Origin of the sequence: Streptomyces sp. NPDC047525, assembly GCF_040643025.1 — a bacterium.
In the GTDB taxonomy this organism is placed as follows: Bacteria; Actinomycetota; Actinomycetes; order Streptomycetales; family Streptomycetaceae; genus Streptomyces; species Streptomyces durmitorensis.
The window spans coordinates 117,089-157,966 of sequence record NZ_JBEYTL010000020.1; the positions used below are offsets into that span (position 1 = coordinate 117,089).

Below are 40,878 nucleotides of genomic sequence, written 5' to 3' on the forward strand. Positions count from 1 at the left end.
TCGGCCATCGACGGCACACAGGACCCGGCCTACCGCCGCCATCTCCTGGACTGCTTCGACGGCAGCCCCGGTCTGGACCTGGCCCCCGCCCACCGCACCGTGATCGCCAACGCCCGCCTCCTGGGCCAAGGCGTCAACATCCCCTCGATCGACACCGTGGTCTTCGCCGATCCCAAAGAATCCATCGTCGACACCGTCCAGGCCGTCGGCCGCGCCCTGCGGCAGACCCCCGGCCAGGGCAAGAAGGCCACCCTGATCATCCCCGTCTACGTCGCGCCCGGCGAGGACGCCGACGATCTGATGGGCTCCAACCTGTACAAGCCACTCTGGCGCGTCCTTCAGGCCCTTCGCGCACACGATGACCGCATCGCCGACCGGCTCGCCGTCGCCCAACAGCCCTCCAACCTCGAGCCGGAGGACGACGAAGAGACAGAGGACCTGCCCGTCGACGTCGTCTTCGACCGGCCCTTCCCCGCCGACACCATCGCCCAGGCCTTCCGGCTGCGCGTCCTCCACCCGCGCGAAGCCTCCTTCCGCCGGGGCCTGGAGGCCGCCACCGCCTACCACGCCACCCTCGGCCACCTCGACGTCCCCCAGCTGTACGACGACGACGGCGGCTTCGCGCTAGGTCGCTGGATCAACCGCATGCGCAAGGCCTACACGGCAGGCACCCTCAAGGGCTCCCAGCTCAAAGCCCTCAACCAGCTCGGCATGATCTGGAACCTCCACGCCCAATCCGCCGAACGCGGTCTCCTCCATGCCGACAACTGGGCCAGCACTCATGGCCATCTCGCCGCACCCTCCAACGAGATGATCGGAGACTTCGCCCTCGGACGCTGGCTCACCAACCGCCGAAGCAGCGCCCGCACCCGGGCGGAGACGGGCCTCGAACCCACCCCCACCGACACCGCGCTAACTGCCTTCGACCCCTACTGGAATCCGTCCTGGCCGATCACGTGGCAGCGCCTCTACTACACCGCCCGCGCCTACGCCGAGGCGAGCATCACCCTGGACGACCTGCCGGTGGACTTCGTCACCGACGACGATGAGCCCCTCGGGGAGTGGGTGCACACCCAAAGCATCGAGTTCCAGGCCCTCCACCCCGAGCAGATCCAACTCGTCCGTGACCTCGGCATCACCTTGATCGAACCTGTCGAAGAGCCGCGCCAGCCTCTCGGGCGTGCCGCTCGCCAACAGCGACAGCTCGAGAACGGCCTCGCGGCCGTCGACGTCTTCCGCACCCGAGAAGGCCACGTCCACATCCGTCAGCGCGACACCGTCCTTGTCAACGGCGAGGAGTTCAAGGTCGGCCAGTGGCTCAACAACCTCCGCAAGCGGTGGGACTCTCTGCCTCCCGACCACCTCCAGGCCGTCACGGCGGCGGGCCTGACTCGGCACGCACAGCAGCCCGCCGAGACTGCCTCCCCAGCCCCCAACTGACAGACATGCCTTGTCCAACTGCAGATGTCTTCTCAACGAGGAATGAGCCTTGACAGTTGACCGGGGTGAAGATGTGCTGCGGCATCCCGACGATGCCCCCAGCGGCGCGGACCCCGACGCCAGCGTGAAGCTGGCCCAGGACTTCTGCGCCGCCCCAAACACGAGGCACGCCCGGGCATCGGACAATGGGGCGGTGGAAGCCACGGTCGCGATCCGACAGGTACTGAAGGTGTGGCGCTCGGAAGCGAGCGGGGCACCGTTCACCGACACCGAACTGCTGAACCTGCGGGTCCATTGGATCTACCGAGGACTGACGCGGGCACAGCAGCTGGCTGACACCGTCGCCCTACACATGAGCCGCCACGAGCCCGTGCCGCCGCAATCCGACATCAACCTCAGATGGCTACTGTCGCCCTGTGAGAGGTCGTCTTCTCCCAACGTTCCATCCCGTGATGGGGATTTCCTTCGGTGATGTCGGGTCGCGCCAGCACACCAAAGCCGCATCTCGGGATGACACGACAGGATGAAACGACCTCTGTGGGTTTCCACAGTCTGCTGTGCGACGAGGCCTCGGGTAGGCGACACTTGAGTGTCTGATGAGAGGTAAGGGTCTGTGGCTGAGGTATGGGTCTCTGTCTACAAGATGGGTGGCGTGTGGAGGGAGCTGATCCGCGCGGAGGACGTTCGCGGCGTCTGGATCAGTGAGAAACGGAGCACGCTCAACGCAACCGTCGTCGGCCGAGAAAATCCGGTCTCCCTGTTCAAAGTCCGCTCCCCACCCGACTCCGAACCCACCGAGCTCACCGAGCACTTCGACATCGAGTTCGTTGAGGCCGTCGGCACCGCACGGCAGCGTCCAGAAGGCGCACTCATCGTCCTGTGCCGATTCCACGACGGCCACCGCACCTGGCAGGCAATGACCAGCAAGGAATACGCGGCGTGGACAAACGAGATCCGGGCCAACCTTGCGAGCCGACACGCCGTGTGACAGTCAGAGCTAGGGACACCAGCAACAACGCTTGCAGCTCGCGTCTCTGGAGCAACACGCCTGGGATGACAAACGTCCTCACAACCATCGCTGTGGAGTGACGCGTAGTCCATGCCGGGAGGGAATGTCGGTGGTGGCTGATACACCAGGGTGGTGATCGATGTACCGGCGTACGAAAAAGGCTCAATCGTCCCGCCCGCCCCGAACCCGGCTGATCTGGACGAGGATCTGCCACACCGTGACGGGGCGATCAAGTGGCTGCGCCACCAAGAGCGAGCCATCGCCGACGTCTTCTTACGGGAAGGGCGGCAACAGCTACCCGTCGAGGAGCCCTACCTACTCTGGCGTCAGAGGCAGCAGCGGCGGTTGGGCCAAGAACGGCAGCGCTGGCTGCAGATGCTGACCGAGGCAGGATGGGGCAGCTGGGGGGGCAAATGCTGGGTCTCTGGCCTATCTGCGTCCTGACTTAGTGGTGGAGTTCGACTTCGAACACCCCGAGAACGCAGGGAGGACGGTCTGCGAATCGGCCAGAGCGGTGCACAGTGTGTGGTGGCACTGCCTGCGGGATGAAGGCCACCGGTGGAGGACATCGTTCTATAACCGGTCCGTGGTCGGGACAGGCTGCCCTCGATGCGGGAAAAGCGGGGTCTCGCGGCGCGAGCAGGAGATCTTTACCGCGCTGCTGCAGCACCTGCCTGCCCTTGTCAGCCCCGGCACTGTAGACCGGAGCGCGGCGACAAGCCGCGCGACCGGGCGGCGCCTTCGCTCATGGAGGGTAGACATGCTCCTGCCCGCCCGCCCCCCTGTGGTCGTGGAGTACGACGGTGCCTACTGGCACCGGGACGCCCAAGAGCGTGACCGGGACAAAAGTGCTGACCTGATGGCCACGGGCCATCTCGTGATCCGCATTCGCGAGCAGCCGTTGTTCGCCATCACCCCAAATGACGTCATCTGCACGCCAGACCAGTCGGCTGAGGAGGTCGCCGATCTGGTGTACCAATCCGTCCTCCGGCTGACCGATCAGTCCTTCACGCCCCGCGGCAAGCTGCCGGCAGCCGACCCGCAGCAGCTTGATCTCTTCGAGGCCGCACCGACCGGCCAGACCGGGCAGCGCAACGCGAGCGAGACGGCCGCGTTGAGGACGGTAATGCAGCAGATGTTGCTGGAGCTGCACAGAGGTGACGTCGAGGCTGACCTGGCGGAGGCCGGAGATCTCGTCCCGGGACACGGATTTGATGCAATCGTCATGAACGCGCAGCGGCAAGTAGGGGCGCTGTCCTCGCTTGCCTCCGTTGCGAAACAGCTCATCGATCCTTCCGAAGTCGCCCAGTGGCGTGGGCGCCGCCAATAGCGTCTCGTTCTTCAGCAGCCGGCGCGATGTCCGCCGATGGCGCTGGACGCTGTGCCGCGCAGCAGCCCGCACCTGGCTGGTGTCGATGGCACTTCGGCCAGGAGCCGACAGCAGCCTGCAGGCTCTCCGTGTTCACCGGTGGCGCCAGTACGCATGGGCCTGACGGACATCCTGCAGCAAATCGTGGTCTCCAGCCGAAGGGCGTGTCCGCGACTAGCATCTGCGTGTTCGCCGACACCTGGAGTTTGCCGCTATGTCGTTGCCGCGTCTCGGAGTCGTCATCGTGACGATGGGCACTCGCCCGCATGAACTGGAGGCTCTCCTGGCCTCCGTGGAGAAGCAGGATGTTCCGGCAGGGCGGGTGGTGCTGGTGGGGAATGCGACGCCTCTGACGGACATCGCGGCGGACGTAACCAAGGTCCCGCTCAAGGAGAACCTGGGCTGCCCCGGCGGCCGCAACGTCGGGCTGAAGCTGCTGCGCGAGTCGGGCGACGTTGACGTCGTCGTTGAGCTGGACGACGACGGGCTCCTCATCGCCGATGACGTGTTCCGCAAGATCCAGCAGCTGTTCGCGACGGACCCCAAGCTCGGGATCATCGGCTTCCGGGTCGCGGACGAGCACGGACACACGGAGCGGCGCTGGGTCCCGCGCCTTCGTGCAGATGATCCGATGCACCGGGGCCTGGTAACTGCCTTCCTTGGAGGCGGCCATGCCTTCTCCGTCCCGATGCTGCAGCGGATCGGCGATTGGGCCGGTGAGTTCTTCTTCGGGCATGAAGAGACCGACCTCGCATGGCGTGCGCTGGACGACGGCTGGAAGATCCTTTATGAGCCCGACCTCGTTCTTCAGCACCCCAAGACCTCCCCGGCACGGCATGCCGTCTACTACCGCTTCACCGCTCGAAATCGAGTCTGGCTGGCCCGGCGGCGACTTCCTCTCCCCTTGATCCCGGTCTATCTGGGCCTGTGGATCGTGATCACCCTGGCGCGCATCCGGTCCCTCAGCGGGCTGAAAGCGTGGCGCGGCGGCTTCGTGGAAGGGCTGCGCAATCCGTGCGGGCCCCGCAAGGCCATGAAGTGGCGCACAGTATGGCGGATGACGCGCCTGGGCCGCCCTCCGCTGATCTGAGTGTCAGGACAGTGGGCCGGAAATGAAGGTCAGCGCCGAGGGCGCCGGTCGGCACGCTGGGTGACATTCCTCTGGGCCTTCAGGTCCTCCTCCGCTCATGCTTCCGGGACAGGCAGCCCCACTGGTGGTGTTGAGGGACCACCACAGCCACAGGGGGTGGTGTCTTCCCTGCTGAGGTGGGCCTTGCCCTTCTCTCGCTTCGAACCGGGCTGCTCGCACGCTGAGAGCTCCGCGACCGTTTACGTATGCTCCGCGGCACCGCCGGGACACTCGGTGCCGGCGGCACGCCTGGGCCGGTGCCCGGGATCGGAGCAGCGCGCCAGCGTGTGCAGGAGAAGAGAGGAGAAGAGGAACGATGCGCGGGACGACGATCGCCGGCCGATACCGGCTTGCGGAGACCATCGGCAGCGGAGGCATGGGCGAGGTATGGCGTGCGCACGACCTCCAGGTTGGGCGAGACATCGCACTCAAGACCATCACGCTGGACGGTGATCCCTTGCGCGAAGCCGCCTTCCGTCGAGAAGCGGGCGTCGCCGCACGTCTGTCCCACCCGCATGTCGTGCCCGTACACGATCACGGCTCCGCCGACGTCGACGGCCGGCGGGTCCTGTTCCTCGCCATGGACCTCGTCGTCGGCCACCCCCTGAGCTCTCTGATCAGCGGACCGCACCACCCCGTCGCGGACACCCTGGTCTGGGCCATTCAGATCAGCCAGGCACTGCAGGCCGCCCACCAAGTGGGCGTCGTCCACCGCGATATCAAGCCATCCAACATCCTCATCGACAACCTCGGTGACGCGAGGGTGTGCGACTTCGGCATCGCCCGGCTCTCCGACACCCTCACCCGCCACACTCTGACCGTCACCGGCGTCGCCATCGGGACCCCCGCCTACATGTCGCCCGAGCAGGCCCGCGGCGACAAGGACCTGGCAGCTCCTAGCGACATGTACTCGCTGGGCTGCCTGATCCACGAACTCCTCACTGGCGCATGCCCCTTCGACGGGGCTGGATGGCACGTCCTGCACCAGCACCTCCACGAGACGCCCGCCGCCCTGTCGACCCTGCGCCCCGCCGTGCCCCGCGAGCTCGAGGACCTGGTCCTGGAGCTCCTTGACAAGGACCCCGCCCGGCGGCCGACCGCCGCCGCGACCGCGAAACGCCTTTCTCGACTGCACGCCGCCGCCGTCGCCCACGCCGCCGTTCCGACCATCACCCCGCACCACCCGCCGGTGCCCACCCTCGCTGACACCCCGAGCGCTGCCCGCCGCGGCGGGCACCCGGGCCGCACCGCCCTGTGGACGGGTGCGGTGACCGGTGCTGCGATCGCAGGCGAACTCGTCTGGACCACCCCGCTGCCTTCCCCGTGGCCGACAGCACTTGGAGCGTTCGCAGGTCTACTCCTGACCGCCTTCTACCTTCTCGACGCACCCGGGAAGGCCCGTCCGGCGGAGTTGAGGATCACTACAGTCGGCCTGTTCACCCTGCTCCTCATTGCGCTCGGCGGCTCGGTTGGCGTCCTGGTATCGCAGCCGTCGCTGTGGTGGGCAGCGCTGGCCATCGCATTTCTGGGTGGCCCAGCACTCATCGTCTGCTCCACCATCGTGCGCCGCACGGTGCAGCACCTGCTCCAACGCCCAGCCCGGCAAGCCGATTTCGCGTCGACCGCCGGCGCACTGCACACGGTCACCCTGCTGCTCGCCGCCGACCACGCCGGCATCCCCGCGCTCACGCTGCTGGCGGCTGGTCTCATGCTCTGGCCGATCACGGCACTGCTTACGGCGCTGGTCACGTCCCGGCCAGCTGAGGCTTGAACCGGCAGGCGCCAGGCCGGGTCGGGATGACGTGTGTCAGCGATGGCTCAGAACTCGTGCTGGCCCACGGCTGTGCTATCCCGGCAATTCGTGCGCCTTGCCTGTCACACCGTGCTTGTTCCCCACACCTGTAGCAGGTGACAGACGGACATCACCTCGGGAGTGCACGTGAACCTCACCCTGACCCCGTACACGCCCCGCCAGCAGTGGGGTGTGAGGGCCGACGCGGCTCTCACACCGACCACGCTGCGGCAGATGGCCACCGGTGAAAGCGACGAGAGCGCGGCAGCCGCGCTGGCCGAACTCGACAACCACGAACGCCTGGTGCCCTCGGCCACGGTCGGCCAGGCCCGCGGGGAGGCCCGCATCTTCCAGGCCCTCATGCATGCCTACGGCCGCCACCGGTCCACGCTGACCGGCGGGCCGTTCGGCATCCGCAGCCTCACGCCCCGCCGCGCGGAACTGGTCGTGCGCATCGCACCCTCCCAACTGTCCCGCTGGATCGATGCGCTCGCGCACCGGCCCGACGGCGAAGGCGTCGCCGGGCTGCGCTGGGCGGCGCATCGCGACGGCACCGCCCTGACCCTGCCCGAGATGACGCTCGTCCTCGACGGGATCGACGAGACCACCTGGCGCGCCGCCCTCGCCGAACGGTCTGCCGTCCACACCAGCCTGGTGCCCCACGGGATACCTGTGTTCGTGAACGAGGCCGAGCGGGCCGCCGCCCAGGAAGCAGACCTCGCCGGCATCGCCGATCACCTCTCCGCCACCCTGCGCCGCATCCGCCTGGTCGACCCGATCGCCCGAAGCGGGCACGTGAACCTGTTCACCGCCCAATGGCTCGGCGACCTCCACCTGATCGAGGCCTGCGAAGCCGCCCCCACTGCCCTGCCGCTGTGGACCTCCCGCTCACTGCCGCTGGCCCTGTGGCCCACCGGCACGATTCCCGACCAGGGCCCCGCCGCCCCGCACGCCGCCGTCCTGGACCTCGTCACCACCATCGAGCCCTCCGCGCTCCCGCCCGGCATCACGCACAACCGCGCCGCCCTCGCCCTGTGCCACCTGGCGGGCAACCGTCCCGACCCCGTCCTCGTGCAAGCCGCCGAGCACGCTCTGCGCGTAGCCTCACAGACCCTCGCCGACCCCGCGCACGCCAGCCTGTACGACGCGGGCGGCTGGTCCGGCAGCTGCCGCACCTACCCGGAAGGCTCCATCCACGGCGCTGATCCGTGCATACCACCCGGCGCTGAAGAGGTCACCGATCTGCCCCAGGCGGACCTCATCCGCATCGGTGCCCACACGCTCGGAGGCTCACCGAACGAAGCCCACCTCCTGAGCGCCGGGCAGGACGAACTCATCCACCTCCTCGACTGGGCTCTCGCCGCAGCCACCCTCAGCCACAACGGCCCCTTCTGGACCCACGAGAGGCCCCTCGCTCTCCTCCGCTCAACCCAGCCGCTGCCTGGCCACGACGGATCGTTGGAACTGACAGCCAGCAGCACCGGCGTCTACCGCGTACGACTGGCAGGCCTCGGCCTGAGCGAACTTGGCCACGAGGACGACACCGTGGAGTGGGAACGCGAGGTCGCCCCCTCGCAGACCGCCGCCGTCCTGATGGCCGAGCACGCCGCGATCGAGGCCTCAGTCTGCCTGCCCTTCCAACGCGAGCACCGCAAGCAACGCCTCCTCCTGCCCGCCTCCACCCCAGCGGAACCCACGATCCGTACCGCTATCGCCGGAGCCGACTACGTCCTTGGCTTCACCGCCTTCGCCAGCATCCTCTGCGAGTTGCCCCGCCGTGTGAACTCCGCTCAGGGCGCCGCCGACGGACACTGGAAGCTCGATCCCTTCGCCCCCGACGGGCAGTTCGACTGCCCCGGTTCCCTCACCGCCCACATCAGCGACTGGTTCGCCCTGCCCTCCCCTCACCACGGTGAACCGGCCAACACCGCCGCTGTCGACAGCACCGTCTACCTCCGCCACCTGGCCTCCCAGCGGGTGGCCTTCGACCCCTTCGTCGCCCGCTATCTCGCCGCAGCGGACAGCCAATCCGGAGAGCACACCTTTGAAGAGCGCCACCTCGCAGGCACCGCGGCCTTGCGAACCACCGCTCTGGACGCCCTGGCCTGCCAGGATGTACGTCCGGTCCGCGAACCCCTCCTTCGCCTCGTCGAGTCCATCCCGCAGAATCCCGCGCAGCTGAACGTCTGGTACGAGCGCCACCTTGCCTAGCAGATGGCACGAGGGCGCCCCCAGACTGTGCACACACAACGAGTGCTGTCTCGGCACCCAGCCCATGCGCCCGTTCGCTCCGAACAGTCAGCAACGCCTACGGACCGACGCCGAGGACTGCCTCAGCTGCCCGCCCCCACGACGACTCGGCCCCCTCGAGCCAGACCCTTCGGCTGCACACACCACCCGGACAAGACAGTGACCCCCGCACGCCATGCCCCTGACTAGCGGCAAGATCGGGGTCAGTCAGACAGGCAGCCCCATCCATGAACATCAGGAGTGAGTATGCGCTGGGTCACCTATCAGAGATCGCACATGGATCACCACGCCCAGCGGGTCGGCGTTGTCCGGGACGGAGAGATCTACACGCTGCCGTCGGGGGCTGCTCTCCGCGACTTGCTGGCGGACGGCGCAGCCGCTCTGGAGAGGGCGGGAGAGCAGGCGTTGAAGCGACCGGACTGCGTGGTGGACCTGGAGGGAGTCCACCTCTGCGCTCCCGTTCCCACGCCTCGCGCTCTCTACGACGCGCTCTGCTACCTGGACCACCTTCGCGCCTGCCGAGCCGCACAAGGGCTGCCGCAAGAACTTCCGGAACCGTGGACGCAGATTCCAGCCGTCTACCAGGGCAACCACCGCGGCATCGTCGGCCCCTACGAGCCCGTACCGATCTTCCCTGGTTCCCGGATGTTCGACTTCGAGCTGGAAGTGGGCATCGTCATCGGCAAACCGGGGCGCGACATCCGGCCGGAACAGGCGGCCGCGCATATTGCCGGATACACCTTGATGGTGGACTGGAGCGCGCGGGACACCCAACTGCGCGAGATGCAAATGGGGATCGGCGTACTGAAGGGCAAGGACGGTGCGACAACACTGGGCCCCTGGATGCTGACGGCGGATGCTTTCGATCCCGAGGACCTCATCAACGCCTACGTGGGAGACCAGCTGATCGCCACGGGCCGCACCGGAGCAACGGCGAAGGGCGACTGGCCCTTTACTGACGTCATCTCTTACCTCTCACGCGGCAGCGCGCTCGAGGCAGGCGACGTCATCGGCTCCGGTACTTTCCCTGGGGGGTGCCTGTTGGAACACATGGCCACACCAGACTTCCGTGGGTGGTTGAAGCCCGGCGAAACGGTCCGTTTGTCGAGCTCTCAGCTGGGTGAGACACGCCAGACCATCCTGCCAGCTCCACCCATCACCCCGCTCTCCTCAGGCTACTGACGGTTGCCACGCGTAGGAGCTCCGGACGACCTGTAACACGGCTGCAGTGTCCGGCACGCGTAAGGCGGCCCGGCAACCGGCTATGCCGATGCCTATCGCCGCGCTCGCCAGCTGCCCGCCCTGTTCCCGACGACGCCGTCGTATGGCCCGAATCCGTCGCTGTGGCGGACAGCCTGCGGAGCACACCTTCGAAGAACGCCGTCTCGGTCGGCGAGCCCCAGCGCCACCTGATTGAGTCCACCCCGCGGGGTCCTGACCAGTTGACCACCTGATACGAGCGACAACTGGATCAGCAGGCATGAAAGCCTCCTTGATAGACAGGGCGATCGCCCTGTCTATCAAGGAGGCTTCCTCCGCTGTCAGTAGCGTGGGCTACCGTCATCGTCCCGTAAACAGCAAGGCCAGGGGGAGGCCGTGGAACAGAGAGCTCAGCGTCGTGGGGGCCGCCCCGCAGGCAGCACAGTCAGCTCGGATGGGCTGTCGGACCGGCAGCGCCAGATCCTGCGGTTCGTCACTCACCACATCGAGACGATCGGCTACCCGCCGTCGATGCGGGAGATCGGCGAGGCGGTCGACCTTTCCAGCACGTCCTCGGTCTCCCACCAGGTCCACGCCCTGGAAAGCAAAGGGTACTTGCGCCGAGATCCAAAGCGGCCGCGCGTCTACGTCCCAGCCGTACCGACCCCCGCCCAGCACGCCGCGAACGTTTCAGCCCGACCGACGTCAGTACACGTGCGGCCCCGGAAACTCACCCTCCCTCAATATCAGGCAACCCCGCGCAATGGCTCCGGCCCGGACGCGCATGTGGGAGTCGTGGTCCCGGTCATCGGCCGCATCGCTGCGGGAACACCGACATCTGCGGAGCAGCACATCGAGGAGATGATGACGCTGCCCCGAATGCTGGTCGGGTCCGGTGAGCTGTTCGTCCTGTCTGTTGCTGGCGACTCCATGACCGGTGCCGGCATCCTCGACGGTGATTTTGTCACCGTGCGCCGCCAGCCCAGCGCCGAGCACGGTGACATCGTCGCCGCCTTGCTCGGCAGTGAAGCCACCGTGAAACGACTCCGGCGTGACGGCGCCAACGTGTGGCTCGCCCCGGAGAACGACCACCACACCCCGATTTGGGGCAACGAAGCCGACATCCTCGGCAAGGTCGTAGCCGTCATGCGCCGTCTGTAGGTGGGGAGGGCGGGCGACAAGCGGCTTCGGCTTCTGCGACCCGCTCGCCTCTCCACAGGGGGCAGCACTGGCACGACCATGTAGAGATCACTCGGAGCAGTCTTCGCAGTCGCTTCCCGAGGGATACTCGGGATGGCGTAAGCACTGTGCGAGGATCTGGACCACCAGACCTTCCTCTGTCCGCCAAAGTTCGGCCGGGCCCTCGGTCATCGTGTAGCTGTCGAAGCCGCCCTCAAGGAGGCTGCCATCCTCGACAGCATCGAAGATCCCGTATGTCGCGGTCCCAGCTTGGTAGGCCTTGCGGATGCTGCTCACTTCTTCTCCAGGTATGGGGGATGCGGGTGCGGAGGAATCGGGCCGAAGTGGCAGGGCCCGGCGGTGAGAGGTCAGCTGACGCGGCGGAAGTAGTCGGCGGCGTTCTGCTCGAACTCCCTGTTGGCTTCGAGCCACAAATGCCGCCTGGCGTCGGCCACCGGGTGTCCCATGCCGCCCTTTCGGCCTTGTGAGATCTGCCTAGCGTTCGCCATCTGCTCGTGCCAGGCGGTCACTGCGTCACGACTGGTTTCGAGCGCCTCGATGAGAGAGGTCCACAATTCAATCTCGAACTGGGCGCGTGTGATGGTCTCGAAGAATCCGTCCATGCGTACGTTGGCGGCCGTCAACTCAGGCTCCCGCATACGCTCCCACGATGACTCCGCGCGGCGCCGGGCGTTGGACAGGCCTGCGCGCGCGGCGGTCGTCAGCCTCTCCATGTACATCCGGCGCTCGGCGCGCGTGGCGCCGTATGCGGCGTCGAGTTCGGCCTTCACGTTGATGCACTTGCCGGACACGATGCGGTAGTAGACCTCCTGGCCGGTCGCGACTGCCTGAGAGGTAGTGAGTGCTGGGGCGTGCTGCTGCTTGTCGGACATGTTGACTCCTGACGACGTGGTTGTGGTGGCTTGGCGTGGCCGCTCCCGACGGCGGGTGGAGCGGCCAGACGCCGTCGGGAGCGTTCTCGGAGGTGGTCAGTCAGGCAGGAGGCCGCAGATCGTCGGCAGCCCCTGGACGTTTGCGGCCGAAGCGTCCGGGGAGAGGAGTTTGAACGCGTGCTTCCAGCCCTGGTCCGTGAGCGTGATCAGCCCCAGCGGCGGGAGCATCAACGACAAGCGGGTGGCGCTGGTGTAGCCAAGCCTTTGGTAGAAAGCGGATAGGTCGCGGTCGTGACGCAGTGTCAGTGCCGCGTACCCGGCGTTGCGGAATGCCGCTTCGGTCTCTCGCAGAAGAGCTCGTGCAATGCCGTGGCCTCGATGCTCGGGTCGCACGGCCAGATTGTGAACGCAAGAGAGGCGATGAACCAGGCGCCGCCGCACCAGTCCGGACATACGGCCGGGCCTGGCGATCCAGTAGGGAGGCCCGCAGACAACGACACCCACCGGGATGCCGCCTGAAGTCTCGGCCAGCAGAAAGTGGTTGTTCTGGTGGGACAACGGGCCGTCGTCCGTGGCGGTGAGCGCGTAGCGCATGGTTGCGAGGGCGGTCGCCGCCTCGTCAGCCCGCAGATGAAGATCAACCAGTGAGACCAGCTCGACGACGGCGTCGGCGTCCGCCGCAGTCGCGGTGCGGATACGGAAGTCGGGTTGTTCGGCGGCAGGAGAGTTCAGAGTCTGCACAGTGAGTCCTTGCGGAGCGCGGCCAAGCCGTCGGCACGGCATTGGTGTTGGGGAAGGAGTGGCGATGGAGCTACTCGGCCCGGATGCCCCAGCCGAAGAAGAGCCAGCTCGGCGCGGGGGTCTCGAAGTCCAGCAACAGGGCGGCGGCGCCGGAACTGGCGCGCTGGTCGTCCTCCTCGATCAGACGGTCGGCCAGCCACTCGGCGTTGGCCTCGCTGAGCGGGCCACCGTCAGCACCGTCGAAGGCGCCCGCGTCGCGCAAGGGGTCCCGCTCGTGCACGACAGAGACAGTCCGCACCTTCTCCAGGTCGGCGCGGGACGCGAACGCATCGTGCTCCCCGGCGCCGTCTGCCTTGGCGTGCGCATGGAAGGCGCTTTCGGGCGTAAGGCCGCTCGCGGTAAAGCGGTACAGAACGGTGTTCAGGTACATGGCAGTCCTCAGAAACGGCGGACGCGGGAGCAGAACCCGACGACCGGTGCGTGTTGCCGCGCTGAGCGGCCGAAGAAGGAGGGGAGAGCGCCGGGCCACCCCGGCATGTGTAAGTAAAATACACAGCGAAATGCCAACATGCAACATCTGGGGTTCCTCAACTCCTCTCCGCCGGATGCCAAGGTGTGCCGTGCCAGTCGGCGTGTGGGGCCTCAAGCTGACACAGCCGCATGACCCAATGGGAGCGATCGCGACGGCGCCCGGATACTGGGGGAGTGCCCTTTGCTCTGTGACCACCTGCAGCCCAGCATCACGGCGGCCGCGAGCCTGCCGCGGGGCGAACGGCCCGGCTCCGAGGTGCCAGCTGGGTGCCGATCATGACGCGGCGCGGACACAGCAATCCCGGCCCCCTCCGACTTCACATCGCGGCCCGACGGCGTGGCGCAGCCTCCGTGTTGGGCCCCGGGGCTACAGTGACGCTCTGCGGCATCGGTCTGCTGCTCCTCCCGCGAACTTCGGCCCATGAGTTCAAGGCGGAGGCGAAGAAGCACGGCTTCGACCAGCACTACCACCCTTGTTCTTCCTGCCGCACGTAGTACCTCTTCCTCACGCTCCGCGGGCCGACGGAGCCGAGCGAAAGGTTCTCGTACTTATGTCTGCCACTCAGATCAGTGCTCGGGCTCGGACATACGCTCTCTACACCGGTGCGCCCCGCCAATTGGCCTGCGACGTGGTCGCCTCTCTGCCTCCGGGCGCGCCACTCATCCCCGGTGCAGCCGAGCATGCGCAGCTCCTCTTGGAGTCCGAGGTGTTCTACAGGGTTCTCAACTCCCAGCGCCGCTTCTTCGAGTTCCCATTCGGAATCCGGTACGTGGAGCCCACCGAGGCGGGCGTGAGGCTGCACCTGGAGAGCGACGACAGCCTCGACACCCTGCTGGGAGGGCTGCTGCCCTGCCGTATGCCGGTGGGCACCGGCCGGGAAGAGATCTATGGGCTCAACGGAGTCCGCATCCGCGCGCGCACCGAGCGCGGCATCGAGCTCCACCGGCTCGGACAGCCGACCAGCCTCCAGCTCACCGGCCCCTCCCGTCGCGGCTTTTCGAAGGCCGAGGCAACCCTCGCGCAGCGGATCCAGAACGCCGGCGGAGAGGCCTGCTGGCTGGCTGCCGGTGCTTGGACCGACCACGAGAGGCAGTGGGACGACGAACGCCAGCCGATCTCCTACGACGCCACCTGGCGTGCTGCGGCCTGGCTTCCCAGCGGACTCCTGCGCCGTCTCGGACTCCTGCACACCGTCGCCGCTCCCCAGGTCGTCACCGGCCACGATGCCCGGCTGGGGGAGTGGTGGATCCTCGAGCTGGACCACGACTCCGACACCGGCCTGCGGAGGGCCGAGCTGGTGCAGGCCCTGACTGATCCCGACCATGGCCTTCCCCTGGAGCTGCGCGGGCACCGGGAGTTGACGCCTGGAAAGAGTCTCGGCCTGGTCCTTTTGAAGTCCGCCGATCGCACTGCCACCCTCCAGCTGCGCTACGACCGCATCGACTACCCGGTCAAGGACGACCGGGCCGAGATTTTCGCGGCGATCCGTCGGCGCATCAGCAAGCTGACGGGCGAAGCCCCGCTCCCGTCCATGCCCGGGTGCCGGGCCGACGGCTGAGCGCCGCGCTGGACCGTGAGAGTGGTCGTTCCCCCACTTAAAGGCCGACGAGGAGGTCCTGGACCGAATCGTCGGAGTCCCTCCAGCGAGCACCATCCGCCCGTTCTTGCTCCGGGCCATCCGATTCGCACGCCCCGTGGGTAGGGGGTGATCCGGGAGCGGCGCACAAGGCGGCCGCAGGGCGCGTTGGCGTCCGTCTGGCGGACGGCGGGCCGGCCACCTCGGCGAGTTGCCCGCGCTCACCACGGACGCGTCGCAGTCCTACCGCCAGTCGGGGAGCGAAGGGGTACAGCTCAGGGTCGCGCCCTTGGACCGGAGGCATAGGCGCGGAAGAGGGTGTCAAACTCAGCGATCTGTGCGCGCAGAGCTCCTATATCTGATGCCAGAGCTCGTACCTCTGCGGTCAGGGTGGAAAGCTCGCTTTGCAAGGGTTCGGGACTCGCGGAGGGGATGGCCGCGGACGCGGAGGGCCGTCGTACGAAGCTGCCGCGGCCCTGGACCGAGTAGGTAAGGCCTTCCTGTTTCAGCAAGTTCAGCGCGTTCTGGGCCGTCATGTTGGCGACGCCGTGGCGAGCTTGCAGATCGCGCGCGGACGGAAGGCGGTCACCGGGTCGGTACTGCCCAGTGCGGATACCCTGGCGCAGCTCGGCGGCGATAGATGAGTAGGGAGGGGCAGAGTCGAACGGCATGCGAGAAGTCCTCCTAGAGCCGTGCATACGGCGGGGCCGCCACGATGGGTGACGGCACGGGGCGCGATGAGCGCAATGTACTGGGCTCATCGCATTCGACGGTTCGGCAGGAGGCGCGAAGGATGAGGCCTCACTAACTCCCGGCGAGTCCGTCTCGGGCGGCTCCGGTACGACGCCCAGCCGAAGAACCCGGGTACGGCCTCGGTCATCCCCAGGAATGGTTCGCGTTGCCTGAGTACGATCGGTGGCGAATCGCCCACGCCCGTGTCGCACCGTCATCGAACCTGTCGTGCGCGCAGGCCCGGGGCGAGGACGCTCCTCCGGGCCCGCAAAGGCGGACTCGGGTCGGGCGCGGGCGAAATGGCGTTGGTCCCGCTGGTGCCCCTCCGAAGCCAGCTCGTGCTTAGCGCAGAGCTCCTGCACCAGGACGGGAAGCCCGCGGGATCAGCCGCGAGTGCGGCCACAGCACCGAAAGCGGGCACCAAAAATCAGCGGCGCGAGGTGCCCGGCGGCAGCATCGGCTTCGGGGATGGGCGCCGCCGGGCACCAACAGGCTGTCACGCGGCACTGACAGCAAGGCCCCGGCGCCCGGGGCTCCAACACGGAAGCCGGGGCAGCGCTGAGCTGAGCCCGGTGGGTACCTGGGCGTCGGATACGACACGCACCTCGCGGACGCGGCTGCTCAGTCCAGAATGCGGCTGCGGACGAACACAACCAGAAAGAAGGCGGTTCTCTGCGCTATCGAGGGCGGGGCGTCCGCGGCGATCTCGGAAGGGCCACCGGTGGTCGCGACTTCGGTGTCCCTGTCCGGCTCACCGCTTCACGCTTCCGCGTCGAGGGGAAGCGACACCACGCTGCCCAGACTCAGGGTCGGGATGGCCTGGCCCGTCTTCGGCTCTTGGCGGTACCACTGCTGGCCGGTCTGCCCCGTTCCAACTCGCGCTGATTCCTCCGGGGCGCGCCACGTCACGACGCCACCGGGAAATCGGTCCTCGACGCGTCGGTCGCACCAATCCTGAGCGTCTTCGAGCTTGCTGAAAAGGGCTCGGCCGACGGCTGGGAACGTGGCGAGGAAGTGGCAGGTTGGATCACTCATGAGTGCTGAGCGTAGACGTGGTGGGGACGATGGCAGGCTCAGCGATCGGACTCAGCCAGGCATGTGACTGGAAGCCAGGGGCTCATCAGACGTGGTGGTGATGGGCAGGGCCGCGTCTGCCGCTGGGCCACTGAGTCCAGCCGCTTACGTCGTTGCCTCGCCGGCAGCATCAGTTACGTGAAGGATGCCCTCGGCTCCGAACACCGCGACGCGGTGCAGGGCGCGCTCGATCGTGCACGCATGGGTCTTCCAGATCCCAAACTGGTCCACGACGCGTCCTTCCAGAATTGCGAGCGGTGTTCCGCTTCATCGGACAGCTTGCCAATCGCCACTGACACCCGGACCGCTCGAGTCGAACGGGGATCGAAAGCAAGATCGTCTGCGCGATTCTTGCCCGTGCGCCTGTGAGGTCTGCTCCATCGGATGCCACGCACCACCCACAGCGCCGCTACCGGGACAGAAAACGGCCCTGACGGCCGGAAGTCGAAGGGAACCGGGGCCAAGTCCTGAGCCGCGGCGCTCAATCAAGCGGTCTGCTCGTCCGCCTCCTGGAGGACCGCTCCCTTGGCGTGCTTGAGGGCCTGGCGCGCAGCGACCAGCGCCGGACCCTCCACGCCGTTCTCGCGGCACGTCCTCCACCACTTGTGCGTGTTCACGAAGGCTGTCGCCTCGAGCCGGTCCTCCTGCAGCTTGTCGTAGGCCTTCGCGTCGTCCGGGTCCCAGCCGGGCGAGGGGGCACGGCCGGCGCGCTCCCGACCTTGCTCTGTCACGGCTTCCCACCCGGGCTGAGGCTCGCGGGACCAGGGGAGACGCTTCTGCATTTCGTGGATCTCGGCGTGTAGCTCGGCGGCCCGGCGCTGCGCGTCAAGCAGCTCCTGAGGGAAGGCATGGGCGTCAAACGGGGGCTGCTTGTCGGTGGGGGCGGTGCTCATCCTTCGGAGCCTAGTTCGAGCCGCTGACAATCGCCCTCCGCTGCGCCCGCGTGGCGGTCGTCGGCACAGGCTGCCGGGAGTAGTGGCGAGGCACGGCTCGCAAGGAGCGCGCCGGGGTCTCCGCATAGTCGGCCAGATGCAAGGAGGCCACAGGTGCACCCCGGTATCCCCCTACAAGCCGCCCCGCGGGGGCGGTGCCGGGTCCGTTCAATCAGTGCTGAATCCGGGCACTGACTCAGAGGTGCGGTCGTGGCGGAGCCGGGTGAGGCGGACCAGGTGGCGCCACCGGCAGTGGGCGGCGATTCGACGCGCTCCCTGGGCTGGCACCGCGTAGATATGGCCGTATGGGTCTCACGCCGCCGATCGAGCCGATGCTTGCCCGCTCTCTTGACCGACTGCCGGCTCCGGGTGCGCTGCCCGGCGGGGTGGTCCTGGAGCAGAAGGTCGACGGCTACCGCGCCATCGCCTTTGTTCGGCGCGGTCGGCTGTTCCTGCAGACGCGCCGCGGAGCCGATCTGACCCCTGCGTTTCCCGACCTCGCCGACGCCGTGGCAGAGGTGGGCAAGGACGTTGTTCTCGACGGCGAGCTCGTCGTGCCGCGTGACGGGCGGCTGGACTTCACCGCCCTCCAGGACCGCGCCCGGCGCCGCGGTTCCACGGCGGAGGCCGCAGCTGCTGCGAACCGGGCCTTTCTCATCTGCTTCGATGTTCTGGAAGCAGATGACATCGAGCTGCTTGCAGCGTCGTATGCCGAGCGGCGTGCTCGACTGGAGAAGTTGTTCGCCGACGAAGTGCTCGCCGCCCCGTTCGTACTGTGCCCTGCCACCCCCGACTTCGACGTTGCGACGTCGTGGCTGGACCCGGCTTGGGGCGCCGCCGGTATCGAGGGAGTGGTCGCCAAGGGACGCGCACAGCGCTACCACCCCGGGGAAAGGGCGTGGATCAAGGTACGGCGGCGAGACACCCACGAAGCCATCGTCGGAGCCGTCACCGGGGGCCGGCAACGACCCACTACCGTCCTGCTGGGCCGCTATGACGACCGCGGCCGGTTCCACTTCATCGGGCGCAGCGTGCCCCTCGCCAAGCGCCTGCAGTCCGCACTCGCCGAGAATCTCGCCGTGGCGCCAGCAGACCATCCCTGGACAGGGAGAAACTTCTCTGCCGGTTGGGGCAGCAACCGGCGCTTGGATGCAACTCTCGTCGAACCGGACATCGTCGCCGAGTTCAGCGGTGACACCGCCATCGACCACGGGCGCTGGCGCCACCCCGTCCGACTCCTGCGTATCCGAGCGGAGTTGCATCCGACGCATGTCCCGCTCTTCGCAGACGAAGACGATTCGGCTGGTCGAAGCGGCAGCCAGTACGAGAGGTAGGCGGCCCTGAAGCCTGCGACGGCGAACTGCCCGTCTGCTGAGGGGCAGTTCTTGTGTTTGCTGGGCTTCACGCGCGTATTGGTGCGGTTGGCCCTCGCGGTGAGATTCAAGGATCGTGGCCGGTGCTACCGCGTCAGGCTAATGGGTTTGCAGTCGGGGGTGGCGCAGCCAAGTTCGTTCTGGTCATCGGGGAGCAGGCGGCTGGTGATCCGCTTGGATGCGGGGCGGGCCTCGTACTCGGCGAGGGTGTTTCCGTCGCCGTCGACGACCGTGATGATGGAGGGAACGACCGTTCCGCCAGTCAGCACGAGCGTGGGCCGGGCCCCCTTGTACCGCACGCTGAACATGCCCCTGTTTTCTGCCGTGACGTCGGCTGGCGCGACTTCGGTCAGGCCGCTTTCGCTCTCCGGCCGGATCTCGGTCACCGGGATCGAGCCTGGGGCGGGCAGCGTGGACCTCCCCGGTTCCCTGGATCGCGCCCAAGTCGAAGTTCTCGGGTGTTGTCTGTTCGTCAGCCATGTCTGTGTCCCCTGCCTGGCCAGCCCACTGCTGACCACGGGGGATAGTCCCATGGTCACTTGAGGTGATGACAGGTCATTTACCGGCCATGGCTTGGGCACGCGTCTCCGCACAGTGCGCCGGCGATCCCCGGGGAGCCGGCCGTTCGTACCTACTCGGCAGGCCACCGCGAAGATGAGTAGGACGACTCATGCCCGATCGGCCCCTGCCCTCGACGATGAAGATCAATACTGCCGAGGCCGGGAGCCTGCTCATGCTCAGCCGCATCGCCGACGTTCTGGTGTCCGCCGTCGGCCGTCTGTCCGTGACCACCGACCCCGGAGCCGACTTCGCGCCGGGCAGCATCCTCGCCGCGAACCACACCTCGATCTCGGACCCCGCCATTGTGATCGCCGCTATGCGTCGCCTTGGCGTCGAGCCGGTCGTCATGGCGGCCGCGGGGCTGTGGCGCGTCCCGCTGCTCGGCCGCGCGCTCGCCAGCGAAGGGCACATCCCCGTCATCCGCGGGGACCGGCGCGCCGCAGACGCGCTGGACGCTGCCGCCGAGGCCCTGGACCGGGGACGGCTGGTCCTCATCTATGCCGAAGGCGGACTGCCCCGCCGCCGGGACGCCGCGGAAGCGGCCCCCGGCAACTTTCGCAGTGGCCTGGCACGGCTCGCCGAGCGCACCAGTGCTCCCATCGTGCCGGTGGGCCAGGCAGGTGCCCGCCGCGTCAGCTCCGGCAGCGCGGTCAAGCAGCTGGCCGGCCTGTCCACGGCGCTGCTGCGCCGACCGGACCTGCACGTTCATGTGGGCGCGCCGCTGGCGTTGACGGGAGACCGCGCCATCCGAACGGCGCGTGCCCGCACGGCAGTCACCACCGCCTGGCGGACGGCTGCATCCCACCTCGGCGAGCCCGCGGCGCTCGCCGCTACAGCTTGACCACATAGCCAGATTCGGTTTCGCGGGTGAGCAGAATCAGCGGCCACTCGTGGCCCACACCGCCTCTCCGGCCCCGCGTTGGCCAACCTGCCCAATTGGCGGGAGGCCGCCCTGCGCCGCTCGCTGCCCGTCGCATCGTGCGCCTGGCGGGTCAAAACGATCATGGACCGTCTGCGGTAATCGAGCCGTCCGTTCGTGGGACTTGGTCGACCGGTGGACCGTTCGTTCAGTCGCAACCGTGTGACCTAGCGCTGCACGTGGCCCGTATGGCCAAGTAGCGCGCTCAAGCGCGGGGCCAACGGACGGGATGGCCGGTAGGGGCACCGGTGAGGCAGGAACCGTCGCCCAAGGGCACCAACTCGTACGGATGGTTCACCGCGACGTTGAATTCGCCACTGATCGTGCCGGTGCGCAGATCCACCAGGTGGTAGCGGAACCACTCGTCCTCATCCTGGCTCTCGCCACCCAGGGTGACGATGGCCGTGTCCTCGGTCAGGTAGCCGCCGCTCCATTCCACGAAGGACTCTTCCGGGTCATACCCGAAGGCCTCGACGGGGAGAGTGAAGAGCACGTCCCCGCTGGGGTGGTCGTGAAAGGCAACGTCCGCCTGCCCGTGGTCGACGGTCATGAATTGCTGCCCGGACGGCGCCAGGCCGATAAGGCAGCCGTCCGGCCACGGGTACGTCACGAAGCCGGGCTCGCTGTCCGCGCCGGCGACACCCCGGAGAATGACGGATCCGTCCTGGCCCTCACCGATGTCGAGGTAGACGCTGCCATCCGCGGGATGAACGTAGTGGACGGCCCCGTGTCCGACCGTCTCCAATTCTCGGCGGGCGAGAACCACACCGCTGTCGGCATCGTGCACGACCCACTGGTCGCCGCTCCCGCGTCCCGCCATCGCATCCGGCCGGTAGACCCACACGGTCCGACCGTCCTGAGACAGCGCGCAGCCGGGTTGGTGGCCATGGCGCACGTCGGAGTACGGCTCGAAATCTGAAGCCCACGCCAGGTCGCCGGCACGCGTCAGGCACACGACGCGGTTCAGCGTCGTGTACACGACCCGCTCCAGATCCTGCTGGACCACCGACGCCAAGACCTCGTCGTCAGCCCGCGGCTGGAACACCGCTCCGGGCTCCAGCATCCCGTAGACCCCGGCGCCCACGACGTAGGCGTGGATCCGCCCGTCGCGGTTACGCGTGATGACCTTCGGCAGCGGCTCAGAAATCATCCGCTGAGGCTAACGGCCAGTTCAGGCCGCTCCAGATCCGGGCCGGTGTGCGCCCGAGCAGGGTCTGTGCGGGCCAACTACAACGCTCAGGTGCCACCTACGACGATAGAGGGCCAAGTAGAACGCTAAGTCTCACAACCGCTGATGCACCTAGCAGGAGTGCACCACTTCGCTATTCGTACACCTGTTCGTATAATGTGGGAGTGGAGGTGAGGGCCGTGAATGAACGGAGCAGCGGTGCCGGAACGGCGAGCGTGATGCATGTCCGCTGTCCAGCGGGCCTGCCGGAGCCTGCCTATCGGCAGGTGCTGGAGCTGCTGAGGGGCGTCTCACCCACGGTCCAGGCGATCCCGCCGGGGGCCGTCTTGGTCGAGCTGCGTGGTGCTTTCAGGTACCTGGAGGCGGACGGACGCCGGATCGGTGAGGTCGTCAGAATCCGTGCACTCGCGCTGCTCGGGGTCGATCTGCGGATCGGAGTGGGACAGTCCTGGGCAGTTGCGGCGACTGCCTCCGGGCAGATCACCGAGCCGGGGGGCATGCTCGTTGTCGAGGCGGACCGGACCCGCGAGTTCCTCGCGCCGCTGCCGGTGCGCGCGATCCACGGGGTGGGCCCTCAGCAAGCGAAGGCGCTGACGTCGTACGGGCTGCACACAGCGGGAGCGGTCGGGGCCGTGCCGGTGGAGACAGTGCAGCGGATCCTCGGCGGGCGCGCCGGACGGATGGCCGCCGACCGGGCGCGGGGCGTAGATCCTCGACCGGTCACTCCTAGAGACTTGCCCGCCTCCGCCGTCGTGCGGCGGCGATTTGAGCGCCAGGAGCTCGATGGTGGCCGGGTGCGTGCTGTACTCCTCGACCTGGTCGTGCAGCTCGGCGCGACGCTGCGCGGCCGCGACCAAGTGGCACGAGCCGTGAGCCTCGAGCTGAGGTTCGCGGGCGGGGCGAGCTGGGAGCGCTCGCGCCGCCTGGCGGAGGCCTCGGGACATGACGAGGACCTCCGCCAGGCGGCGTTCCGGCTGATGGACTCGGCCGGGCTGGAGCGAGCGCGACTGGTCGGCATGACCCTCAGAGCCGAGGACCTGATCGACGCCGAGAAGGCCGCGGTGCAGATCTCGATGGACCGCGTGCGGGAGTCGCGCCTTCTGGCCGAGAAGGCCGTCGACCGGGCCAACGCGAAATTCGGCGCGGGCACCGTCGTGCCCGCGGCGACCCTGCTCGGCAAGGCCTCGTAGGAGGAACACCCGATGCACCCTGGCCAGTTGCTGCCGCACGCCCCGTACATCGCCGCGGTCGACCGTGAGCTCGGCGCCCGCGGCATCCCTCCCGGACGGCTGTGGACGTACGGGGCGGCCTACCCAGGCCAGCCACCCGCCACCACACCCGCCGAGCAGCGATTGTGCGCACTGCTGGAGTGGGACCCCAGCCGCTGTGGACCGGGGATGACCTGGCACTGGGGAGTCGACACCGGATGGCGCTGCGCCCGCACCGGCCGCGGAGGCCGGCGCCTTGCCTCCACCACCCAGACCCTGTGGCCGCCGGTCTACGCCGCCCCGGCAGTGCTCGCCGACGTCGCCCAGGCCCTCATACGCGGGCAGCGCCCGGTGCCGTGTGACCAGGCAGGGGAGTGGCGCGGCGCGGCACAGGTGCGGGACGCGGTGGAGAAGTTCAGGAGCGCGCCACCGGCTCATTGACCGCAAAGGCCCAATCTCACACGCACCAGCTCTGTGACGCCCTGGTCGGTCGATCACTTCCTGAGCACGGTCCGTGCCACGGAACTGAAGTCGGGGGATTCGGAACCCGCGGGTGCGGGGGGCAGAACGGTGAGATCATGACAAGAGGGTCAGCTCATGATCATGGCACGGCAGCGGGGGCGGCGATGGACGAAAAGAGCACGGTGCGCGCAGTCGCGATCGACTACAAGGCGGTCTTGCGCTCCCCCGGACAAGTCCATGACGGGATCGTCGAACTCCTGCAGTGGCTCGCAGAACGCGACATCTCGTTCGTTCTACTCACGTCCGACTCAATCGACGCCGAAACTGCCCTGAGGGCTGCCGGCCTGCCGGCGCCTGCCCTTCACCTGTGCCGCGATGACATCCCCGGCAGGCCGCCTCGCGGCAGCGGTGCCTGGCTGCTGACGGTCGCCGACCGCCTCAAGCTGCGCACCAATCAGATCGTCATGGTGGGGACCTCGGAGTGGGACTGGCGTACCGGCATCAACGCGGGCGTCGTCTACGTCCACGCCCGCTGGGCGAACCACGTCCGCGACAACAAGGGCATGCTTACCTTGTCCGCCGACGAGCCGGCGGACGTTGGTGAGCTCCTGGAACACTTCCTCCTGGACGAGCCCCGCTGGGCCTTCAGCCACGACGACGACGCGCGCTCCTTCACGATCCGCTCGCTGCTGCCTCCCAACGTGCGGTTTCCCCAGGACGTCGGCCAGACCTTCGAGCTTCAGGACGTCTTCACCCGCGGCCGCAAGATCACAGTCGGCACCCAGGACGCCCGCGACATCCTGATGCTGCGCCTGCTGTCCTCCGCCTACCTCGACGGCACTCTGCCCCACCGCAGTCTCTTCTGCGTCTACCCCAGCAGCTCCCCGGGCCAGGTCAGCCAGCAACTCGCCGGCTTCCTCACCAAAGCGAAGGTGATGGTCGGCTCCTACTACCGCGAGGACCTCCTCGAGCGCACCGGGCAGGCCCCGGACACCAGCCTGGAAAGGTGGAGGAGGAGCTGCGGCCAGGCGAGCACGGCGGACATCTCGATCGGCGCCCAGGCCCGCACCGTCCGCATCAACCCGAAGTACCGGGGCAAGCTCAAGGGCAAGACGGTGATCGTCTTCGATGACTTCACCACCGAGGGCAAGTCCATCGAGTGGGCCCGCATCCTCCTGACCAGCGCTAACGTTGCACAGGTCATCGCCCTGACCGTCGGCAAGTACGGCGACTCCCGTCACACTGCCTACAAGCTGCGACCCGGCATGACGATCGACCCCTACCAGGTCAGTTACCACTTGGCAGCCACGAACTTTGTGACGACTCCCGTCACCGGAGCCGCAGGCCCGGGCCCGGACGGCGCCCTGAAGGCCACGATGTCCCACTTCATCGCCGCCGCGCAGAAAGCCAAGTGATCGTGCCTGTCATTCGGCCTTCCTCCGAGCCGACGCGGCTCGGAGAGAACCTGAGCCGAATGACCGACCCGACCACACCCTTCCCTCCCGTATGCAGACCGCGTACGCCATGATGGAAGTGGCCCGAGAACCTCGCTTCATCCTTCGAACATCCCGGGGCCACGAGTAGAAGGACACCCGATGGACCTCGATATCACCGCTGACCAGCACGATCTGCTGACCCTGTGCGCGTTGCGCGCTGGCGACGCCACCCTCGACTGGAGCCTGATCGCCCGCGCTGCCCAGAGCCCCGAGGGCCTGGCCGCGCTCATGGACGGGCAGCTGCACGAGGACTCGCGTGCCGCGACGAAGAACCGCCCCCTGCTGCAGCAGGCCCTGGCCGCCGGCCTCGACGACGCCCGTGCCCGCGTCGACGACGAACTCGTCGCAGCCGACAAGGCCGACGCGCGTCTGGTTACCGTCCTGGACAAGGACTACCCGGCGAACCTACGCGTGATCGGCAACCTGCCGCCGTTCCTCTTCTGCCGCGGCGAGCTCGATCAGCGTGACGCCCGCTCCATCGCCATCGTGGGTACCCGCCAGGCCTCCGAGGACGGGCTGCGCCGGGCGGCCCGGATGTCCCGCGAGCTTGTCGACCACGACGTCGTGATTGCCAGCGGTCTCGCCAAGGGCATCGACGCCGCCGCCCACCAGGCCGCGCTTACAGCGGGCGGCCGGACCTTCGCCGTCATGGGCACCGGCATCGCCGCCACGATCTACCCGGCCGAGAACCGTCCGCTCGCGAAGGCGATCCTTGCTGCCGGCGGAGTGCTGCTGAGCCAGTTCTGGCCCACCAGCCCTCCAGCGAAGTACACCTTCCCCCGCCGCAACGTCGTCACCTCCGGCACTACCCTGGGCAGCGTTGTCATCGAAGCCTCCAGCACCTCAGGCGCCAAGATGCAGGCCCGCTTGGCCGCCGAGCATGGCAAGCATGTCTTCCTGATCCGCTCCCTCGCCGACACCCAGCCTTGGGCCAAGAAGATGCTGGAGGAGGACCGGGCGATCCTGGTCACCGCCTCCAGCGACATCACCGGCCGCCTCGGCCAGGCTGCGGACATCCAGGCCGCCGGCCAGCAGCGACAGCAGCTCGCCCTGGCCGGCCTGTGACGGCAGGTCTCCCGGATCCGGCAGGCTTCCCCGACTGCCCGGTATGCGCCTACCGTGTCACCGGCACCGCCCGCCTGTGTTCCGACTGCGCCGGCCGTACCCTCCAGCCAGTAGCCGTGCCTTACTGCGCGGTCTGCTCCCAGGCCCTCGCACCCGGCAGGCCGTGCAGCAACTGGGTTTGTGCGATACCGGAAGCCGAGCGGGGGTTTTCCCGCGTCGACGCGGTGGCCATGTACTCCGGAGCCCTGCGTGACAAGATCCACAAGCTGAAGTACGAGGGGAAGGCTGGCTGGGCGATGATCTTCGGTCGGCTCCTTGTCGGCTGGATGGAAAGCCACCCCGATGCGATGGACGGTGTCGACTACGTCGTCGGGAATCCGGCCCACACGGGCCGCCAGCCAATCCAGCATATCGAGGCGATCATGGACGCCGCCTACACGGAGGACATCACGCACACGTTCCCGCTCAGCCCACCCGGCGCGCACCGCCTGGTCAAGATGACCGAGACCCCCCGTTCCGCCACCAAGAACCTGGACGACAAGCGGACGGCTGCTACCGCGCACGCCGCCGCGCTGACGTGGACCGGAGACACTGGCGACATCAAGGGGAGCACGATCCTCCTCGTCGACGATGTGTTCACCAGTGGGTCCCAGCTCCAGCGCGTCGCACTCCGCCTCCGCGCGTCCGGTGCCGCTGACGTCCGCGGGCTTGTTCTAGCGCGAGTCCCCTGGAGCGGATGACCCGGCCCAGACGATCACGCACATCTTCCGCTCAGCCCATCCGCCGTGCACCGGGCCTCGTCGACGGTGAATGGGCAGGCAGGACGCCGCTCTGGGCGGGCTGTTCGCAGGTCATCCGCAGCTCCGTGCGGGCGCTGAAGTGCCGGACGGGCCCCGACAGACGTGAGCAAGTCCCGGAGCTCGCGGGCACCTTCCGCGCACGCGGAGGGCCTGAGGGAGGGCTATCGGATTCTGGCGTCAGCACGGTCTGGAGCGGGGGTGGGTCGGCGGTATCACCGTCGTCGCGAGGACCTGGTCGGAGGCGCGCCAACCCAGATCAGCCTTGACCCGGCGCTGCGTGAAGCACGGCTCCGCGCCGGGCCGGTGATCGGGCGAGGCAATCGCCGAGGGCCGGTCCCGGGGCGGCCCTCGTGAGGACGCGCGCGGACACCTGCGTCATCCACCTCAGGAACGCGTCGGGCGTACTACAGCCACCCCGGATCAGTACCGTCCACGCCTGCTCGGTCGTGCTGATGCCCGGGAGCAGCGTGTCCAGGCGCCCGGGGGGCAGCTTCGCACCAGCCGCAGCGGCCACATCCCGAACGAACCAGACGACTTGCCCGTCCAGAACGCGCACGCGGACTGGGGCGTGGTCGTAGTGGAAGGTCGTGGTGGCCGGCGTGGAATGGCCCTGCGGGGGCAGCGGGCCCCGCAGAGTGCGGTGCCCGGCGCTCCTCACGCCCCGTCGGGGCGGGCAGCGCTGTAGGGGCGCATCACCCGCCCAAAGTCCCAGACCCCGGGACGGGCCCGGTCGGACAACAGCAGACACGGCTCGCACTGGTCGGGGTCATCACCGTGGAAAGGCAGGTCGTTGGGCACCGTATCGAAGCCGCAGCCGAACGCGTCCAGACTGAGCACCAGGCCAGCAAGATGGCCGGGCGTCTGCGGGTCCTTGTCGCCCCACGCGGCCCGCAGCGGCCCGTCGGGGATCGTGAGGGGGAACGGCTCGAAACCGGGGAAGCCGGGGAAGTCCCACAGGATGCCGCCGTGCTCGTCGCGGATGCTGTGGGGGTGGAGTTCGTCGTCGTACTCGCCTCGGTACAGCACGAGATAGGCAGCGGTGGGGAACATGGCGCGCAGTGTGTCGGCGATCATACGGGCCATGCGGTCCCCTGCCGCGTGCACAGCGGCCTTCGCCTGCTCCCAGTCGTCGAGGGTGGCGTACGGCGGTGTCGCGGGAGTATGGGGGCGGGCGGTGACGGATAAGCGCTGCTCGCCGACGTCGATGCTCTGGCTCACGGGGTTCTCCAAGAAGTCGGAGCTGTCCGGCGGGGGAGGCCGGGCAGACAGCGGGGTCAGTAGGTGATGGGCTCGTGGCCGTCGACCTTGTCGATCAGTCGAGCCCCCTCGTCGTGACTGACGTACTCGTCGTACGCGCGCTGCACGGCGTCCCCATGCCGGTCCACGTCGTACGAACTGGCCCATGCGGTGCCGTACGTCTCGTAGTGCTGGAGGGCACGGGCGTCGATAGCGGCCTGGTCGTCGTCCTCGACCCGGTGGGACTCCTCGATGACCAGGTTGCCTGCGGTGTCGCAGCGGCCGGGCAAGAGAATGGGCACTTGGTGTGGTCTTTTCAGGTCTAGGATGCCGCCCGGTGCAGCTGGGCGGGAGGGTCAGTTCGTGGGTAGGGCAATGCGCAGCCGGTCTCCGCCATCGGGGCGCCACCATTCGTCGAGTTCGACCAAGGCCTCGGCGACGAGTGTGCGGTGGAAGCTGATCGCGCTCTGCTCCTCCCGGACCGGAGCGCCGTCGTAGTGGAGGGTGGGGTCGTACTCGCTCCAGGCCGGACCGTCTTCGTAATCGAAGGTGACGTGGAAGCTGACCGCGCGGGGGCGGGCGTACTCGGTGTGGCCCTCGAACCAGTCGGTGAGGGCATCACGCAAAGCGCCCACGAGCTCCGACGGGTACCCGTGCGGAATGGTCTCGTCGTCCTCGGGTTCCGTCGGGATCAGGATGCGGTCGGCGTTCCCACCCGGGTCGCCGCCCTCGACCTGACGGCGGGCCATCTCGGCGGCCGCGTCGGCGGAGGACGCGGTGAAGGTGTCTGCCCACCGGCCGAAGTGCTCCTCGCTGGTCTCCAGTTCCACCCCGGCGTGGGCGTACTCGCCGGGCATGACGTGCGCCACGTAGAGGGTGTCGCTGTGGTCACAGTCCAGGCCGATCACGGTGAACACCCGGTGCCCGGCGGGGACTTCGAGCTGTGTGACCGGGCCGCCGACGTCCAGGCCGAGATCCTTGAACGTCGCTTGGAGCGCGTTCATCATGTCGCAGCCTGCGACTTCCCCCTCGGGGTCGTCGCCGCGCAGCTTGCACCAGGTGCGGAACAGGTCGGCCAGGGCCGCGCCGCTGGTCGTGGTTGGATCGAAGGTAAGCATGCCAGGCGTCCTTCCGGGCGGAGTGCGGGCCGCGCCCCGGGGTGGGGCCCCCGGCGCGGTGTGGTGTCAGGTGGCGGGGTCGGTGAGGTGGTCGAGGATCGAGCGGACGAAGTCGAGGCCGAGGCCGTGCACGTAGGCGTGCACGGGGGAGTTGTCACGGGCGCGGGCGCGGTAGTCGGGCGTCTCGATCTGGCCGGTCGGGCCGACATTCCTGCCGAAGGAGAGGCAGTCGTACGGGGCGAGCTGCCGCATGGGGGCGTACGAGAACTGGGAGTACAGGCGGCGAGGGATACCGCCGGTGATCTGGTCGCCGAGGATCTTGTGCGGCCGCCGGGGGCGGGTGGGCAGGAACAGCGGGAACAGTGCCTCGAAGTCGGCGAGCGTTCCGCCGTAGAATCCCTGCTCGCCCCCGCCGTACTCCAGGTTGAGCGAGGGCGCCGCCATGGATGACTCCAGGCGCAGCCGGGCGGGGCCGCGCCGCCAGACACATACCGCAGTGCCCATCAGGGGAATGGTCCACACTCTCGTCTTGATGCGGCGCTCCGCGAACTCGGCGCTGATGTCGTCGAGGAGGGCGCGGGCGGCGCGTGCCGGATCGTCGGCGGGGGATCCGGCGTCGAGATCCGGAAGGGCGCTGCGCAGGACCTCGCGGGCTACGTGGACCGGCCTGATGCTGGGGACGGTGATGAGCGGGAACGTGGCGCCTTCACCGCGCCGTTCCCACGCGAGCGTGGTGTGCCCTTCATGGAAGGCGGCGATGACAGCACGGGGACCGTCGGAGATCCGGGCGAAGGGCGCGTCGGTGTAGGTGGTGCGGAACGCCGTGGCGTGCCAGGGGCCGAGCGGGCTTGTGGGGAGCAGCGCGGCGACCTGAGTGGCGGCGGCTGGTGTGGCGAGGACGGGCACAGCGGTCACGCGGAGGTGCCTTCCCTTCTGGGGGCGACGGGGGGGGATGGGGGCGCCGCTGGACGGGCCGTTGTTCGAATGGCACGTCGGTGGTCTCGTCTCGTTCATCGGGGATTCGGGGGGCCGGTTCCTGCGCTGGGGTGGTTGGTCTCTCGGCTCGGGGGTTGGTTTGTTGCCCCCGGGCCGAGAGTGTGGGCGCGGGCGGCCCTTCAGGGAGTGGAGAGGTGAACCGCCCGGCCTGGGTTGATCCGCTTACGCGGTGAGCCTGGAGACTCGGTCGACCAGTTCATCGCGCGCGATCCACAGCACATTGATCTTCGCCGTGAGCTCCTGGATCTGAGGAGCGAGCGCGAGCGCACGCTCCTCATCGAGGAACTTGCTGTACTGCGCCTCACGCGACGCGGTTGCCTCGTCCTGGCGGTAGACCTTGATCAGTGCGGTGACCAGGTCCCGCACCCGCTCGCATGTCTCGGTGTCCGCCTGGAAGGACGAGGCCTCTACGGGTGCCACAGCCCCGCGCACGGTGCGGGTGAGGTTGACCCACGGGTCGGTGACGGGCTTCTCCGCGTCCTTCTCGACCTCCAGGTCGGCGGGGTTGACCAGCTGATGGCCGATCACGTACGGGGCGTTCTCCGTTCCGAGCAACGGGACGTCGGTTCGCTCGTGACGGTCCACGCTGCCCTTGCCGAACTGGACGTTCAGCAGTCCAGGCACGATCGGATCGAGGTTGTAGTCCGGGTGGATCACGATCGCGCCGATCGTCGACTTGGCGGCGCCGTCCTGGAAGACGCGCGACAGGTCGTAGACCGCCTCGCCGTGGTCGCCCGTGGTGACCGTGTACGAGTAGGTGGCACCGGCCGGAGTGGTGAACGTCTTGGCATCGAACATGAAGGTCCCTTCCAAAAGGGGCAGTTGGTGGATTCTCGGCCGGTTCTCTGTTTCCCCGACCTCGCAAGAATGACAGTACACAGTGAAAGTAAGATATGCAACGCCAATGCCACTGTCAGGGGTCAGCCGAACCTGCGGCCGAGGTGGCGGGAAGTGGAGAGCGGCGGCTTCCGGCTCGTCAGTGCCAGCCTCTGACATGTGGGGGCGGCGCCGACGGCCTCAACGAACTCGATGTCGAAGTGCTCGGTAAGCCGGGTGTCGGATACCTCACGGCTGCGCCAGGCCGTCCCGATGCTGTTTGGTCGATTTAGTCGAGCTCGTCGTCTGCTTCAGCCTCGCGCATCCACGCCGCTGGGACGCCACTCTCGAGATACTGCTGCGCCGTCCTGATCATCCCGGGGAGGTCTGCGCACCAGACCGGTGCCAGGGCGGCCGCCATTGCTCCGAGGTCCCCTCCGTTCTTCCGGTTCCGGTACGCCTCTGGGAGGTCGCCGGGGACCAGGAGGAGCACGCCCACGCCTTCGGGCCGCTGTGCCGTGTGCGTCCAGTACAGAGGCCACACGAAGGCATCGCGCGTGACTCTGCCGTGGTCGAGTGGCGTCTGCCCCTTCTCCGCGACGAAGGCCGCCAGCAGTCGGCGGGCTTCACGAGCGCTCCTGCGTGTAGCAGTTGCTGGGAGGAGACGTGCGACGGCGTAACCGTCGGGGTGGCGTACCCCGGGAAGGCGCAACATCTCGTCACCCTAGGACGCTCGCCATCGCGCCTCACCGGCTGAGGACCCGGGCCCTATGGCTCTCTCGCCTGGGGTGCGGGGCCCGGATAACGGACCATGTCGCCGTGGCGGGGCAGGGGAGTGTCCGGGCTGTCGAGCCAGGAACGGCAGTGCCCGGTCCGGTCGGCGGTCACCCCGAACCGCGTGCGACGCGGGCGGCCTTGCCGGTGCCACCAGTTCCAGGCCGTGCACACCTCGTCCCACACCTGGCGTGGACCGCGCTGGGCCACGGCGTCCGGCGCGCTCCATCTGTCTACGGCGACGGTCGCCGTGGAGCCGTCGGTACACCACACCCGCAGCAGCCGGTCGCCTTTGGCGGGTACCGGGTCACACGTGACTCCGGGGACTTGCAGACCGATTGCCCAGCGGCTCGCCGCGGTTGCGAGCACGTCGCGAGGGTCGACTGCCGACGCGGACGACCGCGGTGCGGTGTCGGCCGGCAGGGGCCACACGGGCCGCTGCGCCTGCTCCCACATGAACTGCACGCCCCCTGCGAAGTGCCCCTCGGCCAGCTCGCCGTCTGCCCGCACGGTCAGGCAGACCAGCCCGGTGTTGGAGAACAAGCTGCCGAACGGGGACACGATCCGTCCGCCCGGCCTCACCTGCTCGATCCAGGCCGCGGGGATGTGGCGTACGGAAAAGCCGGAGAGTAGCGCGGCGTACGGAGCGCCCTCCGCATGTCCCTTCATCGCATCCCCGCACAGGGCGGTGACCGGCAGGCGAGAGCCCTCCAGGTGCTTGGCTGCCTGACGGGCCAGCTCGGGGTCGGCCTCGACACTCACCACGTGCGCCCCGTAGGCGGCCAGGAGCGCTGCCGTCCAGCCGGTTCCGCTGCCCAGGTCGAGCACTCGTGCGCCAGGGGCGAGGTCCAGCAACGCCAGCATGGAGGCGACGGCCTGCGGGGCGGAGGAGGAAGAGGACGGTGCTGGGGCGCCGTCGGCCACGGACGGGCTGAGCTGGGTGATGACCGGCCCCTTGGCCGAGACGAGCGCATCCCATTCCTGAGGGTCAGAGTCCCGGTTCACCGTCCGGTAGCGGCGCCCGGCGCCGGGCTCGCGCACGAAGATGTCTCTGGGGACGAAGAGGGCGCGCGGAACGTCTGCGAACGCGGCCCGCCACTGCTCGGGCAGGTCAACGGCGGCCGCGATCTCCGTCAGCAGCTGCCCCCAGGCATCCGTAGCCACGGTCAAGGATCTCCGCTGTCATCCCCGTCATCGGGGTCCTCGATCGGCATTCCGCCGAGCTCGTCCTCCTCTTCGTCGGTCAGTGCACCGTCGCTGTCCGCATCCTCTTTAGACATCCAACTACCCCTCCGGCTCGACCCTGTTCGGCTTCTACCCCCCAGCTCCGGAATGAAGCGAGGCCCGAACGTGGCCCTGCGCTGTGGGAAAGGTGACGGGGCAGGGCAGCTGGCCGACGTGCCCACATACGCTGTGCCGATGCCCGTCGTACCCTCGCTCTTCAGCACTGCCGAGACCGACCATCCCGCCATCGCCCAGTGGTGCTCCACCGTCCTCGCTGGCGACACCGCCCGCCTGCTCCTCCTGGGACCGCACTGGTCCGGCAAGTCCCACACCGCCTACGCCGCACTGCGCCGCCTCCTGGCCGCCGGATACCGCGAAGAGAGCATCACCGTCTTCCAGGCCGCTGACTTCAGGGGCAGCTACGAGCCCAGCATGATCGAGAACAGCACCGCCGTCACGGTCATCGACGACCTGACCCTCTCCGTCAACCTGGTGCGCGAGGCCACGTGCCGCTGAAGCCGGACCCCGCCGACGTCCAGGCCATGATGGCCTTGGAATCGGGAGCACTTGCAGACGCCGTTGCCCGTCTGAGCCTGCTGCCGCGACGCTCCTGGCTCCTGATCGCGTCGAACATCGATCGCCTCGTCGAGGCGATCGGCCAAGACACCGCCGACCGCCTCATCGCCGTCGCCGAGCAGTGCGAACTCGCCCCACGACCCCGCCCGAACATGCGCTGGTAGCCGCCGGGCATCAGCACCACCAGCACGAGCGCCGTTCCCCGCCCAGCTGCACGACGCTGCGCGCTGTCGCCTGGGCGAAGGAGGGCGGACTGTGGCCAAGCGGACGAACGGTTCCGAGGCCATGCACCTGCGCCGAGACCCTGAAGGATGCACCCGTGTGATTAGGCCGACCACCCCCTGCCCGGCATCGTGTTGTCGCAATCTCGCATCCAAGACAACTCGTGCGCGTTGGGATTCGAGGATGGGTACTCAGACTTCCGCCCGCCCCTTGGCGATAAGCGGGTCTCCAACCGCTCCACCTCGGCGTCGACGTACCCGAACTCCTGGGCCATGTGCACCAGCGCCTGCCGCATCAGGCTCTGGCGCTCCCGGCGGGGCAGGGTGGGTGTGGCGGTGATCGTGACAGCCATCCTCGACCGTTCGCCGTCGGTGTTGGCGCCCAGCGGATCCAGATCGATGAGTCTGTCCAGGGCAGGCAAGACGCCGTTCTGGGCGGGCTGTTCGCAGGTCATCCGCAGCTCAGTTGTGGGCGGTGCGGCCCACCGCAGAGCTGCCGGGTCGCCAACCACGTCGGGCAGCAATTCAGCGGCCGTCTCCCACGCGCCCAGCAAGAGGGCCTGAACTTCGTCGAAGCAGAGCTGTGTACCCCGGTCAATGCCTAAAGCGCTCGCCCACGCCACGGGGTCCTCGATCAGGACTTCCGCGCAGGCAACCACGGCGGAATCCGTCGTCGTGGGCAAGGCGAGCGTCGCGGCAGCCTTCAGGGCCGGGATGCAGTCCGGTGCGCTGATCGTGCACGTGTAGCTGACGGAACGGGCCGTATTACCGAACGGCCCTCGCTTCCAGCCGGCAGCGGGCAGTTCCGTGCCCCGGCGCCTGGACAGCGTGGTCACCGCCCCGGCCAGCGCGCTGTAGGGGAGCTGCTGTTCGAGCTGATGGCGCCGCGGTCTGGTGATCTCCAACGTGCCCGGGTCTGCCCAGGGCAGGTTCACCACAGCTCGCAAGCGAAGCGCCGGTGTCTGGCCGGCGGCCCAGCTCTCGGCAGAGCGGCCCTGGTTGAGGCTGAAGTGGGGGAGAGGCTCCCACCGCCACACGCCGCGCCCCGAGCGCGACAGCCGACCTGCACCCCACGCTCCGCCGTCGAGATCCACACTTCGTTCATCGGCCCCGACCATCCACGATCCGTCTGTCCTCTTGTACGGGACGGGATAGCCCACGGCCGCGAGCGCATCATGGCCTGGCGCGTGCCGGCCGGCTTCGACGATCGCCTGCCAGACGGGAGCGGAGACCACGACCGGCGGGCGGCCGCCCACCAGACACAACACCCACCCCGGCTCGCCGTAGCGCCCGTGGTGCAGATCCTGGAGAGCGGCCGTCCCGTGACTCCATGCTTCCCCCGCCGGTTCCCCCAGCTCGGCCCTGGCCAACTGACGGTATGCCTCTTGCATCTCCCGCTCGCGGTCCACGAGCCCCTGGCCGACTCGCAGCCCTCCCCCCGGCCCGCGTTCGGAAACGGCCTGGCGCACGAGGTCGGCGAGGGTCTCGGCGGTCGGCATGCCGGAAGCCCGGACGCCCGCCGAGAGCAATGCCCCGATCTCGGCGCGCGGCAACCAGTGCGTCTGGTCGCCGTCCCGCACCGGCACGGCAACAGTGTCCGTCCGCTGGGAACCCGGCTTCCCGGTCGGCGCCGCCACGACGCACAGCGTGGCCGCGGGCTGCGCGGGAACGCTGATGAACAGCACTCGCTCCTGTCCGTCGCCGGACCAGCCGAGGCGTACCCCGCGGGGAGCGGGGGTGATCCGGGCGCGGATCACCTTACGGACCTGGTCGAGGTTCACCGTATCCGGGGCAACGCCCCTGATGCGGTCGAGGACTTCCTCGTCGTTATCCATACGGGTGGCGATGCCGATGATGATGACGCCGCCTCCCCCGTTGGCGAAAGCGGCGACATCCTTGGCGAGCTCCTCGGGCGCGCGGGGATCGGCATCGAGCTGATACGCAGCGGCCTTCGCATCGAGCCACTGTGTCTCGCGCAGTCCGAGCAGAGCGCCGGGCTGGTGGGCCTCCAGCGCGGCCAGCGCGCTCTTCAGATCGTTCACCACTCCGGCAGTATCCACCGGCGCACCGGTCTCCCGCGGCCAAGTCTCATACGCTCACCAGCAGGGACCGAACGTGCGACCGGCGGCACATCTGTCAGCGAGCGCGTGCCTCCGTGTATCCGACGATCCGCTCGGCATCGTGCTGCATCAGTGCGGACAGATCCTGACCCGCCCACAAGGCGAAGCTCAGCGCGATCTCGCGGGCGTCTTCGAGCTCGGAATCCGGGCGGAGGTAGCCGAGAAAGGGAATAGCGAGCCGTGCCGCATGTTCCTTGGGACTGTCGCTGGATTGGGCAGAGGCGGCGACGGTGAGAAGTTCCAGGCAGGTGGGCCCGGCAGGGTGGGCGTGGCGCTGGCTCAGGCTGACCTCGTCACCGAACTCGCCGAGCCAGGAGTCGAACCGGTCTTGATCCTGGCCAAGGAGCTGACTTCGGTATCCCGCCCACTCGGTGGCCAGCCACTCGATGAGCAGCAGTGCGCTCGGGCGGAGGGTTCCGAGACCCTGCCATGTCTCCAGCGCAGCCGTCAGGGCGCCGTACATCTCCCTGTCGGCCGGAGGAAGGCCCTCGCCGCCTGCGGCGCGGTGAGCGGCTTCGCCCTGAGCAGTCATCCTGATCAGGACGAATGCGACGCCACGGGGCTCGGATCGCGTGGTGGTCTCTGACATCGTCAACTCCTGGCTGGTATCGGGTGATCGGGAAGCGAACGCGATGTACCGCGCGGGGAGCCGGAGGACGGGACATCCAATGGACCGCCTCCTTCACGAGGCCGAGCCCCCCAGCACGCGCGCCTCGGCCTTCGCGTGCCGAGGCTTCTGCACAAGAGAAGTGCCGCGAGCGACGACACAGCCCTCACCTCCCTGGACGCGGGATGTCGGTCTCAGCGGGCCTGGCAGTGAGACCGTAGAAGCCACCAAAGGCCTCGACCCCTCTCTTCCCCTCCAGCTGGGCGAGCAGCGCCGCCGCGGCCACTCCGCGAGCAAGTTCACCTGCGGTTCGGACCACGCGGTTCTGCGCGTGTCCAAACCGAGGACGACCGTCGCTGAACTGCAGCACGTCACCGTTCTCGCCCAAGCTGCCGCCGGCGCGCTTGGCTTCTCCGCGCAGCCAGGTCTTGGCCTGCTCAACAGGATGCTCCCACTGCATGAGCTTGTACGCGATATCGGCGCCGCACAGCGGTACGGCGAAATCCAGGAAGAGCCGCAACTCATCAAAAGCATTCAATGGTTCAGGCTGACACATGAAAGTATCTCCTAGAACGGTCAAAGAATCGGAAACCAGAAACAGGGCTATAGAAGCGGCTGCGTTCCAGGTGAAAGCGAGCAAGAGGCGTCAGTCGGAAAGACGCCGTCACGATCGGGCCACACGACCTGCCAGTACGGCACCGCGGCCTCCCTGCCGTACACCGCTCGCAGCATCGAGAAGGGCTCCAGGGAATCAACTGGACGCATGAGCAGCTTGAATCCGTTCGCGGGGAGCCCGTCCAGCGCCACTCCAGCAACCGGACCAGACGATCCAGAGAACCGCTCAACGACGGAGTGGAGCACGCTCTGCATCGCTCTGACGTCCAAGCCGGACATCACGAACTCATACCCCAGAGATTCGTGCAGACCGACGGTGTAGCAGTAAGCAGCAGAACCCTCATCTGCCAGAACCGCCTGAACGGCGAACCCGTGCTCCGCGATGATTCCGCGCAGTCGGGCAACGTACTTCGCCATGAAATCGGGTGGGCACACGAGGCAATCCGCATCCTCGCAACGATTGTGAGGACGGCCCTCCGGCAAGACATTCGCCGCGACACCGGGCGTGAATTCCCGATCGCGAGCGACCAGCCGGGACAGATCCCCGTCGGGACAGAACGACTCCAGAGCCGGAAGATCGATACAGCCCCACCAGCCCTGCGACCGGTCTCCGTCCAGGCACGACCACCCGAAAGCCTCGCCGCTCGCACCGTCGACCTCCACGACATACCACTCACCCCAGGAGGAGAAATAGCGGAGGCGGACCACCGTGTGCTCATGCGGCTCCAAGACCGTTGCCCACAGGTCCGGAATCTTGTCCAACACCCTCCCAGCCGGGTAGAAGTCGTGGCCGCGCTCCTTGCACCGCAGCTCGGGCGGCCGCGTCCTGACAGGAACGCCCCCCTGCACGGAGTACTCAGGCTCGGCGCGAAAGACCGCCTGGTGGTCCACATCAGAGTGGTAGACCGACACGCCTTCGCCGTCCCAGCGCACGGTGTACGCCGCCAGGTCATCGGTCAGCCCGCGCAGTTCGGGGACGGCCTCCAGCCCTCTGAGGAAGAGAGCGCTGAAAACCTCTTCACGTCTTCCGACATCGACACAAACGGCGGCGCGCTCCCAAGGGCGCCCGAGGAAGCGCATACGAATGCGCATCATGATCAGCTCTCCAGTGAATCGTAGTTGGGGGAGACCGGACGAGGGCCCGGACGAGATGTGCGTTGGTCGACTCCTCGGGCGACCGCGGTGCCGCGGCACTATGCACCGACGCGCCGCACCGGCGATCCGGTCCTACGGGGAGCCTGGATCAGGCGCCGGACGACTGCCGTGCTCGGTATTCGCCCACCACAGCGAGCACCGCGACGCCGAGCACGCTGGCACCCTCACTCGCCATCCAGTCGGCCACCGTCGCTCCCGGGTTGCTGCTCAGCCTCTGGACGAGGTCGTGCACACCGACATGCGGGGCACCCTCGGCATCGCAGCCAGCCTCGAAGTGACCAAACTGCGGGACGTACGCGTGGTAATGCCCATCGGCACTCCAGTGAGGGCCCTGCCACAGCTCGAACACGGAGCTCGGGGCGTCCTCCTCCAGCCGTGCGGCGATCTCCTCGCAGAGGCCCAGCACGGCGTCCTGGGCGGATAGACCTGTCCCAGCACGAGAGCCTCGGTAGGGCCATGCTCATACTCGCCGCGGAGCCCATGCTCGCGCATGAGGTCGAGAATCGCTACGAGCTTGCCAGCGGGAGCCGAATGGATACGGAGCTGCAGATCAGCAGACACGTTTCTTCCTAACATCGAACGCCACTGCGGGCGCCCACGAAGGGAAGGGGGAAGCACCGCGCATCATCGGCAGCGGTGAAGCAGACCGATCAGAGCCACGCTCGGGCAGACCACCGTGGAGCCTCCACAGGAACTCCGAGCGTCGACACCGACTTCGTCCTCAGGGTTCGGTTCAATCCTCACCGACCACCACCTGCACGTCCGACATCCGGCACTTCCGGCCGCGCACGAAGTGACGATCGAGTCGGCCATTGATCAGATCGACGACCGCACCGCACCCGGCAGACGGACAGAGGACGGCCATCCCCCGGCCGTCATCGTCGAGGAGGGGCATTTCGGATGCGAGAGCCATAGCGGTCTGTTTGCCTGTCAGGCGAACAGAGAAGGTCACCGCGCCACCGGCCTCGATGTCATCGATACACGAGCGGCACAGGGGCCGCCTGCGGGCTCTGGCTGTGGCCTCTGATGACGCGGCCACATGGTGGCCCTCGGGAGAGATGCCAGGCGGCAAGCCCGTCTCAGGATCGATTAAGAGGCTCGGGGCGGTGTGCCGCTCCAGTTCGTGAAACATCGCCGGGCCGCCACAACAGGGGCATTTCATCAAGTAGAACAAGGCCGTCACCTCTCTCGGGCGTGGGAGTGTCATGGGCAGGCGCGACGGCCCCTTCTGAGGACCGTCCTGCCATGTCTCGGGCTGCTACAGGGAGACCCGGTCGGTGGCCCCGGCCGGGTCGCCTTCCTCGCCGAGGCTGCGGGCGCGGCCGACGGCCGCATCGGCGGACTCGGCCGAGACGGCGTGGGCGTAGCGGCCGAAGTGGTCTTCACTGCGGTTCAGTTCGACGACTGCCGTAGCGTGCTCACCTGGAATGACACTGGCCACGTACAGCTCGTCGCTGTGATCGCAGCTCAGCCCGAACACGGTGAACACGTTGTGGTCGGCAGGCATGTCGACCTGGGAATCAGGGTCGGCGACGTCCAGACCGAGACCGGTGAACATGTCCTTCACTGCCTCGACCAGGTCCCCACCATCGACCTCCGCCTCAGGGTCGGGGCGGAGCCAGTCATCAGGAACCGAGTCAACCCAGGTGGAAGGTGTGTGTAGGACGGAATGTCGGGTAGAGCAGTTCGAACATGCCAGGGCCCCGAGGGTCGTCGAAGGCGAGCAACGCCGGGCTGTCCAGCGTGCAGCAGCCGCACTCCGGATTCATCCACGTAAGCGTGAGGTACGGAAACTCGACCCGCATCTCCTGCATGGCCTCGTCCCACGCAGCTTTGTCCTCGTCGCGCCACTCGTTCTGTGCTCCAGCCACGTAAATCGCGTCCAGGCGCTCTGCCCACTCCTCGAATGTCATTCCGGTGACCTCATCTCGTTCTTCAGGGGCTCGGGTCAGCCCTTGCGCTCGGCGGTTGGTCCCCTGGTCTGGGGACGTTGGGTCGCCCCAGCTCAGGGGTTAGGGGCGCCCGGTCCGGTCTGGTGGGTTACTTGGTCGTGCATTTCGGTCCGTCCGCGGCGCGCAGACTGGAGCGCCTGACACGGCTCGGAGTTGTAGTGCTCGGCGAGAAGGCGCGAACTGGCGGTGAGGGGACTGGCGTTTCACGTTCGACGTCTGATTGCTACAAGTGGGCGGCTGCCCTCTCACGACCGGGCTGGAAACGACTCGGAATCGTGGAGTCCGGGTCGCGGCGCCACTCGCGCTTCTCGACAGCGCGCTCACGCCCATGGTCGTAGGAGCGCGGGTTGTGGCCAGGGCAGCAGTCGAATCGACGGAGTCCGCGCGGGGTCATCATCGGTGCGAAGGAGATCATGGCGGTCTCCAAGAGCTGATTGTCGGTGGGCCTGCTGTGTGGGGGGTGGGGCCGGGCGGCCCCGGTGGAGGGGGGGTGGGGCCGCCCGGCCCTGGTTGGGGGTTAGCTGATGGTGTAGCCGTTGAGCTTTTC

43 protein-coding genes and 1 pseudogene (1 of these 44 running past the window's edge) are annotated in these 40,878 nt (G+C 68.0%); 20 read left to right on the forward strand and 24 right to left on the reverse strand.

The window, feature by feature from the left end:
- The 10 genes and pseudogenes from ABZ833_RS38815 to lexA form a co-directional block, all read left to right on the forward strand.
- Positions 1–1,440, forward strand: partial view of a Helicase associated domain protein gene (locus ABZ833_RS38815; RefSeq protein ID WP_361057479.1) — the 3' portion only. 969 nt of this gene lie to the left of the window's left edge; the window shows 1,440 of its 2,409 coding nt (coding positions 970–2,409); its start codon lies off the left edge, out of view; it ends in the stop codon at positions 1,438–1,440.
- A gap of 49 nt (positions 1,441–1,489) precedes the next feature.
- The gene (locus ABZ833_RS38820) at positions 1,490–1,912 is read left to right on the forward strand and encodes a hypothetical protein (protein ID WP_361057482.1); all 423 of its coding nucleotides are present in this window, start codon (positions 1,490–1,492) and stop codon (positions 1,910–1,912) included.
- A gap of 141 nt (positions 1,913–2,053) precedes the next feature.
- A complete protein-coding gene (locus tag ABZ833_RS38825; RefSeq protein WP_361057485.1) occupies positions 2,054–2,428 on the forward strand; it encodes a hypothetical protein in 375 nt (124 codons plus the stop codon).
- Positions 2,429–2,900: 472 nt separating this feature from the next.
- A pseudogene (locus tag ABZ833_RS38830) lies at positions 2,901–3,050 on the forward strand (hypothetical protein); the annotation flags it as partial.
- Between the two features lie 159 nt (positions 3,051–3,209).
- A complete protein-coding gene (locus ABZ833_RS38835) occupies positions 3,210–3,779 on the forward strand; it encodes a hypothetical protein (RefSeq protein WP_361057588.1) in 570 nt (189 codons plus the stop codon).
- 253 nt (positions 3,780–4,032) lie between these two features.
- Entirely contained in the window at positions 4,033–4,908 is an 876-nt protein-coding gene (locus ABZ833_RS38840; RefSeq protein WP_361057488.1) for a glycosyltransferase, read from the forward strand.
- A gap of 355 nt (positions 4,909–5,263) precedes the next feature.
- On the forward strand, positions 5,264–6,718 hold the full coding sequence (locus ABZ833_RS38845) for a serine/threonine-protein kinase (RefSeq protein ID WP_361057491.1): 1,455 nt from the start codon (positions 5,264–5,266) through the stop codon (positions 6,716–6,718).
- Positions 6,719–6,886: 168 nt separating this feature from the next.
- Positions 6,887–8,950, forward strand: coding sequence for a hypothetical protein (locus ABZ833_RS38850; RefSeq protein WP_361057494.1), 2,064 nt, complete (start codon positions 6,887–6,889; stop codon positions 8,948–8,950).
- Positions 8,951–9,235: 285 nt separating this feature from the next.
- On the forward strand, positions 9,236–10,171 hold the full coding sequence (locus ABZ833_RS38855; RefSeq protein WP_361057496.1) for a fumarylacetoacetate hydrolase family protein: 936 nt from the start codon (positions 9,236–9,238) through the stop codon (positions 10,169–10,171).
- Positions 10,172–10,585: 414 nt separating this feature from the next.
- Positions 10,586–11,350: a transcriptional repressor LexA gene (gene lexA / locus ABZ833_RS38860; RefSeq protein ID WP_361057498.1), complete on the forward strand. Its 765-nt coding sequence runs from the start codon at positions 10,586–10,588 to the stop codon at positions 11,348–11,350.
- Between the two features lie 87 nt (positions 11,351–11,437).
- Here lexA and ABZ833_RS38865 read toward each other — a convergent pair whose 3' ends face one another.
- The 4 genes from ABZ833_RS38865 to ABZ833_RS38880 form a co-directional block, all read right to left on the reverse strand.
- Positions 11,438–11,665, reverse strand: coding sequence for a hypothetical protein (locus tag ABZ833_RS38865; RefSeq protein WP_361057500.1), 228 nt, complete (start codon positions 11,663–11,665; stop codon positions 11,438–11,440).
- A 71-nt stretch (positions 11,666–11,736) separates the two neighbouring features.
- Complete coding sequence (locus ABZ833_RS38870) at positions 11,737–12,261, reverse strand: hypothetical protein (RefSeq protein ID WP_361057503.1); 525 nt, start codon at positions 12,259–12,261, stop codon at positions 11,737–11,739.
- A 96-nt stretch (positions 12,262–12,357) separates the two neighbouring features.
- Positions 12,358–13,002, reverse strand: coding sequence for a GNAT family N-acetyltransferase (locus tag ABZ833_RS38875; protein ID WP_361057505.1), 645 nt, complete (start codon positions 13,000–13,002; stop codon positions 12,358–12,360).
- 70 nt (positions 13,003–13,072) lie between these two features.
- The gene (locus ABZ833_RS38880) at positions 13,073–13,432 is read right to left on the reverse strand and encodes a hypothetical protein (protein WP_361057507.1); all 360 of its coding nucleotides are present in this window, start codon (positions 13,430–13,432) and stop codon (positions 13,073–13,075) included.
- An 808-nt stretch (positions 13,433–14,240) separates the two neighbouring features.
- Between ABZ833_RS38880 and ABZ833_RS38885 the strand changes: the two genes are divergently transcribed.
- Positions 14,241–15,092 (forward strand): hypothetical protein, encoded by an 852-nt coding sequence (locus ABZ833_RS38885; RefSeq protein ID WP_361057509.1) that lies wholly within the window; start codon positions 14,241–14,243, stop codon positions 15,090–15,092.
- A gap of 293 nt (positions 15,093–15,385) precedes the next feature.
- Here ABZ833_RS38885 and ABZ833_RS38890 read toward each other — a convergent pair whose 3' ends face one another.
- The 3 genes from ABZ833_RS38890 to ABZ833_RS38900 form a co-directional block, all read right to left on the reverse strand.
- The gene (locus tag ABZ833_RS38890; RefSeq protein ID WP_361057511.1) at positions 15,386–16,060 is read right to left on the reverse strand and encodes a winged helix-turn-helix domain-containing protein; all 675 of its coding nucleotides are present in this window, start codon (positions 16,058–16,060) and stop codon (positions 15,386–15,388) included.
- A gap of 541 nt (positions 16,061–16,601) precedes the next feature.
- Positions 16,602–16,877, reverse strand: coding sequence for a hypothetical protein (locus ABZ833_RS38895; RefSeq protein WP_361057513.1), 276 nt, complete (start codon positions 16,875–16,877; stop codon positions 16,602–16,604).
- 524 nt (positions 16,878–17,401) lie between these two features.
- Positions 17,402–17,809 (reverse strand): hypothetical protein, encoded by a 408-nt coding sequence (locus ABZ833_RS38900; protein ID WP_361057516.1) that lies wholly within the window; start codon positions 17,807–17,809, stop codon positions 17,402–17,404.
- Between the two features lie 344 nt (positions 17,810–18,153).
- On the opposite strand from ABZ833_RS38900, the gene ABZ833_RS38905 reads away from it, so the two are divergent.
- On the forward strand, positions 18,154–19,182 hold the full coding sequence (locus ABZ833_RS38905) for an ATP-dependent DNA ligase (RefSeq protein WP_361057518.1): 1,029 nt from the start codon (positions 18,154–18,156) through the stop codon (positions 19,180–19,182).
- A gap of 125 nt (positions 19,183–19,307) precedes the next feature.
- Here the strand turns inward: ABZ833_RS38905 and ABZ833_RS38910 are convergent, their stop codons facing one another.
- Entirely contained in the window at positions 19,308–19,607 is a 300-nt protein-coding gene (locus tag ABZ833_RS38910) for a hypothetical protein (protein WP_361057521.1), read from the reverse strand.
- Between the two features lie 347 nt (positions 19,608–19,954).
- On the opposite strand from ABZ833_RS38910, the gene ABZ833_RS38915 reads away from it, so the two are divergent.
- Positions 19,955–20,623, forward strand: a complete 669-nt coding sequence (locus ABZ833_RS38915) for a lysophospholipid acyltransferase family protein (RefSeq protein ID WP_361057583.1) — start codon at positions 19,955–19,957, stop codon at positions 20,621–20,623.
- Between the two features lie 283 nt (positions 20,624–20,906).
- On the opposite strand, the gene ABZ833_RS38920 is transcribed toward ABZ833_RS38915, so the two are convergent.
- Positions 20,907–21,851 (reverse strand): hypothetical protein, encoded by a 945-nt coding sequence (locus ABZ833_RS38920; protein WP_361057524.1) that lies wholly within the window; start codon positions 21,849–21,851, stop codon positions 20,907–20,909.
- A gap of 218 nt (positions 21,852–22,069) precedes the next feature.
- Between ABZ833_RS38920 and ABZ833_RS38925 the strand changes: the two genes are divergently transcribed.
- From ABZ833_RS38925 to ABZ833_RS38945, 5 genes are all read left to right on the forward strand, one after another.
- The gene (locus ABZ833_RS38925) at positions 22,070–23,080 is read left to right on the forward strand and encodes a hypothetical protein (protein WP_361057527.1); all 1,011 of its coding nucleotides are present in this window, start codon (positions 22,070–22,072) and stop codon (positions 23,078–23,080) included.
- A 12-nt stretch (positions 23,081–23,092) separates the two neighbouring features.
- Positions 23,093–23,539: a hypothetical protein gene (locus ABZ833_RS38930; protein ID WP_361057530.1), complete on the forward strand. Its 447-nt coding sequence runs from the start codon at positions 23,093–23,095 to the stop codon at positions 23,537–23,539.
- A 185-nt stretch (positions 23,540–23,724) separates the two neighbouring features.
- Entirely contained in the window at positions 23,725–24,975 is a 1,251-nt protein-coding gene (locus ABZ833_RS38935) for an HAD family hydrolase (RefSeq protein WP_361057533.1), read from the forward strand.
- A 180-nt stretch (positions 24,976–25,155) separates the two neighbouring features.
- Complete coding sequence (locus ABZ833_RS38940; protein WP_361057536.1) at positions 25,156–26,121, forward strand: DNA-processing protein DprA; 966 nt, start codon at positions 25,156–25,158, stop codon at positions 26,119–26,121.
- Positions 26,122–26,351: 230 nt separating this feature from the next.
- A complete protein-coding gene (locus tag ABZ833_RS38945; RefSeq protein WP_361057539.1) occupies positions 26,352–26,861 on the forward strand; it encodes a phosphoribosyltransferase family protein in 510 nt (169 codons plus the stop codon).
- A 714-nt stretch (positions 26,862–27,575) separates the two neighbouring features.
- Here ABZ833_RS38945 and ABZ833_RS38950 read toward each other — a convergent pair.
- From ABZ833_RS38950 to ABZ833_RS38980, 7 genes are all read right to left on the reverse strand, one after another.
- Positions 27,576–28,139 (reverse strand): hypothetical protein, encoded by a 564-nt coding sequence (locus ABZ833_RS38950; RefSeq protein ID WP_361057541.1) that lies wholly within the window; start codon positions 28,137–28,139, stop codon positions 27,576–27,578.
- Between the two features lie 56 nt (positions 28,140–28,195).
- The gene (locus ABZ833_RS38955) at positions 28,196–28,459 is read right to left on the reverse strand and encodes a hypothetical protein (RefSeq protein WP_361057544.1); all 264 of its coding nucleotides are present in this window, start codon (positions 28,457–28,459) and stop codon (positions 28,196–28,198) included.
- Between the two features lie 54 nt (positions 28,460–28,513).
- Positions 28,514–29,275, reverse strand: coding sequence for a hypothetical protein (locus tag ABZ833_RS38960; protein ID WP_361057547.1), 762 nt, complete (start codon positions 29,273–29,275; stop codon positions 28,514–28,516).
- A gap of 66 nt (positions 29,276–29,341) precedes the next feature.
- Positions 29,342–30,190 carry a hypothetical protein gene (locus tag ABZ833_RS38965; protein ID WP_361057550.1) on the reverse strand — a complete coding sequence of 283 codons (849 nt, stop codon included), beginning with the start codon at positions 30,188–30,190 and terminating at the stop codon, positions 29,342–29,344.
- Between the two features lie 243 nt (positions 30,191–30,433).
- A complete protein-coding gene (locus ABZ833_RS38970; protein ID WP_361057554.1) occupies positions 30,434–31,069 on the reverse strand; it encodes a hypothetical protein in 636 nt (211 codons plus the stop codon).
- Between the two features lie 307 nt (positions 31,070–31,376).
- Positions 31,377–31,802, reverse strand: a complete 426-nt coding sequence (locus ABZ833_RS38975) for a hypothetical protein (protein WP_361057557.1) — start codon at positions 31,800–31,802, stop codon at positions 31,377–31,379.
- A 53-nt stretch (positions 31,803–31,855) separates the two neighbouring features.
- A complete protein-coding gene (locus tag ABZ833_RS38980; protein ID WP_361057559.1) occupies positions 31,856–33,025 on the reverse strand; it encodes a methyltransferase domain-containing protein in 1,170 nt (389 codons plus the stop codon).
- A 255-nt stretch (positions 33,026–33,280) separates the two neighbouring features.
- On the opposite strand from ABZ833_RS38980, the gene ABZ833_RS38985 reads away from it, so the two are divergent.
- Together ABZ833_RS38985 and ABZ833_RS38990 are read left to right on the forward strand one after the other, a co-directional pair.
- The gene (locus tag ABZ833_RS38985; protein ID WP_361057561.1) at positions 33,281–33,601 is read left to right on the forward strand and encodes a hypothetical protein; all 321 of its coding nucleotides are present in this window, start codon (positions 33,281–33,283) and stop codon (positions 33,599–33,601) included.
- Positions 33,592–33,825, forward strand: coding sequence for a hypothetical protein (locus tag ABZ833_RS38990; RefSeq protein ID WP_361057563.1), 234 nt, complete (start codon positions 33,592–33,594; stop codon positions 33,823–33,825). Before ABZ833_RS38985 ends, ABZ833_RS38990 begins: the two co-directional genes overlap by 10 nt.
- 161 nt (positions 33,826–33,986) lie before the next feature.
- On the opposite strand, the gene ABZ833_RS38995 is transcribed toward ABZ833_RS38990, so the two are convergent.
- From ABZ833_RS38995 to ABZ833_RS39030, 8 genes are all read right to left on the reverse strand, one after another.
- The gene (locus ABZ833_RS38995; RefSeq protein ID WP_361057565.1) at positions 33,987–35,927 is read right to left on the reverse strand and encodes an RNA-binding domain-containing protein; all 1,941 of its coding nucleotides are present in this window, start codon (positions 35,925–35,927) and stop codon (positions 33,987–33,989) included.
- 91 nt (positions 35,928–36,018) lie between these two features.
- On the reverse strand, positions 36,019–36,591 hold the full coding sequence (locus ABZ833_RS39000; RefSeq protein WP_361057567.1) for a hypothetical protein: 573 nt from the start codon (positions 36,589–36,591) through the stop codon (positions 36,019–36,021).
- Positions 36,592–36,775: 184 nt separating this feature from the next.
- Positions 36,776–37,165, reverse strand: a complete 390-nt coding sequence (locus ABZ833_RS39005; protein WP_361057569.1) for a hypothetical protein — start codon at positions 37,163–37,165, stop codon at positions 36,776–36,778.
- A gap of 47 nt (positions 37,166–37,212) precedes the next feature.
- On the reverse strand, positions 37,213–38,319 hold the full coding sequence (locus ABZ833_RS39010; protein WP_361057571.1) for a DUF4262 domain-containing protein: 1,107 nt from the start codon (positions 38,317–38,319) through the stop codon (positions 37,213–37,215).
- A 148-nt stretch (positions 38,320–38,467) separates the two neighbouring features.
- Positions 38,468–38,785 (reverse strand): hypothetical protein, encoded by a 318-nt coding sequence (locus ABZ833_RS39015; RefSeq protein WP_361057573.1) that lies wholly within the window; start codon positions 38,783–38,785, stop codon positions 38,468–38,470.
- A gap of 327 nt (positions 38,786–39,112) precedes the next feature.
- Positions 39,113–39,553, reverse strand: a complete 441-nt coding sequence (locus tag ABZ833_RS39020; protein ID WP_361057575.1) for a hypothetical protein — start codon at positions 39,551–39,553, stop codon at positions 39,113–39,115.
- A gap of 84 nt (positions 39,554–39,637) precedes the next feature.
- Positions 39,638–39,937 (reverse strand): hypothetical protein, encoded by a 300-nt coding sequence (locus ABZ833_RS39025; RefSeq protein ID WP_361057577.1) that lies wholly within the window; start codon positions 39,935–39,937, stop codon positions 39,638–39,640.
- Between the two features lie 79 nt (positions 39,938–40,016).
- A complete protein-coding gene (locus ABZ833_RS39030; RefSeq protein ID WP_361057579.1) occupies positions 40,017–40,292 on the reverse strand; it encodes a hypothetical protein in 276 nt (91 codons plus the stop codon).
- Positions 40,293–40,878: the final 586 nt, after the last annotated feature.

What these genes read in the sequence shown, in the direction of transcription:
- ABZ833_RS38835 (WP_361057588.1), top strand. Translation starts at nt 3,210, where the DNA reads ATGCTCCTGCCCGCCCGCCCCCCTGTGGTCGTGGAGTACGACGGTGCC.
- ABZ833_RS38840 (WP_361057488.1), top strand. Translation starts at nt 4,033, where the DNA reads ATGTCGTTGCCGCGTCTCGGAGTCGTCATCGTGACGATGGGCACTCGC.
- ABZ833_RS38845 (WP_361057491.1), top strand. Translation starts at nt 5,264, where the DNA reads ATGCGCGGGACGACGATCGCCGGCCGATACCGGCTTGCGGAGACCATC.
- ABZ833_RS38855 (WP_361057496.1), top strand. Translation starts at nt 9,236, where the DNA reads ATGCGCTGGGTCACCTATCAGAGATCGCACATGGATCACCACGCCCAG.
- ABZ833_RS38870 (WP_361057503.1), bottom strand. Translation starts at nt 12,261, where the DNA reads ATGTCCGACAAGCAGCAGCACGCCCCAGCACTCACTACCTCTCAGGCA.
- ABZ833_RS38880 (WP_361057507.1), bottom strand. Translation starts at nt 13,432, where the DNA reads ATGTACCTGAACACCGTTCTGTACCGCTTTACCGCGAGCGGCCTTACG.
- ABZ833_RS38890 (WP_361057511.1), bottom strand. Translation starts at nt 16,060, where the DNA reads ATGACGGTGCGACACGGGCGTGGGCGATTCGCCACCGATCGTACTCAG.
- ABZ833_RS38895 (WP_361057513.1), bottom strand. Translation starts at nt 16,877, where the DNA reads ATGAGTGATCCAACCTGCCACTTCCTCGCCACGTTCCCAGCCGTCGGC.
- ABZ833_RS38900 (WP_361057516.1), bottom strand. Translation starts at nt 17,809, where the DNA reads ATGAGCACCGCCCCCACCGACAAGCAGCCCCCGTTTGACGCCCATGCC.
- ABZ833_RS38905 (WP_361057518.1), top strand. Translation starts at nt 18,154, where the DNA reads ATGGGTCTCACGCCGCCGATCGAGCCGATGCTTGCCCGCTCTCTTGAC.
- ABZ833_RS38915 (WP_361057583.1), top strand. Translation starts at nt 19,955, where the DNA reads ATGCTCAGCCGCATCGCCGACGTTCTGGTGTCCGCCGTCGGCCGTCTG.
- ABZ833_RS38920 (WP_361057524.1), bottom strand. Translation starts at nt 21,851, where the DNA reads ATGATTTCTGAGCCGCTGCCGAAGGTCATCACGCGTAACCGCGACGGG.
- ABZ833_RS38930 (WP_361057530.1), top strand. Translation starts at nt 23,093, where the DNA reads ATGCACCCTGGCCAGTTGCTGCCGCACGCCCCGTACATCGCCGCGGTC.
- ABZ833_RS38935 (WP_361057533.1), top strand. Translation starts at nt 23,725, where the DNA reads ATGGACGAAAAGAGCACGGTGCGCGCAGTCGCGATCGACTACAAGGCG.
- ABZ833_RS38940 (WP_361057536.1), top strand. Translation starts at nt 25,156, where the DNA reads ATGGACCTCGATATCACCGCTGACCAGCACGATCTGCTGACCCTGTGC.
- ABZ833_RS38945 (WP_361057539.1), top strand. Translation starts at nt 26,352, where the DNA reads ATGTACTCCGGAGCCCTGCGTGACAAGATCCACAAGCTGAAGTACGAG.
- ABZ833_RS38960 (WP_361057547.1), bottom strand. Translation starts at nt 29,275, where the DNA reads ATGCTTACCTTCGATCCAACCACGACCAGCGGCGCGGCCCTGGCCGAC.
- ABZ833_RS38970 (WP_361057554.1), bottom strand. Translation starts at nt 31,069, where the DNA reads ATGTTCGATGCCAAGACGTTCACCACTCCGGCCGGTGCCACCTACTCG.
- ABZ833_RS38975 (WP_361057557.1), bottom strand. Translation starts at nt 31,802, where the DNA reads ATGTTGCGCCTTCCCGGGGTACGCCACCCCGACGGTTACGCCGTCGCA.
- ABZ833_RS38985 (WP_361057561.1), top strand. Translation starts at nt 33,281, where the DNA reads ATGCCCGTCGTACCCTCGCTCTTCAGCACTGCCGAGACCGACCATCCC.
- ABZ833_RS39000 (WP_361057567.1), bottom strand. Translation starts at nt 36,591, where the DNA reads ATGTCAGAGACCACCACGCGATCCGAGCCCCGTGGCGTCGCATTCGTC.
- ABZ833_RS39005 (WP_361057569.1), bottom strand. Translation starts at nt 37,165, where the DNA reads ATGTGTCAGCCTGAACCATTGAATGCTTTTGATGAGTTGCGGCTCTTC.
- ABZ833_RS39010 (WP_361057571.1), bottom strand. Translation starts at nt 38,319, where the DNA reads ATGATGCGCATTCGTATGCGCTTCCTCGGGCGCCCTTGGGAGCGCGCC.
- ABZ833_RS39025 (WP_361057577.1), bottom strand. Translation starts at nt 39,937, where the DNA reads ATGTTCACCGGTCTCGGTCTGGACGTCGCCGACCCTGATTCCCAGGTC.
- ABZ833_RS39030 (WP_361057579.1), bottom strand. Translation starts at nt 40,292, where the DNA reads ATGACATTCGAGGAGTGGGCAGAGCGCCTGGACGCGATTTACGTGGCT.